Below are 51,625 nucleotides of genomic sequence, written 5' to 3' on the forward strand. Positions count from 1 at the left end.
TTTCTGCTTGAGAAAAGGTCGTCTGCTCGGTAAATAAGCTGTCCGCCTCTCTCATCTCTCAGAAACCTTATGTTTCCGCAAGAATTAGCACCGTGCTTATTACGCCGGTTGCCGGGCTTCATCGGGCTAGTCCCTCCGCCTGCTCTTGATAAGAAAGTAGTCTATTCAATTATCGTGATTCTAATGATTATTACTTTAATGCATTCTGTTATTCCCGTCAAGAACCCCGCTTGCATATCCTGTAGCAAGGGATAAAGGCCAGATCATCTTATCCTTGAATGTTCCGACGCCCAAGGAGTATACTAAATAAGATTGAGGCATTTTTTTCATTTTTTTATCCGACTTTAAAAAGGAGTGTATGCGGTTATGGAAGGCGACCGACCGGGGCCCGGCAATTGCTTGACAGAGACGCTGAAGTTCAGTCAAAAGCGAGTCATCCCTCCCATTGTTTCCCTGCACTCTGGCAACGGCGCGGAAACATGAGGTTATTTTCACGAAATTGATAAGCACTGCCTGATTCAGCAGTCTCCTGCATAAGGAAGAGAGGAGAAGCTGCGATGAAAATTAGACATGTGAACAACGGCGTGTTCACCACGCTGGACAATATCGAGCAAGCCTTGGTTGCTCCGCCGAACGGATTTTACTGGATTGACGCAGATGTGGAGGATCTGGCCATTCTGCAGCCCTTATACGGCATGCATGATTTGGCCGTAGAGGATTGTCTGCAGGAGGAAGAGCAGCGTCCCAAGATTGAAATTTACGAAAAGCATTATTTTATCGTTATTAACAGCATACGTTTCGATGATGAGGAAATATTCCTTAGAGCGCTGAATATGTTTCTCGGCAGCTATTATATTATTACCGTTACGAAGCAGAAAATTAACGAGCTCCGCACCTTGAAGCCGATTCTATGGGAGCAGGAGGTCAGCAGACCGGATCAATTCCTCTATCATCTGGTCGATCTTGTCGTCGATAATTATTTTCTTGTAGGCGACCGTATCGACAGTCGCATCGAGACGCTCGAGGTCGATATCCTGATGCACACGAAGAAATCCCATCTGACGGAAATCATCGGCCTCCGCGGCGAGATTTTGTGGGTGAAGAAGGTGCTCGGACCGCAGCGCGAGGTTATTTTCACATTAAATAAGAAGGAATTGAAGCTAATCGATGATCAGCTTCAGAAATATTTCAGCGATATCTACGAGAACGCGCTGAAGATCGCGGAATCGTTCGAGACTTATCGCGATCTGATGGGCAACTTGCGAGAAGCCTATCAGTCGAGCCTTTCCAATCGAGCGAATGAAATTATGCGCGTTTTCACGGCTATTACCGTTATCTTCATGCCCCTCACGTTCATTACCGGCATCTACGGGATGAACTTTGAAAAGATGCCTTTTCTTCATTTTCAATATGGCGCCTATGTATTGCTAGGCATTATGCTTTTGCTGGGCTCCTGCATGTTTATTATTTTCCGCAAGAAGGAATGGCTCTAGGGCGTGTTTGCAAACACGCCCTAACGGGCCGTTCTTTCCTTTGCAATCACATTCGGCCGCGCCGAAAGGGGGAATGACTGAACATGAATATTAGCCAGCTTGAAACGTTGCTGACCATCTCCAAGACGATGAGCTTTCGCAAGGCGGGCGAACTTCTCAATCTGACGCAGCCAGCCGTATCCGCCCAGATCAAAAGCTTGGAGGATGAATTCAAGACAATCCTCATCGACAGGAATCAGCCTGTTACCTTGACCGATCACGGCAAAGTGTTTCTCGAGCATGCCGAGCGCATGCTTGCCATCGTGGACGAGCTGAGATTGAAGCTGGATGATTTGAATCAGACGCCGCAGGGACATATTTTATTAGGAACGACTTCTTCCATCGCCATTCAGATTTTGCCCAGGGTGCTCTCCTACTTCCAGAATCAATATCCATTCATTAAGATCACGATACATACGATGCCATCATCTCAGGTGATGACTTCCGTGGAGCAAGGCACAGTCGATGTCGGCATTACCTATATTACCGAGAAGAACCCAAGCATCTCTTCCTCCGTGCTTTATTATGATTCCTTTCATTTGGTCGTATCGCCCGATCATCCAATGAGCAACCTAAGACATACTACGGTAGACAAGCTGAAAAATTTGCCGATGATCATGCTAGCTCCGGATACGCTGGGACGGCGATTTGTCGATGGGCTGTTCAAGCAATACAATATTCAGCCCAATATTGTGATGGAGCTTTCGTCTAGCGAAGAGGTAAAGCGGATGGTTGAGATTGATCTGGGAGCAGCGATTATTTCCAGACTGTCCATTGCAACGGAGCTGAAGCTTGGATCGCTTAAGATGATTAAAGTGAATGAGCTGGAGACGAGCCATCCGGTTGGCGTCGTGTACAAATCAGGACGCTATCTCAATACGGCCATGCGGCAGTTTCTGAGCGATCTGCGCGGCATGCCTGAGCATCAATTCATTAGCAGCGAGTAACGAAGGAGTGAAATCTTGTGAAATTCGATCTACATACCCATCATATCAGATGCGGACATGCCGACGGAGATATTGAAGCTTACATATTGGCCGGAATGGATGCCGGGCTGCAGGTCATCGGCATTTCGGACCATTCTCCCTATTTCTATGATGAACTGGATCAGCCTTCGCCCGCCATCGCTATGGCACGCAGCGATTTCGCTCATTATGTGGAAGAGGTCTTGAGGCTGAAAGCCCAATATGAAGGGAAAATCGAGGTGCTGCTTGGCATGGAATCCGATTTCTTCCCCGAACATGCCGATGTCTATCGCGAAGCCTATAAGGGCGTGCCATTCGATTATTTGATCGGCTCCGTCCACAAGGTTGGCGGAGTGAGCATCTTCAACCGGAAGCGTTGGAACAACCTGAACGAAGAGCAGCATATCAAGGAGAAATCGGATTATTACGATTTGATCAAGGCTTCCGCTCGCAGCGGCATGTTCGATATTCTCGGCCATATTGACGCGATGAAGGGCTATTATCCCGCCTTCTCGGATATACCCGCTCATCAGCAAATTGATGACGCGCTTGGGGTCATTGCCGAATGCGGCGTCGCGATCGAGATTAACACATCGGGAAGCACGAAGGATGTCGGAGGATGGTATCCCTCAGATGAAATTCTGGAGCGTGCGCTTCATTTCGGCGTCGCGGTCACCTTCGGCTCCGACGCCCATAAGCCAAGTCGGGTCGGCGATGAATGGGAGCTGGTCGCGAAGCGTCTCAAGGAGATTGGTTTTACGGAATGGTGCTTCTTTCGCAATCGCCGGCGTGTCAACGTTCCACTCTAAAAATGCGCAAAAAAGGGGGCCCTGCAGCTGCAGGGCCCAAAGTGTTATATTAAAAGGGGGTCTTGTTTATTATAATAACCTCCGCATGTGATAAGGCGATAACAGAAACATTTCATTTGTGTAACAAAACCGCTTCATCTCATAAACGCATATTGCCTTGCCTTTTTAATATGCGCCTGTCCTGCGTCTGTCTAAGTCGTCGCTCCATCAGATGGATATTCGGCGCACTTACGAATAGTGTGTAAATATGCTATACTTAAGTAACTAAACAGCAGAGGTGATGCTAGTGGACTATTCAACCATGTGTCCCAGATATGAAGCAGCAGCCGATTTGCTCGGCAAGAAATGGATTGGTCTTATTATACGCGTGCTGCTTGGCGGTCCCAAGCGCTTCAAGGAATTGAAGGAACAAATTCCCGAGATGAGCGACAAGATGCTCACGGATCGTCTTAAGGAGCTTGAAGCTCTGGAAATTGTCAGCCGTACGGTCTATCCGGAAATGCCGGTTCGCATCGAATATGACCTGACAGAAAAAGGACATGATCTCGAGCCTGTCATCGAATCGATACAAAAGTGGGGAGAAAATTGGATGTAGCTGCGATTAGGGATATCGTAGCTACTCCTTTTTTTTGCAAGGAGACTCGAACAACCTTCCCGACTCCGCTTCGTTTCTCATCTCCTCCAACCAGCTCCGTTCCGCCTCGCTAAGCTGGATAATTCCTCGAATCATCTGGATGGATCCCTTTGGCAGCAAATCCCCCTTGATGCTCATCACTGCTTCAAGCATCGTTATGCGTTCCTTGCAAGCCTCGCTGTGCTGCTCAATCGCGGCTAATACAAGCCGCGGCTCGCCATGCATAATGAATGGCAAAGCCGCGAACAGCGGATGCTGAGGATAGTTTACTTGAAGTATCTGCTTATCCAGAAGCTTCAAGAATGCCTTCCTCCCCTTCTCCGTAATGCGGTAAATCGTCTTATCTGGCCGATTCTCGCCTGGAATCGTGACGATCTCCGACGCTTCAATCAAATCATGCTCCCTCATTTGGTCAACCGCGTAATACAAAGAGCCGTCACGCACATTAAAGGTTGTATGCCAATTCCGCATCTTAATCGTCTGGCGAATTTCGTATGGATGCCTTTCGTTCTCCATCAGCAATCCCAATATGAGCAGCTTCATGGATGACATGGCCGACTAGCTCCTGTTCAGCGAAGCTTCCGCTTTGCGAGCATTGGAATCGCCTGGTCTGCCTTGTTCTCCTTGATGACCGGGCTTAGCCGCTTCCAGTCTTGCTTTGCCCATCAGAATCGCGAAGATAATCGCGACAGCAGGCAGAATCACAGACCACTGGAACACATCAATAATCGAATCAGACAGCTTGCTTAGCAAGGAGTTAATTAATTCGGCCGGCAAGCCCATTTGGCTCTGAACCTGCGGATCAAGCAAGGCCTGCCCGCCTTTGATCCGATCCGCCAGCTGCGGATCTATATTCGGCGTGCTTTCAACGGCAGATTGGAAGCTCGTCTTCTGAATAACCCCGAACACGGTGACGCCAAGCGCCGAGCCGATCGTTCGGAAGAAAGTAATTAGCGATGAAGCGGAGCCTTTGTATTGCGGCGGCACCGAGCTCAAGGTGGAGATGTTCAGCAAGGAGAAGGAAACGCCGATTCCAAGGCCCACGATAATCATGTAGAGAGTAATAATAAACCGACTTGTCGAGCTGTCCATCGCGAAGCCCAGCAATGCGGTTCCAAGCACCAAGGTAAGACCCGACACAATCATGACATTGCGGAATGGCAGTTTATTGGCAATCCATCCGCCAACTTGGCTGCTTAACACAACCCCGAGCATCATTGGAATGAGTACGGTGCTCGTCTGGGTTGCCGTCTTGTGGAAAACCCCTTGAATAAATATGGGAATAAAAGTTGCGGAGGCCATCATTACGCCGCCATAGAGCATCGAGATCATCATGCTGCTTGTGAACAACTTCTTGGAGAACAGACTAAGCTTGATAATTGGATCCTTCGCTTTTGTCTCCGCCCACAGGAAGAGGGCGAGCAGAATGCCTGAACCGACAAACAATGAGATGGTATTAAAAGAATTCCACGCCCAATTATCGGTTCCGCCGAGCTCAAGACCAAACATCAGACAGAGAATCGCTCCCGTCAGAAGCAGCACGCCCGCATAGTCGATATATTGCTTCTTCGAGGTTCTTGTTTCATGATAAGCCTTCATAATAAAGATAAAGGACAGAATGCCAATCGGCACGTTGATGTAGAAAATCCAGCGCCAGCTGAAGTTGTCGGTGATTGCTCCGCCCAGAATCGGTCCGAAGACGCTCGAGATGCCGAACACGGCTCCGAACAGCCCCATCATCTTGCCCCGCTTCTCCGCCGGAAACAAGTCGAATATAATCGTGAATACGATTGGCATTAAGGCGCCGCCGCCAATCCCTTGAATCGCCCGGTAAATAATAAGCTGATCCATATTCTGAGCCGTTCCGCATAGAATAGAACCAATTATGAATAAGGCGAGTCCAAGCATGAAGAAACGCTTGCGTCCATACATATCCGATAATTTGCCAAAAATCGGCGTTGAGACGACCATGGCGATCATGTAGGCGGAATACACCCAGATGAAATTCTCGAAGCCTCCCAGCTTCTTGATGATCGTCGTCATAGCGGTTGATACGATAGTCTGATCCAGGGCGGCCATAAATAACCCGAGCAGCAGACCGGCAACGACCAGCTTTACATTGCTTTTATTTGCGTCCACATGTATCCTTCCTTCCAGTTCTTATTCAAATTTGAGTACCCTCGACTTATTATACTCAAATTTGAGTATGGGTCAATTGTTTTTTTCGTAAACATGGAATTACACTTCCTAAGGATACCCGGCTTGAATTGGGATCATGTTCTAACGTAAGGGGCGGTTGTTTAGGTGAAGAGTTGCGTTTAATTTACGAAAAAAACTGGCCTTTAGCGAGCTTCAAAAGCTCTGCTATAAGCCAGTTCTTACTGCCACCATAGATATGATAAGTTTTCAATCTACATGCCAAGCCATTTCTTGAACAGGTGCTTGGTCGTATCCTTGTTCATCGCTGCAATGGAAGTTGTGAGCGGAATGCCCTTCGGACAGGAACGCACGCAGTTCTGCGAGTTGCCGCAGCCTTCAATGCCGTCGTCGGTCATCAAAGCGTCAAGACGCTCTTCCTTGTTCATTTCGCCGGTCGGATGCGCGTTGAACAGACGAACCTGGGAGATCGCCGCAGGACCGATAAAGCTGTTGCGGTCGTTCACGTTCGGACAAGCCTCGAGACAGACGCCGCAGGTCATGCACTTCGACAATTCGTACGCCCATTGACGCTTCGACTCCGCCATGCGCGGTCCGGGTCCGAGATCATAGGTTCCGTCGATCGGAATCCACGCCTTCACCTTCTTCAGCGCATTGAACATGCGCTCGCGGTTGATGACGAGGTCGCGCACGATCGGGAAGGTCTTCATCGGCTCGAGACGAATCGGCTGCTCCAGCTGATCAACAAGCGCGCTGCAGGCTTGGCGGGGCTTGCCGTTAATAACCATCGAGCAGGCTCCGCAAACCTCTTCCAGGCAATTGGATTCCCAGCATACGGGAGCCGTCTTCTTGCCGTCCGCTGTTGTCGGATTGCGCTGAATCTCCATTAAGCCGCTGATTACGTTCATATTCGGGCGATACGGAATTTCGAATTCTTCCGTATAGGGAGCGGAATCCGGCGTGTCTTGACGGGAAATGATGAATTTCACCTTTTTGGTTGCCACATTTGCTTCAGCCATCGTTTATTCTCCTTTCTTCTTCTCTGCGGTTTCGTCTTTCTTTTTATCGGTCGAATAATCGCGCTTACGCGGCTTGATCAAGGACACATCGACATCCTCATAGGAGATGCTAGGTCCTTCCTTCGTCCACGATGCGATCGTCGTTTTCATGTACGTGTCGTCATTGCGGTCCGGGAATTCCGGCTTGTAATGCGCGCCGCGGCTCTCGTTACGCAGAAGAGCGCCTTTTGTCATCGCTTCGGATAATTCAAGCATGTTCCACAATTGACGCGTGAACGCGACGCCTGCATTGTTCCATGAAGCGGTATCGTTAATATTAATGTTCTTGTAGCGCTCTTTCAGTTCCTTGATTTTGCCGATTGTCGCTTCCAGCTTGTTATTGAACCGAACAACCGTCATGTTGTTCGTCATCCACTCGCCGAGCTCTTTGTGAATGACATAAGCGTTCTCCGTGCCGTTCATGCCAAGAATGCGCTGATGCTTCTCGGTGTTTTGCTTCGTCGCCCGGTCGAATACCGAGGAGGATACATCCTCCGACGATTTCTTGAGGCCTTTGATATACTCAACGGCCTTCGGTCCGGAAACCATACCGCCATAGATCGCCGAAAGCAATGAGTTCGCTCCAAGACGATTGGCGCCGTGATATTGATACTCGCATTCGCCCGCGGCGAACAAGCCGGGAATATTCGTCATTTGATTATAATCGACCCACATGCCGCCCATCGAATAATGCACCGCCGGGAAGATCTTCATCGGAATTTTGCGCGGATCGTCGCCCATGAATTTCTCGTAAATCTCGATAATGCCGCCAAGCTTCACGTCCAGCTCCTTCGGATCCTTGTGGGACAGATCGAGATAGACCATGTTCTCGCCGTTGATGCCCAGCTTCTCGTCTACGCACACATGGAAGATCTCGCGCGTCGCGATATCGCGCGGAACCAGGTTTCCGTAGGCCGGATATTTCTCCTCAAGGAAGTACCAAGGCTTGCCGTCCTTGTACGTCCAGATCCGTCCGCCCTCGCCGCGCGCCGATTCGGACATGAGACGAAGCTTGTCGTCCCCTGGAATCGCCGTCGGGTGAATTTGGATGAATTCGCCGTTCGCATAGTTAACGCCTTGCTGATAGACCGCGCTTGCAGCCGTGCCTGTGTTGATAACGGAATTCGTTGTTTTGCCGAAAATAATGCCGGGACCGCCCGATGCCAGAATAACCGCATCGCCGCGAACCGTGCTGACCTCCATCGAGCGAAGATCCTGCACCGATACGCCGCGGCATACGCCGTCGTCGTCAAGCACCGCGCCAAGGAATTCCCAGTTCTCGAATTTGTTGACGAGACCGGCTGCTTCCCAGCGACGAACTTGCTCGTCCAGCGCATAGAGCAGCTGCTGACCTGTCGTAGCGCCCGCGAATGCCGTTCTATGGTATTTCGTGCCGCCGAAGCGGCGGAAATCGAGCAAGCCCTCGGAGGTTCTGCTGAACATAACGCCCATGCGGTCCATCAAGTGGATAATGCCGGGAGCCGCTTCGCACATTGCTTTAACCGGAGGCTGATTCGCGAGGAAGTCGCCGCCGTAGATCGTATCGTCAAAGTGCTCCCAAGGGGAGTCGCCTTCGCCTTTTGTATTGACCGCGCCGTTAATGCCGCCTTGCGCGCAAACTGAATGAGAACGCTTCACCGGCACGAGGGAGAACAGGTCGACGTGCACGCCGGCTTCCGCTGCTTTAATAGTCGCCATCAGGCCGGCAAGTCCGCCGCCGACAACGATAACTTTGTTTTTTGCCATTACGCTTCGCTCCTTGTCTACAATCTAACCGATTGTTAGTAATGCTGTCGCTGCGTTCGCAGCTTCCTGGAATTCATCGCCCGTGAAAGCAACGAGCGCGAGAATGAATAATGCGGACACGAGCACGAACACGCCCATACAGATATAGGAGGAGATACGTTGAGCTCGAGGGCCGACCGTAATGCCCCAGCTGACCATGAACGCCCAAAGGCCATTGCTGAAGTGGAATACGGTAGCCAGTATTCCGATAATATAAAGGATGAAATAAACAGGGTTCGTCGCGATTTCATTCATCTTGGCGCCTAACTCTTCATGCGTAATATTGCCGAGATACACCTGAATCCTCGTTTGATACACATGCCAGAACACAAAGATGAACGTAATCACGCCGGTGAAGCGTTGAGCCGTGAACGCCCAGTTGCGTCCATACTTGAATCTGCCCGTGTTCACGTTCGATTGGTAAGCCACGTACAAGCCGTAGATGCCATGGAACAGAAGCGGCAGATAGATGCCGAAGATTTCGAGAATCGGCAGCACCGGCAAGCTGTTGATCATGCTTACTCCATTGGCAAAGCCTTCGGGTCCGCGCTCATAGGACTGATAATTGGTCAGTCCGTGCAGCAAAATAAACCCGCCCAGCGGAATGATTCCGAGAAGCGAGTGCAGCTTGCGCGAAAAATACGAATTTTCTTTCATTTGATTCCTTCTCCTTTCAAGACTGGAAATGCTCGTTCGCTTGATAAACATGCCATTTCACATTGTAACGCTAGCCTTTTCCCCCGTCAACAAAAGTCGACATCTCTAAACCCTTCTTCCATCCTACTCCTTTTACGCTTATAATGGAATTGCTTATTATTTATTAAAAGTTATAACGAAAGTGTATAAGAGGCAAGCTATGATAACAATTCAGCTCTCTAAAAGGTGTGTTGATCATGTATGAAGAGCTTCATGTATTCAGAGTTATCGTCGAGCAATCCAGCATGAACAAAGCAGCGGGTCTGCTTAATTTGTCCCAGCCTGCACTCTCGCGCAAGCTCTCCAAGCTTGAAGGTGAGCTTGGTGTAGAGCTGTTCCGGCGAATCGGAAAGCGCCTGGAGCTTACCCGGATCGGGCAGTTGACGTATGAATACGCCCTCGAACTGCGCGAGCTTCACAGCCAGTATTTGCAGACGGCGGCCGAGTTTACAACCTCGGGCAGAAGCATGCTGACGATCGGCGCCAGCTTGACCACCTTGCAGACGACATTGCCGGATGTCATTCAAAGCCTTACATCCGCCCATCCCGAATTCGACATCAAGGCCATCACTGGCAAAACGCATGAAATCATCGGTTATGTGCGCGAGCATAAAGTCGATCTCGGCATCATAGCTTCAAGCATAGACGACCCAACGCTTCGCTGCGTGCCGCTCTTCGATGACAATCTCTTGCTCGTTCTGCCTCGCAGTCTTATGATTACAGATAAGGGAACGCTTAACATCGAAGATCTGAACGGCATGCCGATGATTCTATTCTCCAAAGGCACCTGGTACCGCATTTTGACGGATGAGCTGTTCGATACCTACAAGCTGTCTCCCGACGTGAGAATGGAGATTGATTCGTTCGAAGCCATTTTGCGCCTGCTGCACACTTGCCGCTCCGCCACGCTGCTGCCCAAATCGTACATGCGCGAGCAATTGATCATCGACAACGAGCTGATCGCGGTGCCGATCAAAGAGCTTCAGAACGCGAAGCGCACCACCTCGCTCATTCACGCGGCCCCGGATACGCTCAGTCCATCCGTAAGGCTGTGCATCAGCGAAATAACGGCGAAATACGCTCGCTCCGCCGAAGACGACTGAATAGAAACGGCTCTTGCTTTTCCGAGCTTGTCCATCATTATTGCCATAATCAAGCCTATGAATCCATGACCCTCTTGGCGGAGGGATCAAACTAACCGAGGTGAACCTGTGATCGATTTAATTAAACATCAAGAATGGAAGAAATACATAGCGGCTGCAGCCGTATTTACCGTCATTTTTCTGCTACTCGAGATTTACCCTTCCTTTACGGCCGCGAATCAGTCTCCTTATGAAGGCGAAGTAATCGAAGCCGGACAGGCGGAACAACTAGCCGTGAAATTCGCCGAAGAGCAGACAGGGCTGTCCGCAGTTAGCGCAGTTGCGATGCATCAATCCGACAAGCTTGTTAACGGCTATCTCTCGAAGGAGAAGCTTATCGAAGATTATGAAGACAGCTATGACCGGGCCATACCGACAGATACCTATCAGGTGAATATGGAGCTGGGGCAATCAAGCTACCATTCTTTCGTCTACGTTCATATGTATACGAAGCAGATTACCGGCTGGAACTTCATCCTTCCCGGCGATCGTCCTGACGAAACGGACGAACGTCAAACCTTGCAGCGCCTGCTTTACAGTCGCGATTTCAAGGAAAGCGAGACAGCCGATTTGCAGAGGAATGAGAAGGGCGAGTGGAGCGTATCACCGACCGGCTACGGGATCGGCGAAGCCAAGCTTCGCATTGTCATGCGTTCACAACTCATTGACGGCAAAGCTGTCGTGACCGAATATAAGCCTGCCTTTGTGGTCCCTGACAGCTATGTTCAATATGTAGAGGATCAGGATCATTTGGCCAAGCTGCTTACCAATATCGGCTATCTGTTGATGAGCATTGTTCTCGGCATTCTGGCGATTGTCTATGCGATTTTGTATCGCAAGCATACTTCTTTTAAATACGGCAGTTGGCTGACCGTCATCTTCTTCATCGCGTATCTCATAATGAACCTGAACGTGCTGAAAGGCATTCGCGCCTCGCAAGGAGAGACTTGGATGAGCGACGCCGTCATTGTCGTAACGATCGTCTTCACGATCATACTCGCCGTCCCTATGGCAGCTTCCATCTACTTCTCCATGGTAGCCGGAGACGGCTTATGGAAAGCGCAAGGGCGTAAGCTCTGGCCAAGGCTCGGCCAGCCGGGCTACGGGCAATATGTATGGCGCAGCATGGGGCTCGCCTATTTGTTCGCCGCGATTCTGCTCGGGCTGCAGCCGCTTATATTCATCCTGCTGTCGAACGTGATCGGCACTTGGGGAACAAGCGACGTGACCATGTCCCCTTACAACATGAGCGTTCTCTGGCTGATGCCGGTGCTCGCATGGGCGGCGGCGATATCGGAAGAAGCGGTGTACCGGTTCTTCGGGATCGGCCTATTCAGGAAATGGTTCCGCAGCACCTTCATCGCGGCCTTGATTCCAACGTTGTCCTGGGCGCTTGGCCATGTGATGTATCCGTTCTATCCTGCCACGACCAGGTTAATCGAGCTGATGGTCATCGGTTTACTGTTCAGCTTTATTTTCGTCAAATACGGCTTCATCACGTCCATGTTCACGCATGCCATCTTCAACAGCGTCGCCGTAGGAAGCTCACTGTTCATGATTGGGAAACCGATCGATATGATTTCCGCTGCCTTCTTCATCGCGCTGCCGCTGTTCATCGCCTGGCTGCTGCGGAAGCTTGATCGACGCCGGCAAGGTGAAGCGGTTGTGACGTCCTCTGGCGGCGTGGCACTGTTCAATCCGAATGAAAAAAGGGAGTGACAGACCGTTTAAGACGGTCCATCCTCCCCAAGCGCCGTAAGTATTTTCTCGGCCAGCTTATCCCCGATAGAGAGAGGCTTGAAGTCTTCGACGGATGCCTCTCTTATCTTCTTCAGCGAGCCGAAATGCTTAAGCAGTTGCTTTCTCCGCTTCTCACCGATTCCCGGAATCGCGTCGAGCTTCGACTCCACCATCGACTTCGCGCGCTGCTCCCGGTGGAACGTAATCGCGAAGCGATGCACCTCGTCCTGAATGCGTTGCAGCAGATAAAATTCCTGACTGTCCCTCGGCAGCGGCACAATCTCCGCAGGATCTCCGGTCATGAGCTGCGCCGTTTTGTGCTTCGCATCCTTCACCAGACCGCAGACCGGAATGAACAAGCCCAGCTCGTTCTCCAGCACATCCAGAGCGGCGGCTATCTGTCCCTTCCCTCCATCGACAACGATTAAATCCGGTTGAGCCAAGCCTTCCTTCAGAACACGCTCATAGCGTCTGCGGACAACCTCGCGCATCGTTTCGTAATCATCCGGTCCGCTGACCGTCTTTACCTTGTACTTGCGATATTCCTTCCGATCCGGCTTGCCGTCGGTGAATACGACCATCGCCGATACCGGATTCGTGCCTTGAATGTTCGAGTTGTCGAATGCTTCGATGCGCCGAACCTGATCGAGGTTCAGCCAACCGGCAAGCGACTCCGACGCCTTCACGCTGCGCTCTTCATCCCGCTCGATCAAGCGGAACTTCTCGTCGAGCATCACCTTCGCGTTGTCCTGCGCCATCGCGACGACTTCGCTCTTGCGCCCGCGCTGCGGCATCAATACCTTCACCTTCAGCCAGCTGTGGAGGGAGTTCATCATTTCCTCCTCATGCTCCGTTTCCTCGGCAGGCGGCAGCGGCAGCAAAATCTGCTTCGGCAGCGCTGGGTTATCACTGTAATACTGGGTGACGAACGTCATGAAATCATCATATTCCTCTCCATAATACGGAAACGTCGAGCCATGCCGCTCGATCAGCTTGCCGTGGCGCATATACAGAATTTGCACGCACATCCAGCCCTTATCGACCGCATAGCCGAATATATCCCGATCCAGCGCGTCCACCATCGTAATCTTTTGCTTCTCCATGACGGCATCAATGGCGAGCATCTGGTCGCGCAGTTCCTTTGCTCTCTCGAACTCAAGCGCCTCGGCCGCTTCTCCCATCTTCCGCTCCAGCTCCTGACGCACCGATTCATGCCCGCCGTTCAGAAACTTTGTAATTTCACCGATCATCTCGTCATACGTTGCCTGTTCTACCTCGAATTCGCAAGGCGCCACGCATTGCCCCATATGATAGTACAAACATACCTTGTCCGGCAGCGTTCGGCATTTGCGAAGCGGGTAGAGCCGGTCGAGCAGCTTCTTCGTCTGCTGCGCGGCGAAGGCGTTCGGATAGGGACCGAAATATTTGCCTTTGTCCTTCACGACGCGTCTAGTGACTTCGAGCTTAGGATGCTTCTCGTTCGTAATCTTAATATAAGGGAAGGACTTATCGTCCTTGAGCAATACATTGTATCTCGGGTGATGCTGTTTGATCAGATTGCATTCCAGTATAAGGGCTTCCATATTGCTGGAGGTTACAATAAATTCAAAATTATATATTTCCGATACGAGTCGCTGCGTCTTGCCGTTATGACTGCCGATGAAATAGGAACGAACGCGGTTTTTCAGCACCTTCGCTTTGCCGACATAAATAATAACATCGTCCTTGTTCTTCATAAGATAGCAGCCGGGCTTGTCGGGAAGCAGCGCGAGCTTGTTTCGGATATTTTCCTTCGCCGCCGCGAGCTGCGACAGGCTTTCCCCATCATGATGATCCATCCTGATTCCCTCCGTCTATTAGCGAATTCCTGTTCTTATTTTAACATAGCCGCAGCGATTTTGTTTTTCAAAAAGTTCTGGAGAAATTCTTTACAATTGTTCTGCGGTTTGGGTATACTAATGGGAGCAACTTTTCTAGGAGGATTCAACGATGGAAAATGTTAGAGACCCGCGCGAGCATTTGAATGAGGAACCTCGTGATGATCTGATGGATGTTATGTTCGGCTTCGGCGGCATGCTCGGCTTTATGACTCTTGTATTCGTTATTGCGGTTGTCGTGAAGCTTCTCATCGACTGAGCCTCGGCGAATTCGATTACCCAACATACTTTCGAGACAGAAGAAGGCTCCGCAGACTTGGCATTTGCCAGGATCGCGGAGCCTTTTTTGAAGTGCAACGGACCAGAGCCTGCCTGCTTGCTCCCTCCTGATCACCGTGCAGAGTTACTTTTAACGCTTGCAGCTTCCATTCCGCCGATTTTCAACCGTGCAGAGTTATTTTTTACACCTGCAGCCGCCATTCCGAGCCATCCAAGTCGATTTTCTCGTCTTGCAACGCCGCTTTCGTCCTCGGCGCGACCTCCAAGTCGATTTTCTCGACTTACACCGCTGCTTTCGTCCTCGGTGCGACCTCCAAGTCGATTTTCTCGTCTTGCAACGCCGCTTTCGTCCTCGGCGAGACCTCCAAGTCGATTTTCTCGTCTTGCAACGCCGCTTTCGACCTTAGCGCAACCTCCAAGTCGATTTTCTCGACTTACACCGCTGCTTTCGTCCTCGGTGCGACCTCCAAGTCGATTTTCTCGACTTGTACCGCCGTTTTCGTCCTTAGCGCGACCTCCAAGTCGATTTTCTCGTCTTGCAACGCCGCTTTCGACCTTAGCGCAACCTCCAAGTCGATTTTCTCGTCTTGCATCACCGCTTACGCGCTCGGCGAGACCTCCAAGTCGATTTTCTCGTCTTGCATCGCCGCTTTCGTCCTCGGCGAGACCTCCAAGTCGATTTTCTCGACTTGCACCGCCGCTTTCGACCTTAGCGCAACCTCCAAGTCGATTTTCTCGACTTATGGAACCCCCCGCTCACACAAAACTCACTTCCGTCCGCGCTTGTTCTCGCCCGTCACCATAACGACCTCGACATATGGACGAACGCGGTCCATAAGCCGCTCTCCCTTATGCCGCTCGTCGCCGTCCTTGCTCGTGAAGCTGAAATGCTGCTCCAAAGCGTCCAGCTCATAATTCGACGTATAGAAGGTCGGCTTGCGCTCCATCCGATAATTCAGTATGGCGCCGAGCACATGGTCGCGTACCCACGGATTCAGGTTCTCCGCTCCGATGTCGTCGAAGATGAGCAAGTCCGTCTCCTTCATCATCTCGACCGTTTCCTTCAGCTTGCCCGGCTCATGCATGAGCGACTTCAAATCCTCCACAAAATCGGGCATATAGACGATAACGCCCGAATATCCAGCCTTCGCCAGCTCCTGAAGCAGATAGCACATCAGGAAGGTCTTGCCCGTGCCGAAGCGACCAGCCAGATATAGCCCCTCTTGTTGCAAGCCTTGCTCCTTCGTACGATCGATATACCGCAGCAATTGGCCGACAGCCTTCGCCCGCTCCATATCCTTCGTCAGAATTTCATCGGAGGAATAGACGCGCCTCAGCGCCTTGTCGTCGACATAGAAGCTGCGAATACGGCTTCGAATTTGTTCCTCCGTTTGCCTCGCGAGGAATTTCTTGCAGGATACCTTCCGGTCGTACATTTGCGTATTTCCATTAATGGTTTCCGCGTGAAGCAGCGTATAATGGCCTTCAAAATCATTCGGACACAAATCGAGCCCGGGGCAATTCGAGCAGCTTTTGAACTCGGTCACATACTGATAGACCCGGTTCAGATTCAGACGCAGCACACCCTCATCTAGCTCGGGGTATTTGGCAAGCAGCTTCTCTATGAGTGGTTCCTTCATAAGCTGGGACAGCTTAAGCTCCGCTTGCTCCGTCAGGGATTGCCCTGCCGGCCATGCCTTCAACAAATCGCCTAATGACTCCATCCTGGCTTCACCCCGTCTCTAAGATTGGCCGTCAAGCTTCCTTGCCAGCTTGCGCAGCTCCTCCATCTCGTCTTCCGTCACGCCGCTCGAGGTCTGCCCCTCGCCGACGATCGGTATTTGCGGCTTCCGCGAACCTCCGCCTCCGCCGGTCCGGCTGCCTCTGCTCGCGCTTCTGCCGCCCGCATAGGCGCTGCTCCCGCTTCCGCCAAGGCTTGCCGCTTCCTTGCGCCTCTCCTTGTCCAGCTCGACCTGTGCTTGCTCTCTAACGTACTGTACGGCCTTCTCGAACGTATCGATGCCCTTCATAAGCATATTCGAAGCTACCGAATCAAAAAATTGCCTCGTCACCCGGCCCGAATCATTAGCCCCGAGCACATAATGGATCAGGACATTAATAACAGGTCCCGCCAGCCGATAATGAAGATCGATTCTCTCGAATACATTCTCGATCCATTCCGGGATCGCCCCCGGGAAAAATCTGCGCAGAAATCTCGTATGCGGCTCGTTGCGCATGAGCATATTGTATTGCTGAATATCGCAGCGTCCGGCAAGCTGCCCTGGAACAGGCAAATAATCCTGCTCTCGGACCTCGAACTCATCGTCGAGCTCGTCGGAATCGGAGCCCTCTGAAAGCAGCTCATCTTCCCGGACCGCTGTGCGCGCCAGCACGCGCTGGCGATCTTCCTCGCGCTTGTTGTCCTGGCGGTAGAGCTGGTTCGCCCGAAGCTGCATCGCGTCGATATCGAGATCGCCATTATGATCGAATACGCCGTCTTCATCGAGCAGACGGCAGACTTGAGCGACCGACAAATGATATTTGTACGCGACATAGTTCACCTGAGCCAGCTGCTCCGCCTTGCTGCGAAGCCGTTCCACATACGCGCGGTTGACGGAATTGCGCGGGAAGCGAAGAATAATCTCGCCGTACGGAATGCCTGCGGAAGCCATCTCCTGCTTCGCCGCGGATTGACGCGAAGGCGCCACCTCTGTGAGCGCTTGCTCGAGCTCCGTGTCGAAGGATTGCATGTTCAGCTTGAACAATTCATAGAACGGGACAGAGATATTCTCCTTCGACAGCTCCATCGCGGCTAGCTCATCGGGCTCCACGGCTCCAAATTCCTCGCGTAATTCAATCAAGGCATATTTGCCAATCTTGTCTCTCAGCAGCATGGTCAGATGCATATTCCGGAAAAACTCCGCGGGAGACAACGGGGCAGCGAGCTCGTATTCATACAGAATCTCCGATTGATTCGGATCGCCGAGTCTCGAGGTTTGAAGCAAGCCGACCGCCTCGAGACGTGATGCCTGCTCGATGACATATCTTCTGCTTTGCTCGTTCATCTCGAGCCCGAGCCCAAGGAACAGCTTGCGCTGAGGCTCCAAACGGGAATAGCCCGAGCGATCCTCCGCAATGCCATGATAGAACTGCTGATAGAGCGCAATCGCGAAAGCGCCGGTCATCGGCTGATAGATTAAGGAGAGCATTTTGTAATCCAAGCCGCTTAACGAGAAATCCCGAAATATGTAGTAACGGTGATGCTCCGTATATTGTAATAAATTATGGATGCGCAATTAGCATCGACCCCATCTCTTGCATTGGTTCTCCTATTCTAGCATAAATCGCGGAACAAGAGGCGGTAATGAAAATAGAAAAATCCCCCGAACGAGGGATTGAATTGCGTCTATATTGGAGGCTGCCCTAAAACATCTTGTAGCCGCCTTTGCGCAGCGCCCGAATGGCCCAGCCGCTCACATACGCTCCAATGAGCGCTCCGATAATAGGTATATAATAGATCACGGTATAGGAACCGAGATTGTCTAATGTAGGTTTGTCTGCGGCCGACCAAGGCGACCAAATGACTAGACCGATAATGACGACCGCGAACAATCCGATCGGGAACCAGGTCGTCTTCAGCAGCATGTTGAGAATAAAACCGATTCCGAACATCATGACGAAGAACAAAACGGTTGCGACGATGGCTTGAATGGCGTTGATAACGATTCCGGACATAACACGACTCCTTTGTGCATTCTCGACTACTAGTTTAATGAAACGCGATAATGAAGTCAATCGCACAGCCTCATTTGTCACAAGTCCGCCATTTGCTCGCGGCAAGCGCATTGCGATACAATGAAAGGAAATCTAAATAAAAATAAAGGAGATTATACATATGAGCGAAGCCGCACAAACGCTAGAGGGCTGGTACGCCCTGCATGACTTTCGCAGCATGGACTGGACCGCATGGAGACTCGCGGACGAGGGAGAGCGAGCCAAAGCGCTCGACGAGCTCCACAGCTTCCTGTCGGAATGGAACGCTATCGAGGAGAAAAAGGCGGGCAGCACCGCCGTCTATTCCATCGTCGGTCAGAAGGCCGACTTCGTATTCATGCATCTACGCGAAACGCTGGAGGAACTAAACGCGCTTGAGACGGCGTTCAACAAAACAACCTTTGCCTCCTTCACCTATCCCGTTCATTCCTATGTGAGCGTCGTCGAGCTCAGCAATTATATGGGACAGTCCGGAGGCGATCCGATGCAAAATCCGGAGGTTGTGGCAAGACTGAAGCCAATTCTGCCGAAATGGAAGCATATCTGCTTCTATCCGATGAACAAGCGCCGTTCCGGCAATGATAACTGGTACATGCTCGGCATGGATGAGCGCAAAGCGATGATGCGCAGCCACGGCATGATCGGCAGACAATACGCCGGCAAAGTCAAGCAAATCATTACAGGCTCGGTTGGCTTCGATAATTGGGAATGGGGAGTAACCTTATTCGCGGAGGACGCCTTGCAATTCAAAAAGCTGGTCTACGAAATGCGCTTCGACGAAGTAAGCGCGCGCTATGGCGACTTCGGCGATTTCTATGTCGGCAATTTCCTTGACGCCTCCAAGTTCGACGAGCTGCTGAAATGAAAATCAAGGTTCTGATTGCGGACGACAACTCGTTCATTCGCGAAGGCATGAAAATTATTCTGTCCTCCTTTGATGATTTTGAAGTCGTTGCGGTTGTCGGAGACGGCGCCGAAGCAATCGACTATTGCCTGAACAATCCGGGCAGCGCGGATGTCGCGCTGCTCGATGTCAGGATGCCGAACATGAACGGCGTCGAGGCTACCCGCATTCTCTCCGAGCAGACAACCGTAAAGCCGCTTATTCTGACCACCTTCGACGATGATGAATTCGTGCTTGACGCGGTCAAATACGGCGCTCGCGGCTATCTGCTGAAGAACAACGACCCCGAGCAGATCTGCGATGCGATTCGCAGCGTCTACCGGGATCATCGCGTGCTTCAAGACATTGTACTCGACAAACTCGCTTCCAATTTGAGCGGCGCTTCGGCAGCTCCGGACACGAAGGCAGAAGCTTCAGGCGTAGCGCCTGCAAGCGGCGAATGCAAATTCGATCGAAGCCTCTTCACCGAAAGGGAGCTGGAGGTCATGGCTCAGATTGCCTTGGGCCTCTCCAACAAGGAAATTTCCAGGAAGCTATTCATTTCCGAAGGAACAACCGCTAATTATATTACATCCATTCTTAACAAAACAGGGCTGGAGCACCGCACGCAAATCGCCATCTACGTGCTCACTGGCGATGCAAGACCGGGCAGCGGACAGGAGTGATTCCCCATGGAGCAATGGGCAATCGGCAACAAAGCCGCCATTCTCTTCTACGTGATTCAAACAACGCTCAAACGCGCCTTGATCGTCTCCTCCGTTTGCTATGTTTGCTTCTGTCTCTACGCGCTGGATCCTCTGTTCGCGTTGCTCCTGCCCGTTCATGCCTATGAATGGACTTCCCTGCACAAGCAGCGCAGGCTCTACGCCCTTCTGGCCATGCTGGTTCCGATTCTGCTCATTCCCTCCGCCATTATGAAGCCGTATGCAATGGCGGCAAGCTTAAGCTGCCTCCTCTACGCTTCCGTCGACATTCATAGCCGCAAGCTGGCGAAGCTGGAGGACGATCATGAGCGGCTTCGCATGGAGCTGCAGCAGCTGCGAACCGCGCTGAGCGAGAGCAATGCTTATCTGCAGCAATCCTCCTATACAAGCAAATTGGAGGAGCGCAATCGGCTGTCGCAGCAGATTCATGACGAAATCGGACATTCCATGGCGGGCGCGCTCATCCAGATGGAAGCTTCAAGGCGCTTGCTGGATACGAATAAACCCGGCAAAGCTTCGGAGCTTCTCGGCAATGCAATCGCCATCTCCAAGGATGGTCTCGAGCAGATCCGGTTGACGCTCAAAGCGATGAAGCCGAAGTCCGAGGAACTGGGCATTAACAGGCTTCGACTATTCTCGGACGGCCTCGGCTCCAAGCATGCCATCGCTTCAACCTTAACGCATGAAGGAGATTTGGAGCTAATCTCGCCGCTGCAATGGAAGATTATTCATGAAAATGCAGTCGAAGCGGCAACGAATGCGATGAAATACGCTTCGGCCACCGCGATCCATATGCATGTGCAGGTGCTTCATCGCTTTGTCAAATCGGTGGTGGAGGACAATGGCGTCGGCGCGGACAAGGTCGTGAAGGGACTGGGCATCATCGGAATGGAGGAGCGCGCGGCAGCAATGGGCGGAACGGTGCTTGTCGACGGCTCGAAGGGCTTCCGGGTAACAACCCTCCTTCCCCGCGGAGATGCCACATGAGATTTCTCACCTGCTAGTAATATGAATATTCTCATAGACAAAGGATGAACTTATGCACTGACATAAGGGCATCCTTTTTTCTTATAATAAAATCACCAAGAACAAAGGAGAGGTTGAAATGAGCGTACTTGAGCTTAAACAATTAACGAAAAAATTCGGCGATTTCATTGCGGTGGATAATATCAGTCTGAAAATAAGCGAAGGCGAGATCTTCGGTTTCCTCGGCGCCAACGGCGCCGGAAAGAGCACGACAATCAATATGATCGCTTCTCTTCTGCGGAGCACCAAGGGCGAGATTGAGCTGCTAGGTAAAAACATTGCCAAGAACAGCCGATTCGCGAAGACTAATATCGGCATCGTCCCGCAGGATCTAGCCATCTATGAAGACATGACCGCATACGAGAATGTCAGCTTCTTCGCAGGCTTGTACGGCTTAAGAGGCGAGCTGCTTCGCGATCGGTCCGAAGAAGCGCTGCAATTCGTCGGCCTCGAAGATAAGCACAAAAGCTATCCGAAAAATTTCTCCGGCGGCATGAAGCGCAGACTCAACATCGCCTGCGCGATTGCGCATCGTCCCAAGCTCATCATTATGGACGAACCGACCGTCGGCATCGATCCGCAGTCTCGCAACTATATTTTGAACTCCGTCAGGAAGCTGAACGATATGGGCTGCACCATTATCTACACCTCCCACTATATGGAGGAAGTCGAGGAAATCTGCACGCGCATCGCCATCGTCGATCATGGCAAGGTCATTGCGGACGGAACGAAGCAGCAGTTGATGTCGATGATCAAGGACACGAAGGATGTATGGATCGAGGTCAAGAGCACGGAAGCGATTGATCAGAGAGCGCTATCAGCCATTCAAGGCGTCACGGCGCTGTCGCTCGAAGAGCAGACCGTCAAGATTACTTCCAAGGTTGAAGTCAATAACCTGAACCTCATTATTCAACTATTGATCAAGCAGGGAGTCGAAATCCGCTCCATCGATGAGCAAGCGCCGAATCTGGAGTCCGTATTCCTTACTCTGACCGGCCGGAATCTTAGAGACTAATAATAGCCTGTCTTCAGGCGGAGAGGAGTTGCCCCTATGCAAATTTTACGAATAGCAAAAAAAGAAATCATGATTAATTTGCGGGATATGAGAACCTTTGTCTTCATGCTTGCCTTCCCCATCGTGCTCATGCTCATTCTCGGAACGGCGCTTACCAATGCCTTCACCAGCGAGTTCGAACTGTCGGATATGAAGCTGCTCTACAGTAATACGGCCGAGACGGCCTCGCTTCAACAATACTGGACGAACTTCTCGGCCGCGATGGAAGAGCAGGGAATCGTTATGTCCAAAGCCGAACCCGGCGTGGATTATGAGGCGGCGGTCAGCGAAGGCGATTATACCGCATACGCGGAAATCAGCGATGAAGGCATTGCCTTCTACGGCAGCCCGATCGAAACGATCGAAAGCAGCGTGCTTCAGGGCATGCTGACCTCCTTCTCGGGCAAATACAGCCTGGCCGCTGCCGCACTCAAGATTTCTCCTGAGGCAGCGGAAGCAATTGTCTCGTCAGCGAACACTCCTGATGACTTCATTGCCGAAACCACAGTGAATTCCGACAAAAAGCCTGACTCTATCGACTATTATGCGATCGCCATGTCGACGATGATTGCATTCTACTCCGCCATATCGGCCAGCAATCTCATTCGAGGCGAGCGCACGCGAAACACCTCAGTAAGGCTGCAAGCCGCGCCAATCACCAAGGGACAAATCTTCATCGGCAAGGTGCTTGGCTGCACAGCCATCAACTTCATCTGCATCGTAGCTGTCGTCTTATTCAGCAAATTCGTATTCAAGGCGGACTGGGGCAATCATTATCTCTCCATTTTCCTGATCCTGCTGACAGAGGTGCTGCTGGCGGTAAGCGTCGGTCTCGGACTCAGCTATCTTGCCAAAAATGATGGCGGCCGCGCCTTTGTCATGATCTTCACTCAAGTCGCATCCTTCTTGGGCGGCGCTTACTTCCCGGTAGATGAGTCAGCTTCATTCACCAGAATGCTTAGCAATATTTCACCGCTCCGCTGGGCCAATCAAGGCATCACCGGCATCATTTATGGCGATCAATTTCAGTCGGCTCTGAAGGCCATTAGTCTCAATCTCATTGTGGCAGCTGCATTTCTTGGCATTGCCGTCTATTTCATGCGCAAACGGGAGGCGTTATAGGAATGAAGGATCTATTATGGTTAATAAGAAAAACAATGCAGACGACCTTTCGCAAGAAATCAAGCTGGATGACTTATTTCCTGCTTCCGCTTGCCGGTGTTTTTCTAGCTCTGCTGTTCTATGGCACGCAAAGCGGAGGCCCACTGAGAGTGGGCATTGTCAATAACGACCCTGACCAGACGATCACCGAAGATACCATCCAAATGCTGGTGGGAATGGGCAAAGTCGAAGTGACGATGACGGATCAAGCAGAACTGGATAAGCAGCTCGGCGAGGGCAAGCTTGACAGCGGCGTTATTTTCAATCAAGGCTTCGGGGAAAGCGTCCGGAGCGGCGCCCCGCAAGGAATCAGCATCTCCTCGGTCAAAGGCGCCGGAGTCACCGCTTATCTGAAGAGCATGCTCATGGACGATATCGGAAATATTGCAGCGATCGGTATGGAAACGAAGGGCGATGACGCAGCCTTTGACCGAATCTATGACAGCTTCCGCGGGCAAAGCTTCAGTGTTAGCGCGGTGACGGTCGAAGACACATCCAGCGTGAAGGATGTCACTTACCAGTCGATCGGTTTTCTCATCACGTTCATGATGTTCTCCGCCGTGAATTTGGCCGATCTCATTCTGAGAGAGAAGGAGAATCGCACCTTCCTGCGCTTGCTCTCTTCACCCGTTTCCGCCAGAACCTACGTTCTCTCGAATGTATCTGTAAGCTTTATCATCATGGTATTGCAGATTGCAGTGACGCTGTTCGTCATGAAGATTGTTCTTGGCATTGATTCAGGTGTGTCCTATTCGCTTCTGGCTCCGGTGCTCGTCTTGTTCAGCCTGACCGCCATCGGCCTGTCGCTCATGATTGTATCTCTCGCGAAGAACAAAGCTAGCGCAAGCGCGATGCAAAATCTGATCATCACGCCATCCTGCCTGCTCGCCGGCTGCTTCTTCCCGATGGAGATTATGCCGGATTCCGTGCGCAAAATTTCAAGCTTCATGCCGCAGCATTGGCTTCTTGATACGGTCAATCAGTTGCAGTACGGCAAAGGAATCTCCGAGCTGTATCTGAATCTGATCATTCTGCTCGCGTTCGCAGCGGCCTTCTCTCTTGTCGCGGTCTACCGCTTCAGCCGCAACAATGACACGAGAATGTTTGTCTAGTGGACAACAAAAGGCGCATTCCCTTCAAGGGATGCGCCTTTCTTCTCGTTACAATCTATTCTTCCTCTTCCGTCTGCTGCTCCTTCGCCTCCAGATACTCCTTCGTCGCTCGATCGCGTTCCCGGCCTTTATCCTTCAGTCGTTCGATTGCAGGCAAGATGAGAATGTCAATTTCCTTCTGCACCGTATAAGCCAGGTCATGACGCTGCTGCGATTCGAGAAAGGAACCGACCTCAATCAAAGCATTGTAACGATCCAGTTCATCTCTGGTAAGCAAGCCGCGAACTTGTACGCTGCAATGTCTCATTACAGGAACTTGCCTTTGCGAAGCACGAGCGGAATGCCGCCAATGATGAAGAGATAGCGAATATCAATCATCTTCTTCAGCCATGCTGCTACGCGGCCTTTGTATTTCTTGCCGAACGCGATCCCGATCGCTTCGCCTTTGCCAAGCGAAGCCACGGTTCCTTTGTTGCTGAACGCGAATGCCTTAGGCGGCTGATTGCGAATCGAAGCAACCAGGTTATGCGCGCAGACAACGCCTTGCTGCATGGCGATCTGAGCGGTCGGAGGATAAGGACGTCCTCCATCCGGATTGAACATAAGCGAATTGTCGCCGAGAATATAAATATTCTCATGTCCAGGGCAACGCAAGTAGTCGTCGATCTTCACGCGGCCGCGCATCGTTTCAATGCCCGCTTCCTCGATCAGACGATTGCCGCGAATACCGCCGGTCCAGATTACGGTTTGCGATTTGATCTCTTCGCCTTCACCAACGACCACACCGTCTGGCGTGCATTCCTTGATCGCCGTGCCGATGCGGAAGGTAACGCCTTTCTTCGTCAGCACGTTCATTGCGTATTCGACCAGCTCAGGATCGAAGCCAGGCAACGCAGTCGGCGCAGCCTCAACATTGTAAATCTTCACCAGAGCAGGATCTACGTCGAATTGCTTGCAAAGCTCAGGAATGCGATCCGACAGCTCTCCGATGAACTCGATGCCGGTAAAGCCCGCTCCGCCTACGACAAACGTCAGGTAGTCCGTGCGATGAGGCTCGCGTTTGAAGCGTGCGAATTGATATTCGATATGCTCGCGAATGAGACGAACGGAGTTGATGCTTCGAATGCTCATTGCGTTCTCGGCCAGACCTGGGATGCCGAAGGTTTCCGGCTCTCCACCCAGACCGATGACCAGATAATCGTAAGATAGAGTGCCGTCTTCCAAGATTACCTTTTTATCCTGCGGACGAATTTGCACCACAGTCGATTTAACGAAATCAATTTTGAATTCGTCAATAAGCTTCGAGATGCTTACTCGCGCGTTCTCCGGATTATCCGTGCCGGCGGCAGGCATATGAAGATGCGTTGTAATGTAGTGATAATCATGCTTGTTGACCAAAGTCACGTCAGCTTCATTGTAATTCAATTCTTTTTGCAGACGAAGTGCTGTCAGTACGCCGCCGTAACCTGCGCCGAGTATGACAATTTTTGGTATGTTACTCATCGTTGAATCCCATCCATTCCCTATTTTCTTTTTCATTCTCACAACATTGTGAAAAATTACACAAACTTGATCAAAATTGAAGATGATCTATTAAGTTTGCACAAAACATAGTGCGATTATGATGAATAATAACTATTATATACATCAGACATGTTACCTTCTTTTCGCGAAATGATCAAGTACATTTTCTACGAAAAAAATTAGAGACGTTCACAATCCATCGTTTCCCTCGCGTGCAATAAAGCTTATAATGAATAATGCATTGTAATATTGTTTGGAGGTGCCGTTATTGTCCATCACAGAATCATCGTCAAACAGCGTTGACATTATTATTATCGGAGGCGGTCCCGCCGGGATGTTCGCAGCGTTCTATGGAGGAATGCGCCATGCGTCCGTGAAAATTATTGAGAGTATGCCGCAACTGGGAGGACAGCTTGCCGCATTATATCCTGAGAAATTCATTTACGATGTTGCCGGCTTTCCGAAGGTAACTGCCGGTGAACTTGTCGAGCGGCTGAAGGAACAGATTGACCTGTTCAAGCCTGACATTTGCTTGGAGCAGAAGGTGAAGCAGGTCATCAAGCATGACGAGAGAAACTTTGAAGTCATAACCGATCAGGGCTCGCATTACGCCAAGGCGGTCATCATTACGGCAGGCGTCGGGGCATTCGAGCCTCGCAGACTTGAGTTGCCGGAGGCGGCTGATTTCGAAGACAGCAATCTGCATTATTTCGTCGGCGATTTGCAGCGCTTCAAGAATAAGAAAGTGCTCATCAGCGGAGGCGGTGACTCGGCTGTCGATTGGTCCCTCATGCTTGAAGGAATCGCAAGCAGCGTCACGCTCATCCATCGGAGAGACAAGTTCCGCGCACATGAGCACAGCGTCGAGAATCTGATGAATTCCAGCGTGAAGGTGATAACGCCTGTCGAGATTTCCGCGCTGCATGGCGACAAGGAGATCGCAAGCGTCACGCTTACGGATGTGAAAACCAAAGAAACGACTGCGCTGGAAGCAGATGCGGTAATCGTCAATTTCGGTTTTGTCTCTTCCTTGGGACCGATAGCGGAGTGGGGCATTGATATTCAGGGCGGTTCAATCGTCGTTGACACTCGCATGGAGACGAATATTGCGGGAATATTCGCGGCGGGAGATATTACAACCTATCCCGGGAAGCTTAAATTGATTGCGGTCGGCTTCGGCGAAGCTCCGACTGCGGTGAATAACGCGAAGGTATATGTGGATCCAAGCGCCAAGCTCTCTCCAGGACACAGCAGCAACTTGAAGCTTTAAGGTTGAGAGTGAATCAAGATAATAAGGGTATCCTAACCTTAGCAGACTACGAAAGTTTACGCATCGCTTTCGATGCCTGATTTCGCTAAGGAGGGTACCCTTTTGTTTTGTCCAGTATGCAACGGTGTTCAATCCCTTCATACCATCTGCGGCTCTTGCGGCTTTGAAATGACGGACTGCGGCAAAACTTCGGATTGGACCAGCCCCTATGCCCCTTACGAGCCAATCAGGGAAGATCAATCGCTGTTCGGCCACATCTTCGGCGCTTCTGCGGAAGACGCATGCTGCCACAGTGTGTATTGTCGGCAGTGCAGGCAATCAAGCGAGCTGCTCATCGCGCAGTGGCTTTAATCCCTTCAGGCTGTATGCTTCTGATCGCTCAGCTTCATTCCGCGGCGCTCCATTTCGGCCAGAATCATATGAATGAATTCCGTGTCGAGCTTGTACTCGACTGCCGCATAATACGTATCCAGAAGCAGCTTATCTGATAGCTGATCCATCGTCTTCCCTCCCATAGCTGGAATATTGATTTACATTTTTTAGTGTAGCACGCCATTCAAACGGGAGACAACAGACGACTTTATACACATCATACTGTGTATAATTTGTGTATCGAATGTGTATATAGGTCGAATTTTGAGGAATAGCGGCGTGGATAATGTGGATATCTTTATCCACATACCAGTTGCGTTCTCCTTCAATAAAAAACTTTAATAGCTTCCTATTAATCTATTAATCCTTTCATTTAACGCCATTAATAGAGAGAATAGCTTTAATGCGGCCTTGTATTCACCTCAAACAACCAAATCTTGCCCTTCTTATCTATACCGAAGTCGTAGCCAAGCTGCGCGATGCCCGGATATTTCTTAACAAGCATGGAGGTCGCGATGGCCGTCAGTTCCTTCATCCTTCGCTTCTTCTCGTTGACATGGGACGGTCCCAGCGAAGCTCGAATGCCTTCGGCAGCCTTCACCTGCTCTCCTCCCTGGCTTAAATTCGTCACGAATAAGCCGGACTTCGCTATGCGTCCGACAACTGCGCGGTATTCCCATTTGCGCCCGTTAAGCACGTACTTTACCCGATAATCGATCGGCTTTCCGTTAACCTTGGCAAGATTGATTCCTTTCTGGATCAAATAGGGGCGTCTGCCAATAGTGGATTGAATGCGCCGAATCAAGGCTGGGAAATGACGAATCGACACCGTCTTATTACGGTACGAATAGACATATTCGTCTCTCAGAGAAACGATTCTGAGCAGGCCGTGTCCTCCTGAACCGACGACCGGCTTCAGGATAACCATGCCGTGCCGATAAAGCGCTTTTCGGAGATTGGCGGAGTTGAAAGGATAGGTAGGGGGAATATGCGGAGCCAGGGACGGGTGGGGAAGCAGCGCTTCCGTCTTCGCCCATTTGCTGGCCAGTTGTCTGCCGTGGTGCTCGGTCACCTGCGATCACTCCTTCACAGAGGCTTTATCCTTATTCTATGGCTTCGGGCCATAATGGTTGTGGATTCATGCCTCTGCGAAGGCGTGATTATTTCACGCTGGCTCGTTTCAGCCTGCTTCTTTATTGCCCGGACTGCTTCTCAAGAGCCGCCTTCAACTTGTCTGCAAGGCTGTTCGTCAGCGGCTCGTCGCTGCTGTATTGCTGAACAAGCTTCTGCTGCTCCCGCTTGTTCATTCTCGTGCCCGTCTTGTCGTCCAGCATCTCGATAACATTGCATCTGCGGCATTGCGCGTATTTTCCCGCTTTGCCGTTATGCATCTCCATCTTCTTATGGCATTGCGGGCATCGTTTGTTCAAGAGAACGGGCTCGGCCGATCTTCGATAGCTGCATTCTCTGTCGGAGCATACGAGCGTCTTGCCCCGCTTGCCCTTTATCTCCATAAGCTGCTTGCCGCATTCCGGACAATTCGAATGGGTAAGGTTATGCGGCTTGTATTCCTTGGTCTCCCGCTTCACTTCGTCCACCCATTTGGCGGCTTGCTCGCGGATGCCCCGCATGAATGCTGCGGGATCTCCCTTGCCCTTGGCAATGCGTTCGAGTTCCCCCTCCCATTTCGCCGTAAGCTCCGGATTGCGGAGCTCCTCCACGACCAGCTCTATCAACTGCTTGCCCTTGCCGGTCGGCACTAGCGTGTTCCTTGCGCGTTCGATGGTGTCCGTGGACAGCAGCTTCTCGATAATATCCGCTCTGGTTGCAGGCGTTCCAAGCCCGTGCTTCTCCATTCGGCTGAGCAGGGAAGCCTCGGTGAACCGTGCCGGCGGCAGCGTCCGCAGCTCTTTCACTTCCGTCATCTTCAGCGGAAGCTTCTGTCCGATCGCTAGCGGCGGCAGCGTCTGAGATGTCTGCTTATCATTGCGATATCGATCATCCTGCCCCTCTGCATCGCCGTCCTCCTCGTCGTCCTCCAGCTCATGAGACGTTCCTTGATAATGCTCCTTCCATCCGTTCTCCTTCACCGTCTTGCCTTTCGCGAAGAAGAGCTCGCCGCCCGCTTTCAGCGTCACGCTCGTCTCATCGTAGCGGTAAGGACCGGAGAACAACGCGAGAAATCTTCGAACGATCAGATCGTACAATCGGCGTTCGTCATTGCTCAGCGCCCCCAGTTGAACGAATTGCTCGGTAGGAATAATTGCGTGATGATCGCTTACTTTGCTGTCGTCTGCGATTCGTTTCGTTACTTTCAGAGGATTTCTTAGCAGCTTGCGGGCTGCTGCGGCGTATGGACCAACCGCGATTCTCTCCAATCTCCCTTTCAAAGTAGGAACCATATCATTCGTCAGATAGCGAGAATCCGTGCGCGGATAGGTGACCAGCTTGTGCTGCTCGTACAGCTTCTGAAGCACGCTCGAGGTTTGCTTCGCAGAGAAGCCAAGCCGTTTGTTCGCATCCCGCTGAAGCTCGGTCAAATCATAAGCGAGCGGATGCATCTCGGAGCGTTCCGTCGTGCGAAGCTTATCGACCTGCGCGTCCGAAGAAGCGTCCATTCGCTTGCTCAGCTCATGAGCCTTGTCTTTGCTCCAGATCCTTCCGTCATGGCCGTCCTTCTCCCTCCATACCGCTTTGAACGAACCAAAGCCTGCGGTGAGCGTCCAGTAAGGCTGAGACTGGAACTCCGCGATTTCCTTTTCACGCTCCATCAATATAGACAACGTCGGCGTCTGCACGCGTCCCGCTGCAAGTTGAGCGTTATATTTGCATGTAAGCGCACGGGTCATATTCAAGCCGATTAACCAATCCGCTTCCGCCCGGCAAACGGCCGACGCGTAAAGCGCGTCATAATTCCTGCCAGGCTTCAAGGAAGCAAAACCATCCCTGATCGCCTTGTCGGTCTGTGAGGAAATCCACAGCCGCTTGAACGGCTTCTTCCATTTCACAAGCTCCATAACCCATCTTGCGACGAGCTCGCCTTCTCTTCCCGCATCCGTCGCAATGATTAATTCGCCGATATCGCTGCGCTTGCACAGCTGCGCAACCGCGCGATATTGATGAGAGGTTTCCTTCATCACCTTCAGAGTCATCTTCTGAGGAAGCATCGGCAAGCTTTCGAGCTCCCAATTTTTGTATTTCACATCATAATCCTCTGGCTCTGCCAGCGTTACCAGATGGCCCAGCGCCCAAGTGACGACATATTTCCCTCCTTCCATATAGCTCTTCTGCTTCTGTCCGCAGCCTAGCACCCGCGCGATTTCCTTCGCAACGCTGGGCTTCTCCGCCAATACCAACGCTTTCATAGCAAGTCTCTCCATTCCCGTTTCCTGTTATGGTGACAAGATACCATATGTTCACGAGGCGCGCAACGAGCGGGACATGGGCGCGAATACAATCGAAGATTCCGCTTTCGACCATTCCTGCGCTTAGCAACGGTCTGAGTTGGCTACCAGATTCGCGATATGCTATGCTGAAACTAATAGATTTGCATAAAAGCAAAAGGAGAATTTGATACCTATTATGAAGCTGCGACATCTTCCCGTTATTGCCGGCATTCTGCTCTTGTACAGCGCAATCAGCGCCTATATCGGCTGGAATGGCTGGCTCCTGCTCTCCACGGCCTCGAATTGGACGAACCCTGCCGCGTATACCGTTATATTTGCGTTTCTTGTCTTCGCTTATTTGCTCGGTCGACTGGGACAATCCACGGCTGCGAGACCGCTTGCCGAACCCGTCAAATTCATCGGAGCCTATTGGTTCGCCGCGCTCGAATACGGCCTTCTCATTCTTCCCGTCGCCGATCTCGCCGGGCTTATTCTGTACGGGTCCGGCGTTGGTAAGGAGTCGGCCGTCCTGATTCCCGGCACGCTCGCCGCGATCGCAATGCTCTGCCTGTTGGCGCTTGGATCAAGAAACGCATGGAGTCCGATTATTCGCCGCTTCGACGTTAAGCTCGACAAGCCTTCGCTCGAAGGCAAGCCGTTCAAGCCGCTCCGAATCGCAATGGCTTCGGATATTCATCTCGGTACCGTCGTCGGCAAGCGCCATCTGCGGCGGCTTGTTGATCGGGTGAACCAGATAAAGCCCGATATTATCCTTCTCCCCGGCGATATTCTCGATGACGATCTCGCACCCTTCCTTCACAAGAACATGGCCGAGGAGCTCGGCAAGCTGTCCGCCCCACTCGGAGTATACGCGGTTACGGGCAATCATGAATATATCGGGGGCAAGGTGCCCGAGTTCGTCGAAGAGCTCTCGCGTATCGGCATCAAGGTGCTGATGGATGAGTCGGTGGAGATCGATAATCGATTCATCGTGATTGGCAGGAAGGATAAAGCCGCGGAAGGCCGCCGCTCCACGGGGAGAAAGTCGATAGCGGAGCTGATTGAACCGCTGGATAGAAGCATGCCGCTTATTATGCTGGATCATCAGCCTTCCGATCTGATCGCGGCATCCGAGAACGGCATCGATCTATCTCTGTCCGGACATACCCATCGCGGACAGATGATGCCCAATCATCTCATAACGAGACGCGTCTTCCCGCTCGATTTCGGCTATCGGAAATTCGGGCAATTGCATGCCATCGTATCTTCCGGATTCGGCTTCTGGGGTCCTCCGATTCGAATCGGCAGCCGCTCCGAGGTTATTCATATCGAGGTAAGAGGCTGAGCGAAAAGCCAGCCTCTATCATGGAATCTGCCGCTTGCCGCGCAGGATGGCCGAAAGCGTGACTAACAGAAGCGGAAAGGAGAACACCGCAGCCGTCCATACGGGATGCACAACCGTCACCATATTTCCCCATTGGGATATACTGTCGAAGGTGACCAGTCCCATCAGAAAACCGATTAATGCGAGGGGCATGACAAGTACGGAGCAATCCTTCAAGCGAAACAATCGACCGGCGAACATGCTGAACACATAGATTGTAATCGTTGCTTTCATGAACGAGCCCAATATTAATGAGATTCCGATGATCGACTCAATTCTCTGAATGATTTCCTGAAATTCAACGATGCGTGCAACCGCAAAGAGCGAATAGGGCTTGTCCGCAGCGTAATCCCCGAATACGAGAATGCCGCTGATTGTGGAGAGCAAGAGCGTCAACAAGCTTGCCGCCAAGGCAATAATCATCGACTTCGGAATAAGCTTGCGTTCCCCGACATTCACGTACTGCAGCAGCATCCCGAACAGGAAAATTTCCACGAAGGGAAAGCCGAATGTGAATACAGCGCCGTGAATGACGGGCTTAAAGCCCTTGGGCAGAATCGGGAGCAGAAAATTGGCATGATAGTCCGGCAAACCCATGGCAAGAACGATAAATACGGATAACGTGCTTAGCAGCATAAGCAAGGTGAACATCCTGGCCATTATCTCGATCCCGGCTCTTGCGGTTAATCCGGCAATCAGGAATATCAAAAAGGTGAACGCGTACATCGGGGTTTCCCTCAACATGGAGCTCACCATGAACAATCCGATATCAACGACGATAGCCGATTCCATCTGCAGGATGAAGGTAATCGACAGAAGTCCGAACAGAACGGTCAGAAAGTTTCCAATTATTTCCCTACTATAGTCCACATAAGATAAATCAGGAAATCGACGGTTGAGAAACAGCAGCATGAGAAGCATGCATAATCCGCCGAAACCGGATAACAGCAAGGAAAGCCATGCGCCGTTGCCCGCTTTTCCGATGAGAGTGCCCGGAATATTGATGGTGGAGGAACCGGTCATAAATACGAATAACAAAACGCCAATTTGTCTATAGCTGATCGTCTGGATTTCTATACCGATCCCTCCGCCCTCGATTGCTCGCGACTTACCATTCCACTTTCAGCATGTCGTCTATCCCTTTGGCGGCTCCTCCGAACACCGCTTCCACCAAGTCGTATCCATCATACCAGTCCTTGTCCACCACATAATCCACGCCCAGATAAAGCGCGACGACCATAATAATGACATAAGCCGTCTTCTCCTTGCGACTTATTTTGCCGCGCAGCGTAATCGCGTCGTACACAATGACTCCCGCCATTGCCGCGAAGACGATCAGTATTCGATTCAGCATCCCTCGTTCCCCTCCGTCCTGCCGATTTCCAGCCGCTATGCCGGCTTGGCGCGATAGGCTCCCCCGGTCACCAGTCTCAGCTTGATTCGAATTTGAAACTCGGCATCCGCAAATATTTGATCCCAGTCTTTCTCGACACCCTGCCAGGCTTTCGGGTTATTGCGGTAAATATGGTTTCCCACACCGATCACATCCATTTTGTTTTTCTGAAGAAAGGCAAGCGTATCTTCCATCTGCACTTGTATTGCTTTGCTGACACGATCGAGAAACGCCTTCTCCTCTTTCATGCTTTCAATAGTCGAGCAGGTAAGCTCGCCGATTGCCAAATCTCCTTTGACAGACACATTGACGACAAGCGTATCTTGAGAGAGACGCGGCTTCAATGCAACATCGACATTCAGCACTTCAACGGATTCCTTCAGCTCCTTCTCACCGGGGCATTTCATCTCGATTACGCCGGAGTTGTATTTGTTGCGAAGAAGCTTGAAGCCCTCCACTTTGCTCGAAGGCATAACCGCCTTCATCATCCCATTATTCAGAAGCGCCAATCCGGCAGTCGAGAACAGGTCCTTCATTTGCTTATCTTTGTATATATAGGCGACGATCGCTTTATTTTGAACGCTCTTCAACTGCCGCATGAGATCAAGTAAATTGGAATTCACTGTCTTCTCCGAATTTATGGACGCGGACTCCTCCGACCTGAGGAATTGCTGAGAAATGGTCTGCTCGATCATTGGATTGCTCTCGAAGAAGGTAGCCGCCTCTCCTTTTGAAATCAGAAGCTTGATGCTGCCACGCGGTTCATGATCCCTATAGAACAAATCCAATAGCCTGGCTATATCCGTCTTCTTTGCCAGCTTCTCTCCAACAATTATGACGCGCATATGGCTCCACTGCGCTTTTCGGCCCAAATGAATCGGAATATCGCGAATCGCTTCCATAATGGATGTATCCTCGGTTTTGATATTAACGCTGGACGCTCTGGTCGTGGCGGCATTCTTGCTTTCCGCAGAGGAGGGGCGGTAGATTTGCGTCAGCATCTTAATGTGGCCGTTCTCCCCCTCGTCCAGAGCAACCCCCATCACAAAACCAAGCTCGGTAAGCTCGTATTTGCTCCAGCAGCCTGTCAGCAACAGACTGCATACCATCGTGATTATGATTGTTGTTGCGACATGTCTCATCCGCCTCATTCTCTCTTGATGTGGAATTGTCCTTTTATTGTTGACGCGAAGGCCCGCCGTTTCGCAAATTCCGCTTATGCTTCAACAAAAACTTCAGCGGCGCCCGAATGATAACATCCTTTAATGTGCCGATCCGGAACGGTGCAAGCGGAGCAAGATACGGTTGTCCAAGCGATCGAAGCTTGCAGAGATGCAGCAGGATGAACAAATAGCAAATCATCATCCCGAAGCCGCCAAGCAGAGCGGCGCTGATCATTAACGGGAAGCGCAGAATGCGGAGCGCCACGGCTATCCCGTATTGCGGAATCGAGAAGGAAGCGATGCCGGTCAAGGCGACGATAATGACCATGATCGGCGAAGCGATGCCCGCGCTTATTGCGGCGTCGCCGATGACGAGCGCCCCCACGATACTTACCGCCGATCCGATCGGACGCGGCAATCTGACCCCGGCCTCCCGCATCAACTCGAAGAAAAATTCCATGAGCAGAGCCTCGAAGAAGGCTGGAAGAGGGATGCCCTCCCTGGCGTTGAGAATAGCAAGCAACAGCACCGTCGGGATGAGCTCCGGATGAAAGGTGGATAAAGCAATGTAGATGCTCGGAAGCGACAATGCGATAATAAAAGCGATAATTCGCAGCCAGCGAATCAGGGTAGCAATAACCGTGCGCTGATAATAATCCTCGCTTGATTGGAAAAATTCCGTGAAGCATCCGGGACAAAGCAGCATGCCGCCCGTTCCTTGCACGAGAACCACGATTTTGCCGTCCAGCAAGCCTGCGACGGCCATATCGGTTCTCTCCGTATAGCGATGCTGCGGGAACGGCGAATAGGTTGAATCCTCAATCAATTGTTCAATATAGGAGGTTTCCAATATTTCCACATCTTTGATTCCTTCGATTCTTCGTTCGAATTCGGCCAGCAGCTCACCGTCAACGGTGCCTTCCAGATAACCGTACGCAACCGTCGTGTTCGTCTGTCCTCCGCCAGTACGAAGCTCGACTTTGAACTTGTGCGTTTTCAATCTCATGCGAAGCAAACCCAGATTTTTCTCCAAATTCTCGACCGTGCCCTCGCGGGGACCTTGCACAACCGCTTCGTTCTCCGCCTCGGTTACTTGCCTGCTCTCGACCGAAATCGCTTTGTAATTAAGCGATTGGTTCCAACCGTCGAAGAAGATCAGCATTCGTCCTTCGGAAATCTGCTCGATCGCGATATCGATATCGTCAACGAGCTCCGCCTTCTTCGCGGACGCCCCATGATGGCCGAAGAAATAAATCACCTCGTCCAAGGATACGGTAAGTCCCGGCCCGATTACCTGGTCGGACAAATCCTGGAGCGACATTTTCATATAATTCACTTTATCCTCTTGCACCATCGTGCAATAATAGACGGACAGCGCTCGATAGCGCATATCAGGGCCATACTGCCAATGCTTGAAGATAATGTCCGAGCAATGATTGAAGGTTTTTTTCAAATATTCGAAATTCTCGTCCAGGTTATGGGATACGGGACGCATCTTCCTCTGCCCCCTTTCTTCAATCTTGACGACTCGCCGCCGACTTGCGGACCTGCTGATGAAAATAATGGCATTGGTTCAAGTATGCCCCCGTGGGAATCGACTATACCATTGAATTAGGCTGCCCCTGCATGGCATGATTTAGAAACGTGATAAAAGCTCTCACCTGCGGAGAAAGCTGCTCTTCGTCGCGGTAAGCCAGGCAGATATATCTTCGATTCTCATAAAGATGCAGCTCCTTCATGGACAGCTCACCGGTTTCAATCTCGCGGCGAACGCTCCGATACGGCAGAATGCCAATCCCCATATTGCATTTGATCGCTTCCTTAATCGTCTCTATAGCGCCAAGCTCCATCACTCTGTTCCATGTCAGACCGACCTTCGCCGCCCAATCATCGGATAATGTTCTGGAGGTTGATCCAAGCTCATGCAGAAGAAAGGTCTCCTCTTCCATATCCTCCAGCGTGATATCTGTTTTCTGCGCGAGAGGATGCCGGGGCGACAGAAGCAGCTTCAGCTCATCGGGCAGAAGCGGATGAATAATAAGGCCCTCGGCTTCCATCGAGCCGAGCGAAACGATCGCCGCATCGATCTCGTAATTGCGCAGCATGCCTAGAGCCGTCTCTGCCTGCTTCACCACTAGCGTGAAGCTGACCTTGGGATAACGCTCCCTATAAGCGGCGAAATAAGGGGGCATCACATAAGTCGCTGGCGTGTAGCTGGAGCCTAATCGCAGCCTTCCGTATTCTTCGCTTTGAAGCGCCTTCATCGTATCCCTCGCTTCCTCCATCAGGAACACGATCCTTCTGGCGTAAGGCAGTAATTCCGCCGAAGCGTCATTGGGCTGCAAGCTTCGGGATTGCTTTCGGAACAACTCCATGCCGAGCTCTTCCTCCAGCTTTCGCAGATGAAAGCTGGCCGTCGGCTGCTTGAGTCCAAGCCGCTCCGCCGCTTCCGCAAGCGTTCTTCCACTGCACATTTCAATAAAGACCTTCAATTGTTGAATGTTCATGAAAATTCCTGCCTCTCATGTTTATTGCTCTAAATATAGATAATATCTAAGTATATATCAATAATCATAGATTAATTTAATAATAACAAGACATGTGCTTAACGTTCCTCTTACAATTGCTTGTTACATTAAGAGCAAGCAAGATAATTAGACCTTGGAGGGAAAAAAATCATGAACAGAAAGAAAGCCAGATTATCGGGGTTATTATTCATTGCCTCTATCATGCTCGTCGTGTCGGCTTGCGGAAACAGCAATACCAGCAATGAAACAAACATGAATACCAAGGAAGCAGCGGCGCCCGCTGCGCAGCAGACCGCGGCAGCAGAAACATCCCTTCCTTCCGATGAGCCGAAAATTGAAGACGAAGGAACGTTGACCGTATACTTGAATGATTTCGACGAGATCATCGCTCCTCTGTTTGAAGCCGCTACCGGCTACAAGGTGGATCTGGTCGCGGGCAACGGCGCCGAGATCATGTCCCGTGTTGAAGCGGAGAAAGGCAATCCTCACTGGGATGTGATCTGGATGGACGCCATGCCTTCCATATACGGACTTGGCGAGTCGGGACAGCTGATGGAAGGCTGGGCTCCCGACAATCTTGCCAATCTGACCGACTTCGCGAAGAGCTTCGTTCCGGAGAAGAACTGGTACGTGCCTACCGGCGCGCATGCCGCAGGCGTAATCGTCTACAACACGGACAAGGTAGCCGCAGCCGACGCGCCGAAAACCTGGGCCGAGTTCGCGGACGCGAAGTATAAGGATATGATCGGCATGGCGGACCCTGCCGTTGCTGCGCCGGCTTATCCATTCGTTTCCTGGTTTTTTAATGACATGGGCATGGAGCCGGCGAAAGCCTTCTATTCCGATCTGATGAAGAACGGTCTCAAGGTCTATCCGAAAAATCCGAATGTCGTGAAGTCGCTAACCTCCGGCGAGATTACAATCGCCGCTTTGCAAGAGAGCAACGCTTATGTTATGAAGAACAACAAAGAGCCGATTGAGATTATATGGCCGGAAGAAGGCGCCCCTGCTTCCGTTCGCGTAGCCGCTATTCAGAAGGAAACCAAAAATCCGAACGCGGCAAAGGCGTTCATCGAATTCCTGCTTGATCCGAAAACGCAGCAAGCCTTGATCGATCAAGGCGAGGAAAGCTACTTCGAGCCGTCCGTAAATGGCGTAAACCCGAAGCAAGACCGTGCGACTAACGCGAAGCTGGTGGCAGCCGACGCTTCCTGGGCATCCGAGAAGGAAGCGGCAATCAAGCAATGGTTCGCCGATCAATCCGTGAATTAAATGATGCGATTATTGAATAGCAGAGATCGACTCGGATGGGGCATAACCATCATCCTGTTCCTTCTCGTTCTCTATCCCTTGGCAGCGGTCTTGATCCAAGTCCTGCTGCCCGGGGTTTTCTCCGGTGTTTGGAAGCTTGGCGATTGGTCGCTGCTGCTGGAAATATTCAATCGTCCGCTATGGCAGAAATCATTGGAGAATTCCTTGCTGCTGGGGCTTGGAACAACACTGCTTGCGACAACGCTAGGAACAGCGCTTGCCGTCATTCGTTCCTCATGGTCCTTCCCGACGGCCAAGCTGCTCGACGGAGCGGTATGGCTGCTCATTATTACGCCCTCCTTCATTCTGGCGCAGGGCTGGGTGCTGTTCGCCGCCGGCGGCGGCATTGCGTCGGAATTGCTGGGCTGGTCCTGGGTGAGAGGGGCGATCTTTCAACCGGCCGGTCTTATCTTCGTGATGACGCTAAGCAAGTTTCCGTTCGCTTATCTTAGCGTATACGCCGCGATGGAATGGAAGGTCGATGGACTGTCGCATGCCGCAAGGCTTTGCGGAGCATCGGCGATGACGGTATGGCGCACGATTCAGGCGCCGCTGCTGCTGCCGGCTGTGCTCGCGGGCGCATCGCTTGTATTCATGGATACGATCGGGGATTTCGGTCTGCCCGCATCGATAGCGGCCGTGTACAAATTTCCGACGCTTCCCTATTCGATCTATTCGGCGATCTACACCTCACCGATTCGCTTCGACATGGCGGGCGTGCTGTCCTTCTATCTCGTGGTGCTGATCGGACTTGCCATGATGCTGCAATTCTATATGCTGCGAAGATCGCGCTTCGACTTCCTCTCTGGAGGCGCCGTTCGCTCGAAACCAAGTGCTGACGGCCGATTCGCGTTTTTGCTGGGGCTGCTTAATATTCTCTTCCTGCTCATCATTATCGGCATACCGGTCGGGGCGAATATTATCATCTCCTTGCTGGGGACGCAGGGCGGGGGCTATGCGCTCGCCAATCTAACCCTCGAGCATTATCGCGAGCTCTTCTCAAGCTCCAGCCAACTATTGACCGGCTTCGGACATTCCTTGATTATTGCCGTTTCGGCTGCCCTTCTCGGCTTGCTTGTCGGACTTGGCGTGGCCTATGTGCTAACGTATTCCAAGTTCAAATTCAAGCGCTTGATCGAGGTAAGCTCCATATTGACCTTGGCGGTACCCGGCGTCGTGCTCGGAATCGGATATATCTTCGTGTGGAATCAGAAATGGCTCGAATCCATCGGCCTGTTGCTATACGGGACGCCGTGGATTCTCGTTCTAGCGGCAATAGCGGGCGCGGTTCCGGTCATAACCCGTTTAATGGTCGGCGCCATGGCCAAGGTGCCCGTGCAGTTGCTGACCGCCGCCCAGCTTCAAGGGGACAGCTTCATCGGCCGAATCCGGTTCATTCTGATTCCGCTTATTCGCGGAGCCTTATTATCGGCCGGACTTGCTGCGTTTGGCTCCGGTATCTTCGATCTGGCGGTGAACTCGATTCTGTTCCCGCCCAAATTCCTGACGCTGCCCGTAACGATTAACAAAGCGTTCGAAAATCTCGATTTCGGATACGCGTCCGCAGCAACGATAGCAAGCTCCGGCATCGTCATCCTCATCATTCTGGCAGTCGAGCTGCTGCTAAGACGCAAGGAGGTCGCTTAAATGAACAGATCTGCTGAATTAACTCAAGCCCCCTTCTCTTCAATAGCCAATGACATGGCTGCAGAGGGAGCAAACAACCTATTCGTCCAGTCAGAGCTCAAGGGCTCCGACCTGTCAACCTCCGCCTCTCCCCTGCTGACCATCAAGGGACTTACGAAGAGCTTCGGTTCCTTCCAGGCGTTAAGAGGCATTGATCTGACGATGAAGCCCGGGGAGATCATCTCCGTGCTCGGTCCTTCCGGCTGCGGCAAATCCACGCTTCTGCAGCTGATTGCCGGTTTGACCCAGCCTGACGGCGGAACCATTCATATCGGAAGCGAACTGATCGCCTCCAGGAAGTCGATGCTTCCACCCGAGAAGCGCGGCGTCAATATGGTTTTTCAAGATTATGCGCTGTGGCCTCATATGAATGTCAGGAGCAATATTGAATACGGATTGAAGCGGGCGAAGCTGCGCCGCGAGGAAATAGAGGAGAGGATAAGCGAGCTGCTCGAGCTGCTCCATCTTCAAGGACTCGAGAAACGTCTGCCGCCGCAGCTCTCAGGCGGCCAGCAGCAGCGCGTCTCCATCGCCCGCGCGCTTGCTTCGCGACCGAGGCTCATGCTGCTTGACGAGCCGCTCTCTAATCTGGACATGAGGCTTCGCATCGAGATGAGAACCGAGATGGCTTATCTGTTCCGCAAGCTGGGCACCAGCGTATTCCATGTTACGCATGATCCCGACGAAGCCTTCGCGATGGCGGATCGAATATTCATTATGCGCTCTGGCGAAGCTGATCAACTAGGAACGCCGCAGGAAGTATTCTCCCGGCCTGCAAGCAGATGGTCCGCGTCGCTGCTGGGCGCGATCAACGTGCTGAAGGGCCGGTTCGTGAGCAGGGGCTACGGCGTCAGCGGAGATGGCAGCGGCCGGGAGCAAGGCACGATTGCTATCGGACAATCGCTCGTCAGCGGCTTGACGCCGCCGCATGAGACAAGCGGCGGCTGGGCGGACAGCACGCCGGCTATCCTGATGTTCAGACCCCAGCAAGTATCGGTCTTGGAAGGCGAGGATGCCCTGCATGCGGGGAACGCCCTGCGCGTGAAAATCGTGCAATGCGTATTTGAGGGCATTAGCTGGCGTGCAAGAGCCGAGACCGAATGCGGTCAACTGCTATATATTGTACATGAGAACCCTCTCTCGGCAGGCGACACCGTCACCATCTCGTTCTCATCCGACGCGGCCTATCTGTATAGAGACGAGGAAGAAAGGTAGTCGATCGTGTTGACTAACCATACAGTCACAGGGAAACAAAAAAGAATGCTTGTCATTTCGGACATTCATGGCTACAAAGAAGGCTTGCTCTCGCTTCTTCGGATGGCGGGCTACAATCCGGCCAGCGATCAGCTGGTGCTGCTCGGAGATTATATCGAAGCGGATAAGCCCGCGACATGGGGCATCCTGGATACCATTATGAAGCTTGTCCGAAACGGAGCTTTGGCGCTTCCGGGCAATCATGAATTGAAGCTGGTCGGAATGTTGAGGAAGCGCGGCGCTCGCGGCGAAAGACTTCGGCGTTATATAAGATGGATCAACAAATTGCCGCCGTATTATATTAACGGCAGCTACTTGTTCGTCCATGCCGGCATTCGTCCCGGCGTGCCGCTCAAGAACCAATCGCTGCGCGATTTGACGGAAATCCGAGAGAGCTTCTATTCGCAGACGCTGCCCGATCTGGAGGAAGACTTGCAGCTTGAGCCGTCGAGGCGCACGCCGTACGGCGATATGCGCGTCATCTTCGGACATACGCCAAGCTTCAAGCTTGGAGCCCCTCCCGGGACGATATGGAAGCATTCGCGTCTTGTCTCCATCGATACCGGCGCCAAGCACGGCTGCCGATTGACCTTGCTGGATCTGACCGGCGGTGTCGCCTATTCCTGCGCGTCGAAGCCCGGCTATCGCGCAAGCGACTACCGGGCAGATTCCGTTAGGCATATGCAGTTATGACGGCGAAGCCGCGCCGCGCAGCATGCTCTTCATGTAACTGTTGCTGGCCACCAGGAAATAGATGCACTGCATGGCGACATAGATGCCGAAGACCACGAAGGAGTAGAACCAATTCGAGGTCCCCATCAGATTGTCCAGAGCTGCCATGGCAAACAAAGCGTGACACATGCCTGCAATGCAAGGGATAAAGAAGATGATGGCAATCTGACTGACAGCGGTGCGCCGCATCTCCTTCTTTGTCATGCCGATGCGCGAAAGGCTTCTGAATTGCGCCTGATCCTCGCTAATCTCCGTGAAGAGCTTGAAGTAGATCATGCTGCCGGCCGCAATGAAGAACAGAAGGCTGATGAACAGGCCGATGAAGACCGTCAGCGCAATCGTTTCATTCATCTCGCTGAAGCGGATCGATCTCGAGAAATCCTTGTTGTAAGGATCATCCTCGCCGTTCGCAAGCGCTTTGATCTTCGCAGCCGTCGCGCCAGCCTTCTCCCAATTGTTCAACTCATAGCCGTAGAAGACAAGCTGCTGCTCGGCGGGCACTTTGGCCAGTTCCGACTTGTAGTCCCTGTCATCCATCACGATCGTGAGAGCATTCGATATCATCCATGTCCAATTATTAAGCACATTCTCATGCGTGGCCTTCACCACATCGTAAGAAATCTCCTTGCCATTAATCTTGCCCGACATCTTGCCGCTGCCATAATCGTTCATTTCGTAGCTGTTCGTAATGGCTACGACCTCGCCGCTGTCCACGGTAATCGGCTTTTTGCTCTGCTCCTTGGCAAGTCGATTATAATCCGATTCGGCGATGACCATTGCAGACGTTGTACGCGTTTCTTTCGAATCTTCATATCCTCGGAAGGTACTGTCGGTGAAAGTACGCGTCTTGCCTTCATCCTCTACCTCCACCCTGTAAGGATATACAGGCAGACCCACAACCTTATCCTCGCGCTTGAAGCTGAAGCCGTCTTCGCTAACAATTCGATTTAGCTCCTGTGGATCAATAATCGCATGCGAATCAAGGCCTTGCTCGATATAAGCCATCGAATAGGTCGACGAATTCAGCATATCCTTCTTCGTCTGAATCTGCATCATATAGACGGTGCCGAGCGCGGTCATGATAACAGCGCTGAGCAGAGTCACCACGAACAGAATGCGTGAATTATCGCGAATCTTATAGCCAAGCTGGGACAAAATGAGCATGTTCGTGCGGTTGTAATAGATGCTTCTGCGTTTCTGAAGCACGCGCAGCAGCAAGACGCTGAGCTGGGAGAACAGAAAATAGGTGCCGATGATGACGGTAATCAGGACAGGCAAAGCAAGGTATATAAATGTATTGTTTTCCATCTCCAGCGCCATGATGTAGCCAGATCCAAGACAGATCAAGGCAATCGCAACCAGCCAAGGCGAATAGACCAGCCTGCCCTTCGGCTTTCTCGCCGCCTTCAACAAATCGATGATCTCCAGCTTTCTCATCCAAACGGCCGTCCACACCGAGATGACAAGGAACAAGCCGAAGAAGCTGCCTGCCGTAAGCCATAACGCTTTGAGGGGCACCGCGAAGGAGATCGTATCCTTCATATCGAGCAAGGAGGCAAGCGCCATGAAGAACAACTTGCTGAACACGATGCCGAGAAGAATGCCGACGATAATGGCCAACGCGCCGATGACGAGATTTTCGTAAATAACGAGCTTTCGCAGCTGCGCCCTGGTCATGCCGAATAACGTGAACAAGCCGAATTCCTGCTTTCTCGTCTTCAGGAAGGCCGAGCTGGAATACAGAATGAACAGGAACGAGAAGATGATGATGATATATTGGCAATATTGCATGCCGGGACGAACCTTCGAGGCTTGCGCGATTGTGCCGTTCACCACATCCGGATGAGTCAGGAAGGCTGCGTAGATATAGAAAATCAGCACAGAGAACACGCTGCTCAGGAAGAAAGCGCTGTAAGCGCGAAAGTTCCCCTTTACATTGCTAAGCGCGAGCGAACGGAACGTCATCGAAATTACCTCCCAGCACGCTTAACGCATCCAGTATTTGTTGAAAGAACGCTTGACGGTTGGAGCCTCTGCGAATCTCCGAGAAGAATCTTCCGTCCTTGATGAATACGATTCTCTCGCAATAGCTTGCCGAGAAGGGATCATGCGTCACCATCAACACAGTCGCCTTGAACCGCTCATTCATCTCCTTGAGCGAATCCATCGCATCCTTCGCCGATTTGGAATCGAGATTGCCGGTCAATTCGTCTGCAAGCACCAGAGCGGGCTGATGAATAATCGCTCTGGCGATCGCCGCTCTCTGCTTCTGTCCGCCGGACACCTCATATGTTCGCTTGTCCAGAATGGCCGCGATCTGCAGCAGCTCCGCGATCGGCGCCAGTTTCTGCTCAATCGACTTCGGCGGCATCCCGTCCATGACGAGCGGCAGAATAATATTTTCCTTGATGGACAAGGTGTCAAGCAGGTTGAAATCCTGGAACACGAAGCCGAGCTCCCTGCGCCGGAACAACGCCAGCTTGTTGTTGGTCAGTTTAATCGGATTAACGCCGTTAATCTCAATCGTGCCGGAGGTCGGCTTGTCGATGGTGGACAACAGATTGAGCAACGTAGTCTTGCCGCTGCCGGACGGTCCCATGACGCCGACGAACTCCCCCGCTTCAACGGTCAGATCGATATCCTCCAGCGCTTTATAGGATACATTGCCTTTGCTGCTATAGACCTTGCTTAAGGCCTGCGCTTTCAATACACTCATTTCGCTTTGCTCCTCCTCGAAGGGTTTGGGTTATAGACTTGCTTCAATAACCACAGTATATACCCCGATGAGCGCGCAACCCATCGATTTGGCTTTCAAAGCGGGCGTGCCAACCTTACAATGTTGTCACCTTCTAGTCTCCAAGCTGATGAATGCCGCTCGTTTGAAAATAAAGCTCTGCCGTCGTTCCGCTCCCGAGCTCCGACTTGATCGTGAGAACATGTCCCAGCTTGGCGCATACTTGCTTCGCCAAATAGAGGCCCATACCGGTCGATTCCCCGCTTAATCTGCCGTTCTCTCCGGTGAAGAACGGCTCGAATACGCGGGGCAAATCATGCGGCGCAATGCCGATGCCTTCATCTGTCAGCTCCAGACGGCTTGAGCCGTTATCCAAGGCATGAATGCGAATCTTCAGCTGCTTGCCTCCCGGCTTGCTCTTGCTGTATTTGACCGCATTGCTGATCAGTTGGCTCAAGACGAAGCTCATCCACTTCTCATCCGTCTCCGCCCAAGCCTCTCCATCAATACGCGGGAAGATCGAATGGCGAATGCAGAGCCGCTTATGCGCATTAACCGCCTTGCGCGCCAGCTCATGAAGAGGCACGCTGCGCATTTGCGCATCCAGCTCGAACTTCTCTAGCCTTGCCGTCTGCAGCATCATGTCCAGGCCGCTCGACATTCTCTCCGTCTCCTCCTGCAGGCTTCCCCGAAGCTCCTTCAACTTGTCTATGGAAGGTGACGAGCCTGCCTGCTCCCCTTGCAGCAAATCCTGCAGATGCAAATCCATAATGGATAGCGGCGTCTTCATATGATGCACCCATTGCATGACAAAATGATTATGCAGCTCCTGCTGGCGGCGGTAACGGCCAAGCTCGTTCAGATATGCCCGGTGCTGCTCCCGGAGCAGGGTCGCCATCTGCTTCTGCTCCGCCGTCACCCCCGATTGGATGAGTACGGCCGCTTTCAACTCGTCGGACTGCGACAATGCTTCCTTCAATTGTTTGAAGTAGGAACGCTGGCGAATATAATCCAGGCATAGCCATATTGCCGTCGCGAGGAGAGAAAGCTCAATAAAATACCAGATCGTGCCCTCTGTGACAAGTCCCGGATATCGCGATTTCTCCAGCAAATAAAGCGTGACGCAGATGCCGATTACGCCAATGATCAAGACCAGGTAGAGAAGGCGATCTCTCAGATACAGCAGTATGGAAGACATTTCCCCTTCCTCGTTCATGTCGCGTCACCCGCGATCCACTTGTATCCCTGCCCCCGAATCGTCTCAATGGCCTTGTGCAAGCCAAGATCATCGAGCTTCTTCCGCAGCCTGGTCACATTCACCGTGAGCGTATTGTCGTCAACGAACTGCACATCGTCCCATAACGCCTCCAGCAGCAGCTCCCGAGGCGCTACAAGGCCCGGTCGTCTCATGAAGCATTCCGCAAGCAGGCATTCATTCTTGGTCAGCTCAACCCGCGCTTCGCGCCACTCCAGCTCGTTGCGGCTGATGTGCAAGCGAATTCCGTTCGCGTCGATTACAGTGTGAGAAGTCAGCTCCCGAGCATGTCGCGCTCCATCTCTATTATCGTCGTTAAGCCCCCAGCCGCCGACAGCACCAGCACTGTTGCTTCCGGAATTCCCTTCTTCAGCTTTTCCTGAAATCGCGCCTTCCGCTCCTCCCGCATACTCGCCATAGGCTCTGCGCAGCGCGCCTCGCACTTTAGCCATCAACAGCTCCAATTGAATCGGCTTCGTCAAATAATCGTCGCCGCCGTTCTCGATGGCCATCACCTGATCCATCTCCCCCGCTCTCGCCGACAGGTAGATGATCGGCATGGAGGAACGCATCCGAATCTGTCTGCACCAATAGAAACCGTCGAAATACGGAAGGTTGACATCCAGAAGCACGAGCTGAGGGTCGAACGCTTCCAATTCCGCTATCAGCTCTCTGAACTGCGTCGCCCGCTTCGCTGTATACCCGTACTGCTCCATCTTCTGAACCAGAATCGAGGCGATCTTATCATCGTCTTCCACTACAAAGACTCGGTACACTTTCATTCTCTCCTCTCCCGCTGCCGAAACCAGCTTTTGGTCATCTAAAGCGATTATAACGCAAATTCATGCAACGCTCCGAAATTGGCAAAAGCCCCGTACGGAGCGGGCCATTTCGCCACACACCATACGGGGCTTTATCTCGGCATTCAACGACTCGGCCAAGTTTCCAGCCTTCTTAACATTCCCCGGCAGCAGCCGGCTTGCCCGCGTCCGTCGCGGTGCGGAACGAGCTGCCGCAGCCGCAGGTCGCGCTCGCGTTCGGATTCTCGATCGTGAATCCGCCGCCCATGGCCGATTCTTTGAAATCGATGACGAGGCCGTTCAGGTATTTGATGCTGTCGCTGTCCACGACAACCTTGATCCCGGAGCTCTCAAGCGCTTGATCGCCTTCCTTCTCCTCGTCGTCGAAGCCCATTCCGTAGGAGAATCCGCTGCAGCCGCCTTCCTTCACCCCTACGCGCAGGAACAAATCCGGCGATTCCTCTTGCTCGAGCATTTCTCTTATCTTATCTGAAGCCATTTCACTAATCGTGATCATGCTGCATCCCTCCGTATCTGAAGACATTCTCTGTCTTGTTAATCACTTACTTATCAATAGTATAACCCACATGGCGCATATCCTCAAGGAGGCGGATGCGGTTTAGCGCTTTCATTTTTATCTACAAATCTTTCAAATGTTTTATGGTTGCCCCTGCTACGTGTGAGGTTTATAATGGTTACAGTTTATTTTTCCGTTTTGGCAAGTTATTTTTTTCACAAGCCTGCCTATTACGTACTATTCTATCCCAAGGAGGCATTTCTCATGAACGTCGTTACACAGACAGAAGAGAAGCGAATGCAGGACATCATCGAGAAGGTTCGGGGCGGTCAGCGATTGACGCTCGAGGATGGCGTTTACTTATATGAATCCGATGATTTATTGACGATTGGTCAACTGGCGAACGAGGTTGCGCTGAAGAAGAACGGCAAGAAGGTCTATTTTATCGAAAATATGAGCCTGTATTTCACGAATGTCTGCGAAGCGCATTGCGCGTTCTGCAACTTCCGCAGAGATGAAGGTCAAGAGGGAGCGTATACGCTGTCCGGCGACGAGATGGTGGCTTATGTGAAGGAGCATATCCGGCCCGAGGTTAGGGAATTTCATATCGTGGGCGGCCATAATCCGCATGTTCCCTTCCAATATTATGTCGACTCGCTTCAGACGCTGAAGACGAATTTTCCTGAGGTCACTTTGAAGGCTTACACCGCTGCCGAGATCGACTTCTTCGCGAGAATCAGCGGCCTGTCCTATAAGGAAGTGCTGCAGGAGCTGATGAAAGCCGGCTTGGAATCATTAACAGGCGGCGGAGCGGAAATTCTGTCCGATCATTATCGCAAAAAAATGCGCGTGGACAAAGCCGATGTATCCCAGTATCTGGATGTGCATCGGACGGCTCACAACCTTGGTCTTCGCACACATACAACGATGCTGTACGGCTCGATCGAATCCAAGGAAGACCGCATTCGCCATATGATGCAAATTCGCGACCTTCAAGACGAAACGGGCGGCTTCCAGGTATTCATTCCGCTGTCCATGCAGCCCATCAATCCTAATGCAGGCATCCGCCGTCGCAATTCGGCGTTCGAGGATCTCAAAACGATTGCCATAAGTCGATTGATGCTGGATAATTTCCAACATATCAAGGCTTATTTCATCAATATTGGTGTTCAGCTGACGCAGGTCGCTCTGACGATGGGCGCCGACGACGCGCATGGCACGATCGTGAAGGAGCGCATCAGCCATGCGGCAGGCGCGCTTACTCCCGCGGGCATTACGCGCGAAGATCTGATCTGGCTGATTAAGGGCGCCGGTCGAATTCCGGTGGAGCGCGACACGTTCTACAATGAAATCAAGGTGTATGAGTAAAGAAGCAGTTGCAGGCATAACCTACAATTATCAACAAGAAAGCGGAGCTGGGAGAATCTATGAGAAAAGTTGTTATACTTGGCGGCGGCTACGGCGGCCTTGCGATTGTCGATGAATTATTGGAGAAGCATTTGCCGCAGGATGTGTCCATCGTGCTCGTCGACAGAATGCCTTTCCAAGGGCTCAAAACGGAATATTACGCGCTGGCTGCAGGCACGGTCTCGGATCTGGAGCTTCGAGTGAAATTCCCGGATGATCCTCGGGTGAGGCTTGCTTACGGCGAAATTACGGATATTGATATGGAGAGTCAGCTCGTAGTGCTTCAGGATCAGGATCCGATCTCGTACGACTGGCTCGTTATTGGACTTGGCTGCACGGACAAATTCCACGGGATTGAAGGCGCCGAGCAATTCGCGACGAGCATACAGACCTTCTCTGCAGCTCGCAGAACTTACGCGTTGCTCAACGATGTGAAGCCCTACGGCCAAGTGACTATCGTCGGCGGCGGTCTGAGCGGCGTCGAGGTGGCCTCCGAGCTGCGCGAGAGCAGAGGCGATCTCAATATTCGCATTATCGACAGGGGTCCTTCCGTGCTCTCAGCTTTCCCGGGCAAGCTCCAGAAATTCGTCACGGAATGGTTCACGGAGCATCAAGTGGAGATGCTGGGCAATGTCTCGCTGAATCGGGTAGAGCCGGGCCAACTGTATGACGCGAACTCTTCGGCGCATATCTATACCGATGTTACCTTATGGACGGCAGGCATTCAGCCGGTCGAGCTCGTGCAGCGCATGGAGCTCCCGAAGGACAATCAGGGCCGTTTGATCATTAACGAGCTTCATCAGATTCCGGAGTACACCAACGTATATGTGGTCGGAGATTGCGCGTCCCTCCCCTTCTCTCCAAGCGGACAGGCTGCAGGCGCGCAAGGCAAGCAAATCGCGGAGGTGCTGCATGCGATCTGGCAGGATAAGACGCCGAAGCTTGGCAAGATCAAGCTGAAGGGCGTGCTGGGCTCGCTCGGCAAGAAGAGCGGCTTCGGAATCATGGGAGGAACGGCCATTATGGGCCGTGTGCCAAGACTGGTCAAAAGCGGCGTGCTGTGGCGTTCGAAGCGTCACTTGGGCTAGGGCTAGTAAGCGGCGCTGCTTTGACTGGATAGGTGGAGACATTCGGGCTATATAGGAGCTGCTTGAGCTAAATGAGCCGCCGTGCTTCGGCTAGATAGGCGGATTTACTTGAGCTATATAAGCGCTGCTTGAGTTAAATGAGCAGCGCTGCTCCGGCTAATTAGGCGGAGCTTCATGCGACTTAGGCGCTCGACGAGCGCCTGCTTGGCACGTCGTTCCGCGCCAAGGGCGTTCGTTGAGCGCCCTTTGGCTTGGAGTAACGACTTGCTGCACAAGGTGGAGTTATATTTCACATTGCCGCTCTTTAAGGTACAAAAAAGCTGCATAAATCCATCATTTTTTTCGAAAAGAGCTCATCATCCTTTTGGTTACTTATAATTCCTGCATATTTGCATCAATATATTCTAATCAAGTGCTATTCTGATAAATTCCTGTATATTTGCATCATTTCTAAAGCTTCAGCCTATCTAGACCTGCCACTAGATCTGCCACTGACCTGCCAGCAGCAAAGACTTGTCAACAGCATCATCAGCGCATTCAATTCTACAAAGAACGGCTCTTACAGATCATCAATAAGCTTGTCCAGCGCTTCGCGATCGGCTTTCTGCCGCTTCAGAGCTTCCTGGACGGCAAGAAACAGCTCATCCACATCATCCGCTCCGACAATCTCGCCGTCGACCAGAGCGTAAGGACGCATATAGCATTCGCCGCAGTTGCCGAGACAGCCGTATTCGATTACTTCAACGGAGTCATCCTCCTGGAACAGCTCCATGATACGCTGGGTTCCGTGATGCATATTGCTGGCGCAAAATTCAACCATTGGTTTTATCATAAGAAACTCACCTTACTTGTCTTTAGAATAAAAATTAGAATGTAACGATAATATTTCTCATTAGATCGTCACTATCCATTTTCAATTTGCTCGCTTTGTACTATAATAGGGGAGAAAGGAGTTGATTGCAATGAGTGAACAAGTTCAAGAAACCATGTACGACGAAGTGCTCGACGTACTCGATAAACTTCGCCCATTCCTGCAACGCGATGGAGGCGACGTAGAATTAGTCGATGTCGAGGACGGAATCGTCAAGCTTCGCCTGATGGGTGCTTGCGGCAGCTGCCCGAGCTCGACCATTACACTGAAAGCCGGCATCGAGCGCGCTTTGCTGGAAGAAGTCGAAGGCGTTGTAGAGGTCGTACAAGTATTTTAATTGCAAAGAGTCTTATCGAAGGCGTTATGCCGACGATAAGACTCTTTTTTCTGACCACAATAGAATTTATAAGTTTCCGAGACATTTAAACTGTAAATTCATTTGGCGATAAAACATTCATGACGCCGCTCCGTCACCCCAATGTATGAAAATAACTGCTATTGCATGGCATGTGGTTTCCATGTTCTCAAATTCGTCAAGACT

The 51,625-nt window shown here is 51.7% G+C and carries 50 protein-coding genes and 1 riboswitch; of the genes, 23 read left to right on the plus strand and 27 right to left on the minus strand.

The window, feature by feature from the left end; genetic code table 11:
- Positions 1–48: 48 nt before the first annotated feature.
- A riboswitch (SAM riboswitch) is annotated at positions 49–155 on the minus strand.
- 402 nt (positions 156–557) lie between these two features.
- The 4 genes from corA (at position 558) to HFP08_RS22985 (ending at position 3,901) form a co-directional block, all read left to right on the plus strand.
- Positions 558–1,493: a magnesium/cobalt transporter CorA gene (gene corA, locus HFP08_RS22970; protein ID WP_168122964.1), complete on the plus strand. Its 936-nt coding sequence runs from the start codon at positions 558–560 to the stop codon at positions 1,491–1,493.
- Between the two features lie 83 nt (positions 1,494–1,576).
- Positions 1,577–2,479, plus strand: a complete 903-nt coding sequence (locus tag HFP08_RS22975) for a LysR family transcriptional regulator (protein WP_168122965.1) — start codon at positions 1,577–1,579, stop codon at positions 2,477–2,479.
- A 17-nt stretch (positions 2,480–2,496) separates the two neighbouring features.
- Positions 2,497–3,306, plus strand: coding sequence for a histidinol-phosphatase (locus HFP08_RS22980; protein WP_168122966.1), 810 nt, complete (start codon positions 2,497–2,499; stop codon positions 3,304–3,306).
- 286 nt (positions 3,307–3,592) lie between these two features.
- Complete coding sequence (locus HFP08_RS22985; protein ID WP_277345879.1) at positions 3,593–3,901, plus strand: winged helix-turn-helix transcriptional regulator; 309 nt, start codon at positions 3,593–3,595, stop codon at positions 3,899–3,901.
- Positions 3,902–3,922: 21 nt separating this feature from the next.
- On the opposite strand, the gene HFP08_RS22990 is transcribed toward HFP08_RS22985, so the two are convergent.
- From HFP08_RS22990 to HFP08_RS23010, 5 genes are all read right to left on the minus strand, one after another.
- Complete coding sequence (locus HFP08_RS22990) at positions 3,923–4,492, minus strand: PadR family transcriptional regulator (RefSeq protein ID WP_168122968.1); 570 nt, start codon at positions 4,490–4,492, stop codon at positions 3,923–3,925.
- Positions 4,493–4,498: 6 nt separating this feature from the next.
- Positions 4,499–6,079 (minus strand): MDR family MFS transporter, encoded by a 1,581-nt coding sequence (locus HFP08_RS22995; protein ID WP_168122969.1) that lies wholly within the window; start codon positions 6,077–6,079, stop codon positions 4,499–4,501.
- Between the two features lie 272 nt (positions 6,080–6,351).
- Positions 6,352–7,116 (minus strand): succinate dehydrogenase iron-sulfur subunit, encoded by a 765-nt coding sequence (gene sdhB, locus HFP08_RS23000; protein ID WP_168122970.1) that lies wholly within the window; start codon positions 7,114–7,116, stop codon positions 6,352–6,354.
- Between the two features lie 3 nt (positions 7,117–7,119).
- Positions 7,120–8,901, minus strand: coding sequence for a succinate dehydrogenase flavoprotein subunit (gene sdhA, locus HFP08_RS23005; RefSeq protein WP_168122971.1), 1,782 nt, complete (start codon positions 8,899–8,901; stop codon positions 7,120–7,122).
- A 24-nt stretch (positions 8,902–8,925) separates the two neighbouring features.
- Positions 8,926–9,597 (minus strand): succinate dehydrogenase cytochrome b558 subunit, encoded by a 672-nt coding sequence (locus HFP08_RS23010; protein ID WP_168122972.1) that lies wholly within the window; start codon positions 9,595–9,597, stop codon positions 8,926–8,928.
- A 236-nt stretch (positions 9,598–9,833) separates the two neighbouring features.
- Between HFP08_RS23010 and HFP08_RS23015 the strand changes: the two genes are divergently transcribed.
- Together HFP08_RS23015 and HFP08_RS23020 are read left to right on the plus strand one after the other, a co-directional pair.
- Positions 9,834–10,739, plus strand: a complete 906-nt coding sequence (locus tag HFP08_RS23015; RefSeq protein WP_168122973.1) for a LysR family transcriptional regulator — start codon at positions 9,834–9,836, stop codon at positions 10,737–10,739.
- Positions 10,740–10,847: 108 nt separating this feature from the next.
- The gene (locus HFP08_RS23020; protein WP_168122974.1) at positions 10,848–12,497 is read left to right on the plus strand and encodes a CPBP family intramembrane glutamic endopeptidase; all 1,650 of its coding nucleotides are present in this window, start codon (positions 10,848–10,850) and stop codon (positions 12,495–12,497) included.
- Between the two features lie 8 nt (positions 12,498–12,505).
- Here HFP08_RS23020 and uvrC read toward each other — a convergent pair whose 3' ends face one another.
- Positions 12,506–14,356, minus strand: a complete 1,851-nt coding sequence (uvrC, locus tag HFP08_RS23025; protein ID WP_168122975.1) for an excinuclease ABC subunit UvrC — start codon at positions 14,354–14,356, stop codon at positions 12,506–12,508.
- Between the two features lie 151 nt (positions 14,357–14,507).
- Between uvrC and HFP08_RS23030 the strand changes: the two genes are divergently transcribed.
- Entirely contained in the window at positions 14,508–14,654 is a 147-nt protein-coding gene (locus HFP08_RS23030; RefSeq protein WP_168122976.1) for a YqzM family protein, read from the plus strand.
- Between the two features lie 454 nt (positions 14,655–15,108).
- Here HFP08_RS23030 and HFP08_RS23035 read toward each other — a convergent pair whose 3' ends face one another.
- From HFP08_RS23035 to HFP08_RS23050, 5 genes are all read right to left on the minus strand, one after another.
- Positions 15,109–15,267 (minus strand): hypothetical protein, encoded by a 159-nt coding sequence (locus HFP08_RS23035; RefSeq protein WP_168122977.1) that lies wholly within the window; start codon positions 15,265–15,267, stop codon positions 15,109–15,111.
- Between the two features lie 6 nt (positions 15,268–15,273).
- Complete coding sequence (locus tag HFP08_RS29540) at positions 15,274–15,399, minus strand: hypothetical protein (protein WP_277345880.1); 126 nt, start codon at positions 15,397–15,399, stop codon at positions 15,274–15,276.
- Positions 15,400–15,441: 42 nt separating this feature from the next.
- On the minus strand, positions 15,442–16,398 hold the full coding sequence (gene dnaI, locus HFP08_RS23040; protein ID WP_168122978.1) for a primosomal protein DnaI: 957 nt from the start codon (positions 16,396–16,398) through the stop codon (positions 15,442–15,444).
- A gap of 18 nt (positions 16,399–16,416) precedes the next feature.
- The gene (locus tag HFP08_RS23045) at positions 16,417–17,970 is read right to left on the minus strand and encodes a replication initiation and membrane attachment family protein (protein ID WP_168122979.1); all 1,554 of its coding nucleotides are present in this window, start codon (positions 17,968–17,970) and stop codon (positions 16,417–16,419) included.
- Positions 17,971–18,097: 127 nt separating this feature from the next.
- Entirely contained in the window at positions 18,098–18,409 is a 312-nt protein-coding gene (locus HFP08_RS23050) for a YuiB family protein (RefSeq protein ID WP_168122980.1), read from the minus strand.
- A 160-nt stretch (positions 18,410–18,569) separates the two neighbouring features.
- Here HFP08_RS23050 and hemQ point away from each other — a divergent pair, with 160 nt between their 5' ends.
- The 6 genes from hemQ (at position 18,570) to HFP08_RS23080 (ending at position 24,409) form a co-directional block, all read left to right on the plus strand.
- On the plus strand, positions 18,570–19,313 hold the full coding sequence (gene hemQ, locus HFP08_RS23055; protein ID WP_168122981.1) for a hydrogen peroxide-dependent heme synthase: 744 nt from the start codon (positions 18,570–18,572) through the stop codon (positions 19,311–19,313).
- Positions 19,310–20,017 (plus strand): response regulator transcription factor, encoded by a 708-nt coding sequence (locus HFP08_RS23060; RefSeq protein WP_168122982.1) that lies wholly within the window; start codon positions 19,310–19,312, stop codon positions 20,015–20,017. The genes hemQ and HFP08_RS23060 overlap by 4 nt, the downstream gene beginning before the upstream one ends.
- Positions 20,018–20,023: 6 nt before the next feature.
- Positions 20,024–21,043, plus strand: coding sequence for a sensor histidine kinase (locus HFP08_RS23065; protein ID WP_168122983.1), 1,020 nt, complete (start codon positions 20,024–20,026; stop codon positions 21,041–21,043).
- A 118-nt stretch (positions 21,044–21,161) separates the two neighbouring features.
- A complete protein-coding gene (locus HFP08_RS23070) occupies positions 21,162–22,097 on the plus strand; it encodes an ABC transporter ATP-binding protein (protein ID WP_168122984.1) in 936 nt (311 codons plus the stop codon).
- A gap of 36 nt (positions 22,098–22,133) precedes the next feature.
- Positions 22,134–23,258 (plus strand): ABC transporter permease, encoded by a 1,125-nt coding sequence (locus HFP08_RS23075; RefSeq protein WP_168122985.1) that lies wholly within the window; start codon positions 22,134–22,136, stop codon positions 23,256–23,258.
- Positions 23,259–23,260: 2 nt separating this feature from the next.
- Positions 23,261–24,409, plus strand: a complete 1,149-nt coding sequence (locus HFP08_RS23080; RefSeq protein ID WP_168122986.1) for an ABC transporter permease — start codon at positions 23,261–23,263, stop codon at positions 24,407–24,409.
- Positions 24,410–24,464: 55 nt separating this feature from the next.
- On the opposite strand, the gene HFP08_RS23085 is transcribed toward HFP08_RS23080, so the two are convergent.
- Both HFP08_RS23085 and HFP08_RS23090 read right to left on the minus strand, forming a co-directional pair.
- A complete protein-coding gene (locus HFP08_RS23085) occupies positions 24,465–24,716 on the minus strand; it encodes a hypothetical protein (RefSeq protein WP_168122987.1) in 252 nt (83 codons plus the stop codon).
- The gene (locus HFP08_RS23090; protein WP_168122988.1) at positions 24,716–25,912 is read right to left on the minus strand and encodes an NAD(P)/FAD-dependent oxidoreductase; all 1,197 of its coding nucleotides are present in this window, start codon (positions 25,910–25,912) and stop codon (positions 24,716–24,718) included. The genes HFP08_RS23085 and HFP08_RS23090 overlap by 1 nt, the downstream gene beginning before the upstream one ends.
- A gap of 289 nt (positions 25,913–26,201) precedes the next feature.
- Between HFP08_RS23090 and HFP08_RS23095 the strand changes: the two genes are divergently transcribed.
- Both HFP08_RS23095 and HFP08_RS23100 read left to right on the plus strand, forming a co-directional pair.
- Positions 26,202–27,203 (plus strand): NAD(P)/FAD-dependent oxidoreductase, encoded by a 1,002-nt coding sequence (locus HFP08_RS23095; protein WP_481856598.1) that lies wholly within the window; start codon positions 26,202–26,204, stop codon positions 27,201–27,203.
- A 102-nt stretch (positions 27,204–27,305) separates the two neighbouring features.
- On the plus strand, positions 27,306–27,554 hold the full coding sequence (locus HFP08_RS23100) for a hypothetical protein (protein ID WP_168122989.1): 249 nt from the start codon (positions 27,306–27,308) through the stop codon (positions 27,552–27,554).
- 5 nt (positions 27,555–27,559) lie between these two features.
- Here the strand turns inward: HFP08_RS23100 and sda are convergent, their stop codons facing one another.
- From sda to HFP08_RS23115, 3 genes are all read right to left on the minus strand, one after another.
- The gene (gene sda / locus HFP08_RS23105; protein WP_168122990.1) at positions 27,560–27,703 is read right to left on the minus strand and encodes a sporulation histidine kinase inhibitor Sda; all 144 of its coding nucleotides are present in this window, start codon (positions 27,701–27,703) and stop codon (positions 27,560–27,562) included.
- A 272-nt stretch (positions 27,704–27,975) separates the two neighbouring features.
- Positions 27,976–28,647, minus strand: coding sequence for a YheC/YheD family protein (locus tag HFP08_RS23110; protein ID WP_168122991.1), 672 nt, complete (start codon positions 28,645–28,647; stop codon positions 27,976–27,978).
- 121 nt (positions 28,648–28,768) lie between these two features.
- Positions 28,769–30,940 carry a DNA topoisomerase III gene (locus HFP08_RS23115; RefSeq protein ID WP_168122992.1) on the minus strand — a complete coding sequence of 724 codons (2,172 nt, stop codon included), beginning with the start codon at positions 30,938–30,940 and terminating at the stop codon, positions 28,769–28,771.
- Between the two features lie 217 nt (positions 30,941–31,157).
- Here HFP08_RS23115 and HFP08_RS23120 point away from each other — a divergent pair, with 217 nt between their 5' ends.
- Positions 31,158–32,306: a metallophosphoesterase gene (locus HFP08_RS23120; protein WP_168122993.1), complete on the plus strand. Its 1,149-nt coding sequence runs from the start codon at positions 31,158–31,160 to the stop codon at positions 32,304–32,306.
- Between the two features lie 18 nt (positions 32,307–32,324).
- On the opposite strand, the gene HFP08_RS23125 is transcribed toward HFP08_RS23120, so the two are convergent.
- The 5 genes from HFP08_RS23125 to HFP08_RS23145 form a co-directional block, all read right to left on the minus strand.
- Positions 32,325–33,443: a GerAB/ArcD/ProY family transporter gene (locus HFP08_RS23125; protein WP_346768759.1), complete on the minus strand. Its 1,119-nt coding sequence runs from the start codon at positions 33,441–33,443 to the stop codon at positions 32,325–32,327.
- 10 nt (positions 33,444–33,453) lie between these two features.
- A complete protein-coding gene (locus HFP08_RS23130) occupies positions 33,454–33,699 on the minus strand; it encodes a hypothetical protein (RefSeq protein ID WP_168122995.1) in 246 nt (81 codons plus the stop codon).
- A gap of 35 nt (positions 33,700–33,734) precedes the next feature.
- On the minus strand, positions 33,735–34,880 hold the full coding sequence (locus HFP08_RS23135; protein ID WP_168122996.1) for a Ger(x)C family spore germination protein: 1,146 nt from the start codon (positions 34,878–34,880) through the stop codon (positions 33,735–33,737).
- Between the two features lie 34 nt (positions 34,881–34,914).
- Positions 34,915–36,396 carry a spore germination protein gene (locus HFP08_RS23140; RefSeq protein ID WP_168122997.1) on the minus strand — a complete coding sequence of 494 codons (1,482 nt, stop codon included), beginning with the start codon at positions 36,394–36,396 and terminating at the stop codon, positions 34,915–34,917.
- 103 nt (positions 36,397–36,499) lie between these two features.
- On the minus strand, positions 36,500–37,408 hold the full coding sequence (locus tag HFP08_RS23145; RefSeq protein ID WP_168122998.1) for a LysR family transcriptional regulator: 909 nt from the start codon (positions 37,406–37,408) through the stop codon (positions 36,500–36,502).
- A 171-nt stretch (positions 37,409–37,579) separates the two neighbouring features.
- Here HFP08_RS23145 and HFP08_RS23150 point away from each other — a divergent pair, with 171 nt between their 5' ends.
- The 4 genes from HFP08_RS23150 to HFP08_RS23165 are packed head-to-tail and all read left to right on the plus strand — an operon-like array spanning position 37,580 to position 42,373.
- A complete protein-coding gene (locus HFP08_RS23150) occupies positions 37,580–38,701 on the plus strand; it encodes an extracellular solute-binding protein (protein ID WP_168122999.1) in 1,122 nt (373 codons plus the stop codon).
- A gap of 3 nt (positions 38,702–38,704) precedes the next feature.
- Positions 38,705–40,387: an ABC transporter permease gene (locus HFP08_RS23155; RefSeq protein ID WP_240941770.1), complete on the plus strand. Its 1,683-nt coding sequence runs from the start codon at positions 38,705–38,707 to the stop codon at positions 40,385–40,387.
- Positions 40,388–41,641 (plus strand): ABC transporter ATP-binding protein, encoded by a 1,254-nt coding sequence (locus HFP08_RS23160; protein ID WP_240941765.1) that lies wholly within the window; start codon positions 40,388–40,390, stop codon positions 41,639–41,641.
- A gap of 45 nt (positions 41,642–41,686) precedes the next feature.
- Positions 41,687–42,373: a metallophosphoesterase gene (locus tag HFP08_RS23165; RefSeq protein WP_168123001.1), complete on the plus strand. Its 687-nt coding sequence runs from the start codon at positions 41,687–41,689 to the stop codon at positions 42,371–42,373.
- Here HFP08_RS23165 and HFP08_RS23170 read toward each other — a convergent pair.
- The 5 genes from HFP08_RS23170 to erpA form a co-directional block, all read right to left on the minus strand.
- Positions 42,368–44,377 carry an ABC transporter permease gene (locus tag HFP08_RS23170; RefSeq protein ID WP_168123002.1) on the minus strand — a complete coding sequence of 670 codons (2,010 nt, stop codon included), beginning with the start codon at positions 44,375–44,377 and terminating at the stop codon, positions 42,368–42,370. The genes HFP08_RS23165 and HFP08_RS23170 overlap by 6 nt on opposite strands.
- A complete protein-coding gene (locus tag HFP08_RS23175) occupies positions 44,352–45,128 on the minus strand; it encodes an ABC transporter ATP-binding protein (RefSeq protein ID WP_168123003.1) in 777 nt (258 codons plus the stop codon). The genes HFP08_RS23170 and HFP08_RS23175 overlap by 26 nt, the downstream gene beginning before the upstream one ends.
- Positions 45,129–45,261: 133 nt before the next feature.
- Positions 45,262–46,344 (minus strand): sensor histidine kinase, encoded by a 1,083-nt coding sequence (locus HFP08_RS23180; protein WP_168123004.1) that lies wholly within the window; start codon positions 46,342–46,344, stop codon positions 45,262–45,264.
- 14 nt (positions 46,345–46,358) lie between these two features.
- A complete protein-coding gene (locus tag HFP08_RS23185) occupies positions 46,359–47,177 on the minus strand; it encodes a response regulator transcription factor (protein ID WP_240941772.1) in 819 nt (272 codons plus the stop codon).
- Positions 47,178–47,355: 178 nt separating this feature from the next.
- The gene (erpA, locus tag HFP08_RS23190; RefSeq protein ID WP_168123006.1) at positions 47,356–47,718 is read right to left on the minus strand and encodes an iron-sulfur cluster insertion protein ErpA; all 363 of its coding nucleotides are present in this window, start codon (positions 47,716–47,718) and stop codon (positions 47,356–47,358) included.
- 264 nt (positions 47,719–47,982) lie between these two features.
- Between erpA and mqnE the strand changes: the two genes are divergently transcribed.
- Together mqnE and HFP08_RS23200 are read left to right on the plus strand one after the other, a co-directional pair.
- Positions 47,983–49,086 (plus strand): aminofutalosine synthase MqnE, encoded by a 1,104-nt coding sequence (mqnE, locus tag HFP08_RS23195; RefSeq protein ID WP_168123007.1) that lies wholly within the window; start codon positions 47,983–47,985, stop codon positions 49,084–49,086.
- A gap of 59 nt (positions 49,087–49,145) precedes the next feature.
- The gene (locus HFP08_RS23200; protein ID WP_168123008.1) at positions 49,146–50,213 is read left to right on the plus strand and encodes an NAD(P)/FAD-dependent oxidoreductase; all 1,068 of its coding nucleotides are present in this window, start codon (positions 49,146–49,148) and stop codon (positions 50,211–50,213) included.
- Between the two features lie 559 nt (positions 50,214–50,772).
- Here HFP08_RS23200 and HFP08_RS23205 read toward each other — a convergent pair.
- Positions 50,773–51,045 (minus strand): YuzB family protein, encoded by a 273-nt coding sequence (locus tag HFP08_RS23205; RefSeq protein ID WP_346768758.1) that lies wholly within the window; start codon positions 51,043–51,045, stop codon positions 50,773–50,775.
- Positions 51,046–51,175: 130 nt separating this feature from the next.
- Between HFP08_RS23205 and HFP08_RS23210 the strand changes: the two genes are divergently transcribed.
- The gene (locus tag HFP08_RS23210) at positions 51,176–51,421 is read left to right on the plus strand and encodes a NifU family protein (protein ID WP_168123009.1); all 246 of its coding nucleotides are present in this window, start codon (positions 51,176–51,178) and stop codon (positions 51,419–51,421) included.
- Positions 51,422–51,625 lie beyond the last annotated feature (204 nt).

The organism is Paenibacillus sp. HB172176, assembly GCF_011947265.1.
GTDB lineage: Bacteria > Bacillota > Bacilli > Paenibacillales > Paenibacillaceae > Pristimantibacillus.

Bases quoted from the DNA above. Each gene is read 5' to 3' on its own strand.
- hemQ (WP_168122981.1), top strand. From the start codon at position 18,570: ATGAGCGAAGCCGCACAAACGCTAGAGGGCTGGTACGCCCTGCATGAC.
- HFP08_RS22990 (WP_168122968.1), bottom strand. From the start codon at position 4,492: ATGTCATCCATGAAGCTGCTCATATTGGGATTGCTGATGGAGAACGAA.
- HFP08_RS23065 (WP_168122983.1), top strand. From the start codon at position 20,024: ATGGAGCAATGGGCAATCGGCAACAAAGCCGCCATTCTCTTCTACGTG.
- HFP08_RS23080 (WP_168122986.1), top strand. From the start codon at position 23,261: ATGAAGGATCTATTATGGTTAATAAGAAAAACAATGCAGACGACCTTT.
- HFP08_RS23050 (WP_168122980.1), bottom strand. From the start codon at position 18,409: ATGTCCGGAATCGTTATCAACGCCATTCAAGCCATCGTCGCAACCGTT.
- sda (WP_168122990.1), bottom strand. From the start codon at position 27,703: ATGGATCAGCTATCAGATAAGCTGCTTCTGGATACGTATTATGCGGCA.
- HFP08_RS23115 (WP_168122992.1), bottom strand. From the start codon at position 30,940: ATGAAAGCGTTGGTATTGGCGGAGAAGCCCAGCGTTGCGAAGGAAATC.
- HFP08_RS23180 (WP_168123004.1), bottom strand. From the start codon at position 46,344: ATGTCTTCCATACTGCTGTATCTGAGAGATCGCCTTCTCTACCTGGTC.
- HFP08_RS22975 (WP_168122965.1), top strand. From the start codon at position 1,577: ATGAATATTAGCCAGCTTGAAACGTTGCTGACCATCTCCAAGACGATG.
- HFP08_RS23200 (WP_168123008.1), top strand. From the start codon at position 49,146: ATGAGAAAAGTTGTTATACTTGGCGGCGGCTACGGCGGCCTTGCGATT.
- HFP08_RS23175 (WP_168123003.1), bottom strand. From the start codon at position 45,128: ATGAGTGTATTGAAAGCGCAGGCCTTAAGCAAGGTCTATAGCAGCAAA.
- HFP08_RS23120 (WP_168122993.1), top strand. From the start codon at position 31,158: ATGAAGCTGCGACATCTTCCCGTTATTGCCGGCATTCTGCTCTTGTAC.
- HFP08_RS23135 (WP_168122996.1), bottom strand. From the start codon at position 34,880: ATGAGACATGTCGCAACAACAATCATAATCACGATGGTATGCAGTCTG.
- HFP08_RS23130 (WP_168122995.1), bottom strand. From the start codon at position 33,699: ATGCTGAATCGAATACTGATCGTCTTCGCGGCAATGGCGGGAGTCATT.
- HFP08_RS23010 (WP_168122972.1), bottom strand. From the start codon at position 9,597: ATGAAAGAAAATTCGTATTTTTCGCGCAAGCTGCACTCGCTTCTCGGA.
- HFP08_RS23085 (WP_168122987.1), bottom strand. From the start codon at position 24,716: ATGAGACATTGCAGCGTACAAGTTCGCGGCTTGCTTACCAGAGATGAA.
- HFP08_RS23030 (WP_168122976.1), top strand. From the start codon at position 14,508: ATGGAAAATGTTAGAGACCCGCGCGAGCATTTGAATGAGGAACCTCGT.
- HFP08_RS23060 (WP_168122982.1), top strand. From the start codon at position 19,310: ATGAAAATCAAGGTTCTGATTGCGGACGACAACTCGTTCATTCGCGAA.
- HFP08_RS23075 (WP_168122985.1), top strand. From the start codon at position 22,134: ATGCAAATTTTACGAATAGCAAAAAAAGAAATCATGATTAATTTGCGG.
- HFP08_RS23160 (WP_240941765.1), top strand. From the start codon at position 40,388: ATGAACAGATCTGCTGAATTAACTCAAGCCCCCTTCTCTTCAATAGCC.
- uvrC (WP_168122975.1), bottom strand. From the start codon at position 14,356: ATGGATCATCATGATGGGGAAAGCCTGTCGCAGCTCGCGGCGGCGAAG.
- HFP08_RS23150 (WP_168122999.1), top strand. From the start codon at position 37,580: ATGAACAGAAAGAAAGCCAGATTATCGGGGTTATTATTCATTGCCTCT.
- dnaI (WP_168122978.1), bottom strand. From the start codon at position 16,398: ATGGAGTCATTAGGCGATTTGTTGAAGGCATGGCCGGCAGGGCAATCC.
- sdhA (WP_168122971.1), bottom strand. From the start codon at position 8,901: ATGGCAAAAAACAAAGTTATCGTTGTCGGCGGCGGACTTGCCGGCCTG.
- HFP08_RS23155 (WP_240941770.1), top strand. From the start codon at position 38,705: ATGCGATTATTGAATAGCAGAGATCGACTCGGATGGGGCATAACCATC.
- HFP08_RS23035 (WP_168122977.1), bottom strand. From the start codon at position 15,267: ATGCAAGACGAGAAAATCGACTTGGAGGTTGCGCTAAGGTCGAAAGCG.
- HFP08_RS23170 (WP_168123002.1), bottom strand. From the start codon at position 44,377: ATGACGTTCCGTTCGCTCGCGCTTAGCAATGTAAAGGGGAACTTTCGC.
- mqnE (WP_168123007.1), top strand. From the start codon at position 47,983: ATGAACGTCGTTACACAGACAGAAGAGAAGCGAATGCAGGACATCATC.
- HFP08_RS23140 (WP_168122997.1), bottom strand. From the start codon at position 36,396: ATGCGTCCCGTATCCCATAACCTGGACGAGAATTTCGAATATTTGAAA.
- HFP08_RS23015 (WP_168122973.1), top strand. From the start codon at position 9,834: ATGTATGAAGAGCTTCATGTATTCAGAGTTATCGTCGAGCAATCCAGC.
- HFP08_RS23165 (WP_168123001.1), top strand. From the start codon at position 41,687: ATGCTTGTCATTTCGGACATTCATGGCTACAAAGAAGGCTTGCTCTCG.
- HFP08_RS23210 (WP_168123009.1), top strand. From the start codon at position 51,176: ATGAGTGAACAAGTTCAAGAAACCATGTACGACGAAGTGCTCGACGTA.
- sdhB (WP_168122970.1), bottom strand. From the start codon at position 7,116: ATGGCTGAAGCAAATGTGGCAACCAAAAAGGTGAAATTCATCATTTCC.
- HFP08_RS23145 (WP_168122998.1), bottom strand. From the start codon at position 37,408: ATGAACATTCAACAATTGAAGGTCTTTATTGAAATGTGCAGTGGAAGA.
- corA (WP_168122964.1), top strand. From the start codon at position 558: ATGAAAATTAGACATGTGAACAACGGCGTGTTCACCACGCTGGACAAT.
- HFP08_RS23070 (WP_168122984.1), top strand. From the start codon at position 21,162: ATGAGCGTACTTGAGCTTAAACAATTAACGAAAAAATTCGGCGATTTC.
- HFP08_RS23205 (WP_346768758.1), bottom strand. From the start codon at position 51,045: ATGATAAAACCAATGGTTGAATTTTGCGCCAGCAATATGCATCACGGA.
- erpA (WP_168123006.1), bottom strand. From the start codon at position 47,718: ATGATCACGATTAGTGAAATGGCTTCAGATAAGATAAGAGAAATGCTC.
- HFP08_RS23090 (WP_168122988.1), bottom strand. From the start codon at position 25,912: ATGAGTAACATACCAAAAATTGTCATACTCGGCGCAGGTTACGGCGGC.